Source organism: Pseudomonas sp. RC2C2 (assembly GCF_018390435.1).
Classification (GTDB): domain Bacteria; phylum Pseudomonadota; class Gammaproteobacteria; order Pseudomonadales; family Pseudomonadaceae; genus Aquipseudomonas; species Aquipseudomonas donghuensis.
In genome coordinates this window covers 2201820-2258903 of sequence record NZ_JAHBAX010000001.1, presented here as the reverse complement: position 1 = coordinate 2258903, position 57084 = coordinate 2201820, and the positions used below count along the sequence as shown (strand labels likewise).

At 61.8% G+C, this 57084-nt stretch carries 51 protein-coding genes and 2 pseudogenes (2 of these 53 running past the window's edge); 35 read left to right on the top strand and 18 right to left on the bottom strand.

Going from position 1 to position 57084, the window contains the following annotated elements; translation table 11 throughout:
* The 10 genes from atpA to hcnC all read left to right on the top strand — a co-directional run.
* Positions 1–849, top strand: partial view of a F0F1 ATP synthase subunit alpha gene (gene atpA / locus KHO53_RS10520; RefSeq protein ID WP_010222735.1) — the 3' portion only. It extends 696 nt beyond the left edge of the window; 849 of the gene's 1545 nt are visible here — the last part of the coding sequence; its start codon lies beyond the left edge, outside the window; it ends in the stop codon at positions 847–849.
* A 50-nt stretch (positions 850–899) separates the two neighbouring features.
* Entirely contained in the window at positions 900–1760 is an 861-nt protein-coding gene (gene atpG / locus KHO53_RS10515) for a F0F1 ATP synthase subunit gamma (protein WP_010222736.1), read from the top strand.
* 27 nt (positions 1761–1787) lie between these two features.
* The gene (gene atpD / locus KHO53_RS10510) at positions 1788–3164 is read left to right on the top strand and encodes a F0F1 ATP synthase subunit beta (RefSeq protein WP_010222737.1); all 1377 of its coding nucleotides are present in this window, start codon (positions 1788–1790) and stop codon (positions 3162–3164) included.
* A 44-nt stretch (positions 3165–3208) separates the two neighbouring features.
* The gene (locus KHO53_RS10505; RefSeq protein ID WP_010222738.1) at positions 3209–3628 is read left to right on the top strand and encodes a F0F1 ATP synthase subunit epsilon; all 420 of its coding nucleotides are present in this window, start codon (positions 3209–3211) and stop codon (positions 3626–3628) included.
* Positions 3629–3751: 123 nt separating this feature from the next.
* Positions 3752–5119, top strand: coding sequence for a bifunctional UDP-N-acetylglucosamine diphosphorylase/glucosamine-1-phosphate N-acetyltransferase GlmU (gene glmU, locus KHO53_RS10500; RefSeq protein ID WP_010222739.1), 1368 nt, complete (start codon positions 3752–3754; stop codon positions 5117–5119).
* 187 nt (positions 5120–5306) lie between these two features.
* Positions 5307–6086, top strand: coding sequence for a DeoR/GlpR family DNA-binding transcription regulator (locus tag KHO53_RS10495; protein ID WP_010222740.1), 780 nt, complete (start codon positions 5307–5309; stop codon positions 6084–6086).
* Positions 6086–7921, top strand: coding sequence for a glutamine--fructose-6-phosphate transaminase (isomerizing) (gene glmS, locus KHO53_RS10490; RefSeq protein WP_010222741.1), 1836 nt, complete (start codon positions 6086–6088; stop codon positions 7919–7921). The genes KHO53_RS10495 and glmS overlap by 1 nt, the downstream gene beginning before the upstream one ends.
* A gap of 161 nt (positions 7922–8082) precedes the next feature.
* Positions 8083–8397, top strand: coding sequence for a cyanide-forming glycine dehydrogenase subunit HcnA (gene hcnA / locus KHO53_RS10485; RefSeq protein ID WP_038997941.1), 315 nt, complete (start codon positions 8083–8085; stop codon positions 8395–8397).
* Entirely contained in the window at positions 8394–9788 is a 1395-nt protein-coding gene (gene hcnB / locus KHO53_RS10480; protein WP_213570278.1) for a cyanide-forming glycine dehydrogenase subunit HcnB, read from the top strand. Before hcnA ends, hcnB begins: the two co-directional genes overlap by 4 nt.
* 3 nt (positions 9789–9791) lie before the next feature.
* A complete protein-coding gene (hcnC, locus tag KHO53_RS10475) occupies positions 9792–11048 on the top strand; it encodes a cyanide-forming glycine dehydrogenase subunit HcnC (RefSeq protein ID WP_213570277.1) in 1257 nt (418 codons plus the stop codon).
* Between the two features lie 18 nt (positions 11049–11066).
* On the opposite strand, the gene KHO53_RS10470 is transcribed toward hcnC, so the two are convergent.
* Entirely contained in the window at positions 11067–11951 is an 885-nt protein-coding gene (locus KHO53_RS10470) for a LysR family transcriptional regulator (RefSeq protein WP_036995276.1), read from the bottom strand.
* A gap of 130 nt (positions 11952–12081) precedes the next feature.
* Between KHO53_RS10470 and KHO53_RS10465 the strand changes: the two genes are divergently transcribed.
* From KHO53_RS10465 to KHO53_RS25605, 12 genes and pseudogenes are all read left to right on the top strand, one after another.
* Positions 12082–13038 (top strand): AraC family transcriptional regulator, encoded by a 957-nt coding sequence (locus KHO53_RS10465; protein ID WP_010222760.1) that lies wholly within the window; start codon positions 12082–12084, stop codon positions 13036–13038.
* 161 nt (positions 13039–13199) lie between these two features.
* Entirely contained in the window at positions 13200–14531 is a 1332-nt protein-coding gene (locus KHO53_RS10460; RefSeq protein ID WP_213570276.1) for an aromatic acid/H+ symport family MFS transporter, read from the top strand.
* A gap of 147 nt (positions 14532–14678) precedes the next feature.
* Entirely contained in the window at positions 14679–15932 is a 1254-nt protein-coding gene (locus KHO53_RS10455) for an OprD family porin (RefSeq protein ID WP_213570275.1), read from the top strand.
* A gap of 193 nt (positions 15933–16125) precedes the next feature.
* Positions 16126–17082, top strand: a complete 957-nt coding sequence (locus KHO53_RS10450; RefSeq protein ID WP_010222763.1) for an AraC family transcriptional regulator — start codon at positions 16126–16128, stop codon at positions 17080–17082.
* 106 nt (positions 17083–17188) lie between these two features.
* On the top strand, positions 17189–18547 hold the full coding sequence (gene benA / locus KHO53_RS10445) for a benzoate 1,2-dioxygenase large subunit (RefSeq protein ID WP_213570274.1): 1359 nt from the start codon (positions 17189–17191) through the stop codon (positions 18545–18547).
* A complete protein-coding gene (benB, locus tag KHO53_RS10440; RefSeq protein ID WP_010222765.1) occupies positions 18544–19032 on the top strand; it encodes a benzoate 1,2-dioxygenase small subunit in 489 nt (162 codons plus the stop codon). The genes benA and benB overlap by 4 nt, the downstream gene beginning before the upstream one ends.
* Positions 19033–19057: 25 nt before the next feature.
* The gene (gene benC / locus KHO53_RS10435; protein WP_010222766.1) at positions 19058–20068 is read left to right on the top strand and encodes a benzoate 1,2-dioxygenase electron transfer component BenC; all 1011 of its coding nucleotides are present in this window, start codon (positions 19058–19060) and stop codon (positions 20066–20068) included.
* Between the two features lie 65 nt (positions 20069–20133).
* On the top strand, positions 20134–20892 hold the full coding sequence (locus KHO53_RS10430; RefSeq protein WP_010222767.1) for a 1,6-dihydroxycyclohexa-2,4-diene-1-carboxylate dehydrogenase: 759 nt from the start codon (positions 20134–20136) through the stop codon (positions 20890–20892).
* A gap of 19 nt (positions 20893–20911) precedes the next feature.
* Entirely contained in the window at positions 20912–22033 is a 1122-nt protein-coding gene (locus KHO53_RS10425) for a muconate cycloisomerase family protein (RefSeq protein WP_213570273.1), read from the top strand.
* Between the two features lie 15 nt (positions 22034–22048).
* Complete coding sequence (catC, locus tag KHO53_RS10420; protein WP_010222769.1) at positions 22049–22339, top strand: muconolactone Delta-isomerase; 291 nt, start codon at positions 22049–22051, stop codon at positions 22337–22339.
* Between the two features lie 39 nt (positions 22340–22378).
* Complete coding sequence (gene catA / locus KHO53_RS10415; RefSeq protein WP_010222770.1) at positions 22379–23311, top strand: catechol 1,2-dioxygenase; 933 nt, start codon at positions 22379–22381, stop codon at positions 23309–23311.
* Positions 23312–23374: 63 nt separating this feature from the next.
* A pseudogene (locus tag KHO53_RS25605) lies at positions 23375–23518 on the top strand (benzoate/H(+) symporter BenE family transporter); the annotation flags it as partial.
* A gap of 24 nt (positions 23519–23542) precedes the next feature.
* Here the strand turns inward: KHO53_RS25605 and lpdA are convergent.
* Positions 23543–24943, bottom strand: coding sequence for a dihydrolipoyl dehydrogenase (gene lpdA / locus KHO53_RS10405; RefSeq protein ID WP_159389341.1), 1401 nt, complete (start codon positions 24941–24943; stop codon positions 23543–23545).
* A gap of 209 nt (positions 24944–25152) precedes the next feature.
* Here lpdA and cfaB point away from each other — a divergent pair, with 209 nt between their 5' ends.
* Positions 25153–26337, top strand: coding sequence for a C17 cyclopropane fatty acid synthase CfaB (gene cfaB / locus KHO53_RS10400; protein ID WP_010222772.1), 1185 nt, complete (start codon positions 25153–25155; stop codon positions 26335–26337).
* Positions 26338–26343: 6 nt separating this feature from the next.
* On the opposite strand, the gene cls is transcribed toward cfaB, so the two are convergent.
* Complete coding sequence (gene cls, locus KHO53_RS10395) at positions 26344–27783, bottom strand: cardiolipin synthase (protein ID WP_010222773.1); 1440 nt, start codon at positions 27781–27783, stop codon at positions 26344–26346.
* Between the two features lie 127 nt (positions 27784–27910).
* Here cls and KHO53_RS10390 point away from each other — a divergent pair, with 127 nt between their 5' ends.
* Positions 27911–28438, top strand: coding sequence for a DUF3617 domain-containing protein (locus KHO53_RS10390; protein WP_010222774.1), 528 nt, complete (start codon positions 27911–27913; stop codon positions 28436–28438).
* A gap of 6 nt (positions 28439–28444) precedes the next feature.
* On the opposite strand, the gene folE2 is transcribed toward KHO53_RS10390, so the two are convergent.
* Positions 28445–29332 (bottom strand): GTP cyclohydrolase FolE2, encoded by an 888-nt coding sequence (folE2, locus tag KHO53_RS10385; RefSeq protein WP_010222775.1) that lies wholly within the window; start codon positions 29330–29332, stop codon positions 28445–28447.
* Between the two features lie 24 nt (positions 29333–29356).
* The gene (locus tag KHO53_RS10380; protein WP_213570272.1) at positions 29357–29743 is read right to left on the bottom strand and encodes a glutamine synthetase; all 387 of its coding nucleotides are present in this window, start codon (positions 29741–29743) and stop codon (positions 29357–29359) included.
* A gap of 118 nt (positions 29744–29861) precedes the next feature.
* On the opposite strand from KHO53_RS10380, the gene zigA reads away from it, so the two are divergent.
* Genes zigA through KHO53_RS10365 form a run of 3 tightly spaced genes read left to right on the top strand, consistent with a single transcriptional unit; the run spans position 29862 to position 32692 of the window.
* A complete protein-coding gene (gene zigA / locus KHO53_RS10375; RefSeq protein WP_010222777.1) occupies positions 29862–31070 on the top strand; it encodes a zinc metallochaperone GTPase ZigA in 1209 nt (402 codons plus the stop codon).
* Positions 31070–31678 carry a DUF1826 domain-containing protein gene (locus KHO53_RS10370; protein WP_036995264.1) on the top strand — a complete coding sequence of 203 codons (609 nt, stop codon included), beginning with the start codon at positions 31070–31072 and terminating at the stop codon, positions 31676–31678. Before zigA ends, KHO53_RS10370 begins: the two co-directional genes overlap by 1 nt.
* Before the next feature lie 42 nt (positions 31679–31720).
* A complete protein-coding gene (locus KHO53_RS10365) occupies positions 31721–32692 on the top strand; it encodes a CobW family GTP-binding protein (protein ID WP_010222779.1) in 972 nt (323 codons plus the stop codon).
* Here KHO53_RS10365 and KHO53_RS10360 read toward each other — a convergent pair.
* Positions 32689–33081 (bottom strand): DUF3301 domain-containing protein, encoded by a 393-nt coding sequence (locus KHO53_RS10360; RefSeq protein ID WP_010222780.1) that lies wholly within the window; start codon positions 33079–33081, stop codon positions 32689–32691. The genes KHO53_RS10365 and KHO53_RS10360 overlap by 4 nt on opposite strands.
* 119 nt (positions 33082–33200) lie before the next feature.
* On the opposite strand from KHO53_RS10360, the gene pdxY reads away from it, so the two are divergent.
* On the top strand, positions 33201–34073 hold the full coding sequence (pdxY, locus tag KHO53_RS10355) for a pyridoxal kinase PdxY (RefSeq protein WP_010222781.1): 873 nt from the start codon (positions 33201–33203) through the stop codon (positions 34071–34073).
* On the opposite strand, the gene KHO53_RS10350 is transcribed toward pdxY, so the two are convergent.
* Complete coding sequence (locus tag KHO53_RS10350) at positions 34070–34555, bottom strand: acyl-CoA thioesterase (RefSeq protein WP_010222782.1); 486 nt, start codon at positions 34553–34555, stop codon at positions 34070–34072. The two genes, pdxY and KHO53_RS10350, sit on opposite strands and share 4 nt — an antisense overlap.
* A gap of 323 nt (positions 34556–34878) precedes the next feature.
* On the opposite strand from KHO53_RS10350, the gene KHO53_RS10345 reads away from it, so the two are divergent.
* Positions 34879–36639: a cation:proton antiporter gene (locus KHO53_RS10345; protein WP_010222783.1), complete on the top strand. Its 1761-nt coding sequence runs from the start codon at positions 34879–34881 to the stop codon at positions 36637–36639.
* Between the two features lie 134 nt (positions 36640–36773).
* Here the strand turns inward: KHO53_RS10345 and KHO53_RS10340 are convergent, their stop codons facing one another.
* The 3 genes from KHO53_RS10340 to uvrD form a co-directional block, all read right to left on the bottom strand.
* A complete protein-coding gene (locus KHO53_RS10340) occupies positions 36774–37181 on the bottom strand; it encodes an SMI1/KNR4 family protein (RefSeq protein ID WP_010222784.1) in 408 nt (135 codons plus the stop codon).
* Between the two features lie 111 nt (positions 37182–37292).
* The gene (locus tag KHO53_RS10335; RefSeq protein WP_010222785.1) at positions 37293–38147 is read right to left on the bottom strand and encodes a TIM44-like domain-containing protein; all 855 of its coding nucleotides are present in this window, start codon (positions 38145–38147) and stop codon (positions 37293–37295) included.
* A gap of 196 nt (positions 38148–38343) precedes the next feature.
* Complete coding sequence (gene uvrD / locus KHO53_RS10330; RefSeq protein WP_213570271.1) at positions 38344–40527, bottom strand: DNA helicase II; 2184 nt, start codon at positions 40525–40527, stop codon at positions 38344–38346.
* A 223-nt stretch (positions 40528–40750) separates the two neighbouring features.
* On the opposite strand from uvrD, the gene KHO53_RS10325 reads away from it, so the two are divergent.
* Entirely contained in the window at positions 40751–43624 is a 2874-nt protein-coding gene (locus KHO53_RS10325; RefSeq protein ID WP_213570270.1) for an EAL domain-containing protein, read from the top strand.
* Here KHO53_RS10325 and zwf read toward each other — a convergent pair.
* Positions 43621–45063, bottom strand: a complete 1443-nt coding sequence (gene zwf / locus KHO53_RS10320; RefSeq protein WP_010222788.1) for a glucose-6-phosphate dehydrogenase — start codon at positions 45061–45063, stop codon at positions 43621–43623. The two genes, KHO53_RS10325 and zwf, sit on opposite strands and share 4 nt — an antisense overlap.
* Positions 45064–45167: 104 nt before the next feature.
* Between zwf and hexR the strand changes: the two genes are divergently transcribed.
* Both hexR and KHO53_RS10310 read left to right on the top strand, forming a co-directional pair.
* Complete coding sequence (gene hexR / locus KHO53_RS10315; RefSeq protein WP_010222789.1) at positions 45168–46034, top strand: transcriptional regulator HexR; 867 nt, start codon at positions 45168–45170, stop codon at positions 46032–46034.
* Between the two features lie 121 nt (positions 46035–46155).
* Positions 46156–46374 carry a PA3496 family putative envelope integrity protein gene (locus tag KHO53_RS10310; RefSeq protein WP_026001293.1) on the top strand — a complete coding sequence of 73 codons (219 nt, stop codon included), beginning with the start codon at positions 46156–46158 and terminating at the stop codon, positions 46372–46374.
* Here the strand turns inward: KHO53_RS10310 and KHO53_RS10305 are convergent.
* A complete protein-coding gene (locus tag KHO53_RS10305) occupies positions 46316–47263 on the bottom strand; it encodes a LysR family transcriptional regulator (protein ID WP_162471128.1) in 948 nt (315 codons plus the stop codon). The two genes, KHO53_RS10310 and KHO53_RS10305, sit on opposite strands and share 59 nt — an antisense overlap.
* A gap of 203 nt (positions 47264–47466) precedes the next feature.
* Between KHO53_RS10305 and KHO53_RS10300 the strand changes: the two genes are divergently transcribed.
* Both KHO53_RS10300 and oadA read left to right on the top strand, forming a co-directional pair.
* Complete coding sequence (locus KHO53_RS10300; protein ID WP_010222792.1) at positions 47467–48882, top strand: acetyl-CoA carboxylase biotin carboxylase subunit; 1416 nt, start codon at positions 47467–47469, stop codon at positions 48880–48882.
* Positions 48883–48980: 98 nt separating this feature from the next.
* Positions 48981–50789, top strand: coding sequence for a sodium-extruding oxaloacetate decarboxylase subunit alpha (oadA, locus tag KHO53_RS10295; RefSeq protein WP_010222793.1), 1809 nt, complete (start codon positions 48981–48983; stop codon positions 50787–50789).
* Between the two features lie 70 nt (positions 50790–50859).
* Here the strand turns inward: oadA and KHO53_RS10290 are convergent, their stop codons facing one another.
* The 3 genes from KHO53_RS10290 to KHO53_RS10280 are packed head-to-tail and all read right to left on the bottom strand — an operon-like array spanning position 50860 to position 52630.
* Complete coding sequence (locus KHO53_RS10290; RefSeq protein WP_010222794.1) at positions 50860–51525, bottom strand: GNAT family N-acetyltransferase; 666 nt, start codon at positions 51523–51525, stop codon at positions 50860–50862.
* A 16-nt stretch (positions 51526–51541) separates the two neighbouring features.
* The gene (locus KHO53_RS10285; protein WP_010222795.1) at positions 51542–51988 is read right to left on the bottom strand and encodes a GNAT family N-acetyltransferase; all 447 of its coding nucleotides are present in this window, start codon (positions 51986–51988) and stop codon (positions 51542–51544) included.
* A gap of 12 nt (positions 51989–52000) precedes the next feature.
* Entirely contained in the window at positions 52001–52630 is a 630-nt protein-coding gene (locus KHO53_RS10280) for an FMN-binding negative transcriptional regulator (RefSeq protein ID WP_010222796.1), read from the bottom strand.
* 90 nt (positions 52631–52720) lie between these two features.
* On the opposite strand from KHO53_RS10280, the gene pdxR reads away from it, so the two are divergent.
* The gene (gene pdxR / locus KHO53_RS10275; RefSeq protein WP_010222797.1) at positions 52721–54250 is read left to right on the top strand and encodes a MocR-like pyridoxine biosynthesis transcription factor PdxR; all 1530 of its coding nucleotides are present in this window, start codon (positions 52721–52723) and stop codon (positions 54248–54250) included.
* 3 nt (positions 54251–54253) lie between these two features.
* Here the strand turns inward: pdxR and KHO53_RS10270 are convergent, their stop codons facing one another.
* The 3 genes and pseudogenes from KHO53_RS10270 to KHO53_RS10260 form a co-directional block, all read right to left on the bottom strand.
* Positions 54254–55315, bottom strand: coding sequence for a polyamine ABC transporter substrate-binding protein (locus tag KHO53_RS10270; RefSeq protein ID WP_213570269.1), 1062 nt, complete (start codon positions 55313–55315; stop codon positions 54254–54256).
* The gene (locus tag KHO53_RS10265; RefSeq protein ID WP_213570268.1) at positions 55312–56358 is read right to left on the bottom strand and encodes a histone deacetylase family protein; all 1047 of its coding nucleotides are present in this window, start codon (positions 56356–56358) and stop codon (positions 55312–55314) included. The genes KHO53_RS10270 and KHO53_RS10265 overlap by 4 nt, the downstream gene beginning before the upstream one ends.
* 141 nt (positions 56359–56499) lie before the next feature.
* Positions 56500–57084 (bottom strand): annotated as a pseudogene (locus KHO53_RS10260) (AraC family transcriptional regulator); it runs 407 nt beyond the window's last position.

Below are 57084 nucleotides of genomic sequence, written 5' to 3'. Positions count from 1 at the left end.
GCCGCACTGCAATTCCTGGCGCCATACGCCGGTTGCACCATGGGCGAGTTCTTCCGTGACCGCGGTGAAGACGCGCTGATCGTATACGATGACCTGTCCAAGCAGGCCGTTGCCTACCGTCAGATCTCCCTGCTGCTGCGCCGTCCACCAGGACGTGAAGCGTACCCAGGTGACGTGTTCTATCTCCACTCCCGTCTGCTGGAGCGTGCATCGCGCGTTTCCGAAGAGTACGTCGAGAAGTTCACCAACGGTGCTGTAACTGGCAAGACCGGTTCCCTGACCGCACTGCCGATCATCGAAACCCAGGCTGGCGACGTTTCCGCGTTCGTTCCGACCAACGTGATTTCCATCACCGACGGTCAGATCTTCCTGGAATCGGCCATGTTCAACTCGGGCATCCGCCCTGCAGTGAACGCCGGTGTTTCGGTATCCCGTGTGGGTGGTGCCGCTCAGACCAAGATCATCAAGAAGCTCTCCGGTGGTATCCGTACCGCTCTGGCTCAGTACCGTGAACTGGCGGCATTCGCCCAGTTCGCTTCTGACCTGGACGAAGCCACCCGTAAGCAACTCGAGCACGGTCAACGTGTTACCGAGCTGATGAAGCAGAAGCAATACGCTCCAATGTCCATCGCGGACATGGCGCTGTCGCTGTATGCCGCTGAGCGTGGGTTCCTGACCGACGTTGAAATCGCCAAGATCGGTAGCTTCGAACAAGCGCTGATCGCTTACTTCAACCGTGATCACGCCGAACTGATGGCGAAGATCAACGTGAAGGGTGACTTCAACGACGAAATCGACGCTGGCATCAAAGCCGGTATCGAGAAGTTCAAGGCCACCCAAACCTGGTAAGCCGCAGCGGGGGCTTTGCGGCCCCCGCTTGCTAACCTGATAGGTGTTACATGGCAGGCGCAAAAGAGATTCGCAGTAAGATTGCGAGCATCAAAAGCACGCAAAAAATTACCAGCGCCATGGAAAAAGTGGCGGTCAGTAAAATGCGCAAGGCACAAATGCGCATGGCTGCTAGCCGTCCTTACGCGGAGCGTATCCGCCAGGTTATCGGTCATCTGGCCAACGCCAACCCGGAATACCGCCACCCCTTCATGATCGAACGCGAAGTAAAGCGCGTCGGTTATGTCGTCGTGAGCAGTGACCGTGGTCTGTGCGGTGGCTTGAACACCAACCTGTTCAAGGCCCTGGTCAAGGACATGGCGGTCAACCGCGAGCAAGGTATCGAGATCGATCTTTGCGTGGTTGGCAGCAAGGGTGCGGCGTTTTTCCGCAGCTTCGGCGGTAACGTCGTCGCCGCGATCAGCCACCTGGGCGAAGAGCCGTCGATCAACGATCTGATCGGCAGCGTCAAGGTCATGCTGGACGCTTACCTGGATGGTCGTATCGATCGTCTGTCCGTGGTATCGAACAAGTTCATCAATACCATGACGCAAACGCCAACGGTCGAGCAGTTGATTCCGTTGGTTGCAACCCCGGATCAAGAACTCAAGCACCACTGGGACTACCTCTACGAACCTGACGCCAAAGAGCTGCTGGACGGCCTGATGGTGCGTTACGTGGAGTCGCAGGTCTACCAGGCGGTGGTCGAGAACAACGCAGCTGAACAAGCTGCCCGGATGATCGCGATGAAGAACGCCACCGACAACGCCGGTGACCTGATCAGCGAATTGCAGCTGATCTACAACAAGGCGCGTCAGGCTGCGATCACCCAAGAGATCTCGGAAATCGTCGGCGGCGCTGCCGCGGTTTAACGGTTCAAATATTCAGAGGATCCAGCTATGAGTAGCGGACGTATCGTTCAAATCATCGGCGCCGTCATCGACGTGGAATTCCCACGTGACGCCGTGCCGAGTGTTTACAACGCGCTGAAAGTACAAGGCGCGGAAACCACCCTGGAAGTTCAGCAGCAGCTGGGCGACGGCGTGGTTCGTACCATTGCGATGGGCTCGACCGAAGGCTTGAAGCGCGGTCTGGACGTTGCAGACACCGGCGCAGCCATCTCCGTACCAGTCGGTAAAGCGACCCTGGGCCGGATCATGGACGTACTGGGTAACCCGATCGACGAAGCTGGCCCGATCGGTGAAGAAGAGCGCTGGGGTATCCACCGTGACGCTCCTTCGTTCGCTGACCAGGCAGGCGGCAACGACCTGCTGGAAACCGGCATCAAGGTTATCGACCTGGTTTGCCCGTTTGCCAAGGGTGGTAAAGTTGGTCTGTTCGGTGGTGCCGGTGTAGGCAAAACCGTAAACATGATGGAACTGATCCGTAACATCGCCATCGAGCACAGCGGTTATTCCGTGTTCGCCGGTGTGGGTGAGCGTACTCGTGAGGGTAACGACTTCTACCACGAGATGAAGGATTCCAACGTACTGGACAAGGTTGCTCTGGTATACGGCCAAATGAACGAGCCACCAGGAAACCGTCTGCGCGTAGCGCTGACCGGCCTGACCATGGCTGAGAAGTTCCGTGACGAAGGTAACGACGTTCTGCTGTTCGTCGACAACATCTATCGTTACACCCTGGCCGGTACCGAAGTATCCGCACTGCTGGGCCGTATGCCTTCGGCAGTAGGTTACCAGCCGACCCTGGCTGAAGAGATGGGCGTTCTGCAAGAGCGTATCACTTCGACCAAGGAAGGTTCGATCACCTCGATCCAGGCCGTATACGTACCTGCGGACGACCTGACCGACCCGTCGCCAGCAACCACCTTCGCCCACTTGGACGCCACCGTCGTACTGTCCCGTGACATCGCCTCCCTGGGTATCTACCCAGCGGTCGATCCACTGGACTCGACTTCGCGCCAGCTGGACCCGAACGTGATCGGCACCGAGCACTACGAGACCGCTCGTGGCGTTCAGTACGTACTGCAGCGTTACAAAGAGCTGAAGGACATCATTGCGATTCTGGGTATGGACGAACTGTCCGAAACCGACAAGCAACTGGTTGCCCGTGCTCGTAAGATCCAGCGCTTCCTGTCCCAGCCGTTCTTCGTGGCAGAAGTCTTCACTGGTTCTCCAGGCAAATACGTTTCCCTGAAAGACACCATTGCTGGCTTCAGCGGTATCCTCAAAGGTGACTACGACCACCTGCCAGAACAAGCGTTCTACATGGTCGGCAGCATCGACGAAGCGATCGAGAAAGCCAAGAAACTGTAATCCCGGCGCCCCGCAAGGGGCGCTAATCAGGTTGAGGCAAGCAGATGGCTATGACAGTCCATTGCGATATCGTCAGCGCGGAAGGGGAAATTTTCTCCGGTCTGGTCGAGATGGTGGTTGCGCACGGTAACCTGGGTGATCTTGGTATCGCTCCAGGCCACGCGCCGCTGATCACTAATCTGAAGCCAGGTCCGATCACGCTGACCAAGCAGGGTGGCGCCCATGAGGTGTTCTACATCTCTGGTGGTTTCCTCGAGGTCCAGCCGAACATGGTCAAGGTGCTTGCCGATACCGTGCAACGTGCCAGCGACCTGGACGAAGCTCAGGCTCAGGAAGCCCTCAAGGCTGCCGAAAACGCCCTGAACGAAAAAGGCGCGGAGTTCGATTACGGCGCCGCTGCCGCACGTCTGGCCGAGGCCGCAGCCCAGCTGCGTACCGTCCAGCAAATCCGCAGAATGAAGTAATACGGCGCTCGCCGGTCACTTCTGTTGCGATTGAGTTAAAGGGTAGCCTCGGCTACCCTTTTTCTTTTTCCGAATGTCTTCTACTGGTCACAGCGCTGACCTTCCAGGATTGGTAGCCAGTCAATGTCTCTCGATATCGTTATTCTTGCCGCCGGCCAAGGCACCCGCATGCGCTCGGCGCTGCCCAAGGTGCTGCATCCGGTCGCCGGCGACTCCATGCTCGGCCATGTTATCCACAGCGCCCGCCAGCTTCAGCCGCAGGGCATTCATGTGGTGATCGGGCACGGTGCGGAGCTGGTACGTGAACGACTGGCCGCCGATGACCTGAACTTCGTCCTGCAGGACAAGCAGCTGGGTACCGGTCATGCCGTGGCCCAAGCTCTGCCGGCGCTGAGTGCCGATACCGCATTGATCCTCTACGGCGATGTCCCGCTGATCGAAGTCGACACCCTCAAGCGTCTGCTGGCCAAGGTCACCCCGCAACAGCTCGGCCTGCTGACCGTGACCCTCGACGATCCAACCGGTTACGGCCGCATCGTTCGCGACGCCCAGGGCCAGGTGGCGGCGATCGTCGAGCACAAGGATGCCAGCGACGCGCAGAAAGCCATCCAGGAAGGCAACACTGGCATCCTCGCGGTCCCGGGCGCGCGCCTGGCTGACTGGCTGGGCCGTTTGTCCAACAACAATGCCCAGGGCGAGTACTACCTCACTGACGTGATCGCCATGGCCGTGGCCGATGGCCTGGTGGTCGCCACCGAGCAGCCGCTGGACCCGATGGAAGTGCAGGGCGCCAATGACCGTCGCCAGCTGGCCGAGCTTGAGCGTCACTACCAACTGCGCGAAGGCCGCCGGCTGATGGCCCAGGGTGTGACCCTGCGTGATCCAGCGCGCTTCGATGTGCGTGGCGAGGTGACCGTTGGTCGCGACGTACTCATTGATATCAACGTGATCCTCGAAGGCCGCGTGGTCATTGAAGACGAGGTGGTCATCGGCCCGAACTGCGTGATCAAGAACAGTACCTTGCGCAAAGGCGTGGTGGTCAAGGCTAACAGCCATCTGGAAGGCGCCATCATGGGCGAAGGCAGCGATGCCGGCCCGTTTGCCCGCCTGCGCCCTGGCAGTGTGCTCGAGGCTCGCGCCCATGTGGGTAACTTTGTCGAGCTGAAGAATGCCCACCTCGGTGAGGGTGCCAAAGCTGGCCACCTGACCTACCTGGGCGATGCCGAAGTCGGTGCGCGTACCAACATCGGTGCCGGCACCATCACCTGCAACTACGATGGCGCCAACAAGTTCAAGACGGTACTCGGCGAGGACGTGTTCATCGGCTCGAACAACTCCCTGGTCGCGCCTGTGGATATCCTCGACGGCGCCACCACCGCAGCCGGTTCGACCATCACCCAGAACGTCGAAGCGGCGCAGTTGGCCGTTGGTCGGGCGCGCCAACGCAACATCGATGGCTGGAAGCGGCCGGAGAAGATCAACAAGAGCTGAGTTATCCACAGCTGAGCAAAAGGCCGACTGGATTATGCATAAGTCGGCCTTTTTGCATTCTGTGGATAAATACTCTATGTGGTTCGAGTTATTCACAGCACGTTTTTTACGCCACTGTCCTTGACGTACAAGCCGCTATAGGTTTTGATTGGCACCACTAACTTTCGAAACGAAACTTAAAGGCGCCATGTCGAAACGTAACACCCCCCAACGACGCCATAACATCCTGGCTTTGCTCAATGAGCAGGGCGAGGTGAGCGTCGACGCCCTGGCCAAGCGTTTCGAAACCTCGGAAGTGACCATTCGCAAGGACCTGGCGGCGCTCGAAGCCAACGGCCTGTTGTTGCGCCGCTATGGTGGTGCCGTCACCCTGCCGCAGGAACTGTTCACCGATCAGGGCCAGCCAGTCTCCCTCTATAAGCAGGCCATCGCCAAGGCTGCTGTGGGACGTATCCGCGAACACGCACGAATCATCATCGACAGCGGCAGCACCACCGCCGCGATGATCCCGGAGCTGGGTCATCAACCCGGCCTGGTGGTCATGACCAACTCGTTGAATGTGGCACGTGCCCTCAGCGAGCTGGAACACGAGCCGGTACTGTTGATGACCGGAGGCACCTGGGACCCGCATTCGGAATCGTTCCAGGGCCAGGTAGCCGAGCAGGTACTACGCTCGTACGACTTCGACCAACTGTTCATTGGCGCCGACGGCATCGACCTGGCGCGCGGCACCACCACGTTCAACGAACTGCTGGGCCTGAGCCGGGTGATGGCTGACGTCGCCCGGGAAGTGATCGTCATGGTCGAGTCCGACAAGGTCGGGCGCAAGATCCCCAACCTTGAGCTGCCTTGGGGCAGCGTCAACACCCTTATTACTGATGATCGCCTGCCCACCGAGGCACGCGAACAGATTGAAGCCCGCGGCATCAACGTGATTTGCGCCGCTATCACCCAGGAGCATGACTAATGTGTGGAATCGTTGGTGCCGTCGCCGAACGTAACATCACAACCATTCTGATCGAAGGCCTCAAGCGCCTCGAGTACCGCGGCTATGACAGCGCCGGTCTGGCGGTCTTCACCCAGCAGGGCAACCTCGAGCGCCGCCGCCGTATCGGCAAGGTCAGCGAGCTGGAAACTGCCGTCGCCGCTGAACCACTGGCCGGCAACCTGGGCATCGCCCACACCCGTTGGGCCACCCACGGTGCGCCAACCGAGCACAATGCCCACCCGCATTTTTCCGGTCATGAACTGGCAGTGGTGCACAACGGCATCATCGAGAACCACGAAGAACTGCGAGAGAAGCTCAAGGGCCTGGGTTATAGCTTCAGCTCCGAGACCGACACCGAAGTGATCGTCCACTTGCTGGATCACACCCTGAAAACCTTGCCGGACCTGGCCGATGCTCTCAAGGCAGCGGTCAAGCAACTGCACGGCGCCTATGGCCTGGCCGTGATCAGCGCCAAACAGCCTGATCGTCTGCTGGCCGCTCGCAGCGGTAGCCCGCTGGTTATCGGCCTGGGCCATGGCGAGAACTTCCTGGCCTCGGACCAATTGGCCCTGCGTCAGGTCACTGACCGCTTCATGTACCTGGAAGAGGGCGACATCGCCGAAATCCGCCGCGACCAGGTCACTATCTGGGACGTAGCCGGTACTCAGGTCCAGCGCGAAACCGTGCAGTACCATGAAGGTGCCGAAGCCGCTGACAAGGGCGCCTATCGCCACTTCATGCTCAAGGAAATCCACGAGCAGCCTACCGTGGTGCAACGCACCCTGGAAGGCCGCCTGGGCAAGGACCACGTCATGGTTCAGGCCTTCGGCCCGCAAGCTGCCGAGTTGTTCGCCAAGGTGCGCAATGTGCAGATCGTTGCCTGCGGCACCAGCTATCACGCCGGTATGGTTGCCCGTTACTGGCTGGAGAGCCTGGCCGGTATTCCTTGCCAGGTCGAAGTCGCCAGCGAGTTCCGCTACCGCAAGGTGGTGGTGCAGCCCGATACCCTGTTCGTCTCGATCTCCCAGTCGGGTGAAACCGCCGACACCCTGGCAGCCCTGCGTAACGCCAAGGAACTGGGCTTCCTCGGCAGCCTGGCGATCTGCAACGTCGGCATCAGCTCGCTGGTACGCGAGTCGGACCTGACCCTGCTGACCCAGGCCGGCCCGGAAATCGGCGTGGCCTCGACCAAGGCCTTCACCACCCAGCTGGTATCGCTGATGCTGCTGACCCTGTCCCTGGGCCAGGTGCGCGGCACCTTGGCCGCCGGTGTCGAGGCCGAGCTGGTCGAAGAGCTGCGTCGCCTGCCGACTCGCCTGGGTGAAGCCCTGGCCATGGACGCGATCGTCGAGAAGACCGCTGAACTGTTCGCCGACAAGCACCACACCCTGTTCCTCGGTCGTGGCGCGCAGTTCCCGGTAGCGATGGAAGGGGCGCTGAAACTCAAGGAGATCTCCTACATCCACGCCGAAGCCTACCCGGCGGGCGAGCTCAAGCATGGCCCGCTGGCGTTGGTTGACAGCGACATGCCAGTGGTCACCGTGGCGCCGAACAACGAGCTGCTGGAAAAGCTCAAGTCCAACCTGCAGGAAGTTCGCGCCCGTGGCGGCGAACTGATCGTCTTCGCCGACGAAGCTGCCGGCATGAGCAACGGCGAAGGCACTCACGTGATCGCCGTGCCGCACATCATCGATGCCCTTGCGCCGATCCTCTACACCATCCCGCTGCAACTGCTGTCGTACTACGTCGCGGTGCTCAAGGGCACCGACGTCGACCAGCCGCGCAACCTGGCGAAATCGGTGACTGTCGAGTAACGATCGCGGTTGTTAAGCCCAGAACCCCCGATTTTCGGGGGTTTTGTGTTTTTGTCGGTTTGTCCGGCAAGCAGGCCCATTAGCTGGCCTGGATCAATAGTCCAGGCGCGTGCTTGGCATAGTGTGATCAGTCCATGTTTCTTTTTCACGGACGAAAAGCTATGCAGACTCTGGAGCGAAAGCTAGATATCCAGCCCCTGTCGCGGGCGGACATGACCATCGAACTCAACGGCCAGGCAGTCGCTGTCGCCGCCGGTGAAACCGTGCTCAGCGTGCTCAACGCCGTAGGCCTGCGCCAGGTGGCGCGCAACGACCATGACCAGCTGACCGGGGCCTTCTGCGGCATGGGCGTTTGCCATTGCTGCCTGGTGTCGATCAACGGCCGGCCCAAGCGCCGCGCCTGCCAGACTGTGGTGCAGCCGGGTATGCAGGTCGAAACCGGGACCAACCGCTTTGCCGGGCAGGAGGCACCATGAGCCTGCGTCCAGTGATTGTCGGGGGTGGTTCGGCGGGTATGGCGGCGGCGATCGAGCTGGCCAACCACGGTGTTTCCAGCCTGTTGTTCGATGAAGCCTCGCGTCCGGGTGGCGTGGTGTTTCGCGGGCCGCTGCGCAGCGGCGTCGACCTGGGTTACCTGGGCGCCCGCTACAGCAAGGCGCTGAAGAAACTGCACAAGGATTTTGCCGCGTGCACCGATCGCATCGACCTGCGCCTGAACAGCCGTGTGGTCGGTGGTGACGAGCAGCGTCTGATGGTGCTCGACGCCGAAGAAACCCTGCACGAAATCGATTATTCCCACCTGTTGCTGTCGGCCGGTTGCCACGAGCGCAACGTACCCTTCGCTGGCTGGACCTTGCCTGGCGTCATGCTGCTCGGCGGGCTGCAGCTGCAGATCAAGAGCGGCGTGGTCAAACCCCTGGGCAGTACGCTGATCGCCGGTACCGGGCCGTTGTTGCCGCTGGTGGCCTGCCAGCTGCACGCGGCCGGGGCGAAAGTCGCCGGCGTCTATGAAGCCTGCCCGTTCAGCAAGATCGCCCGCGAAAGCCTGGCACTGATGAACAAGCCGCAGCTGTTCCTCGATGGCCTGAGCATGCTCGGCTACATGAAGCTCAATGGCATCCCCATGTACTACGGCTGGGGCGTGGTTGAAGCCAAGGGCGAGGGCGAGCTGGCTGAAGTGACCGTGGCACCCTACGGCGACGACTGGCAACCGGACCTCTCCCGCGCCCAGCGCGAACCGGCGCAAACCCTGGCGGTGGGCTACGGGTTTATCCCGCGCACGCAGCTTAGCCAGCAACTGGGCCTGGACCACGGCTTCAACGAAGACGGCTACCTGCGCCCGGAAAGCAACGTCTGGCAGCAAAGCAGCCAGCCGCACATCCACCTGGCCGGCGACATGGGCGGTATCCGTGGCGGCGAAGCGGCGATGCTCACCGGGCGTATTGCCGCCGTTTCGATTCTGCTCCAGCAGGAAGTACTCAATGCTGAAGAGGCCATCGAGCTGCGCGAGAAATACCTTGGCCAGTTGGCGGCGATCAAGCGCTTTCGCGCTGGCGTAGAGCGCTACACCCACCGCGGTACCAAGCAGATCGACCTGCCGCAGCCGGACACGGTGATCTGCCGTTGCGAGCATGTGACCCGCAGCGACATCGACCGGGCCCTGGAGCAGGGCGTCGAAGACATGGCCGGGCTGAAGATGCGCACCCGGGTGAGCATGGGCGACTGCCAGGGACGCATGTGCGTCGGCTACTGCAGCGATCGCCTGCGCGAAGCCACCGGACGCGCCGACGTCGGCTGGCTGCGGCCGCGTTTCCCGATCGATCCGATTCCCTTCTCTGCATTCCAGCAACTCGGCACGGAAGCCTGAAGCATGAACAGAACCTATGATGTGGTCATCGCCGGTGGCGGTGTGATCGGTGCGTCCTGCGCCTACCAGCTGTCCAAACGCAAGAACCTGAAAGTCGCCCTGATCGATGCCAAGCGCCCGGGCAACGCCACCCGCGCCTCGGCGGGCGGCCTGTGGGCCATCGGTGAGTCGGTGGGCCTGGGCTGCGGGGTGATCTTCTTTCGCATGATGTCAGCCAAGCACAAGCGCGAGGCCCATGGTGCGGCGGTGGCAGTGGATTCGAGCACGCCGCATATCCTGCCGCAGTCGTTCTTCGACTTTGCCTTGCAGTCCAACGCACTTTATCCACAGCTGCACCGCGAGCTGATCGACCGTCACGGCATGGACTTCAAGTTCGAGCGCACCGGCCTCAAGTATGTGATCTACGACGATGAAGACCGTCTGTACGCTGAGCACATTGTCGCGCAGATTCCGCACCTGGCCGACCAGGTGCGTTGGCTCGACCGCGAGGCCCTGCGCCAGGCGGAACCTGCGGTCAGCCATCAGGCCCATGGCGCCCTGGAGTTTCTCTGCGATCATCAGGTCAGCCCGTTCCGCCTGGCCGATGCCTATATGGAAGCGGCGCGCCAGAACGGTGTCGACCTGTTCCACAACACCAACATCACCGGTGTGCTGCATCAGGGCTCGCGGGTCAGCGGTGTGCAAACCGCAGAAGAGGGCACCTTTCACTGCGACACCCTGATCAACGCCGCTGGTGCCTGGGCCGCAGACTTGAGCGAATGGGCCACCGGCCTGCGGATTCCGGTCAAGCCGGTCAAAGGTCAGATCATCCTCACCGAGCGCATGCCCAAGCTGCTGCAAGGCTGCCTGACCACCAGCGACTGCTACATGGCGCAGAAGGACAACGGCGAGATCCTGATCGGCAGCACCACCGAGGACAAAGGCTTCGACGTCAGCAACACTTTCCCGGAGATCAACGGCCTGGTTCAGGGCGCGGTTCGCTGTGTGCCGGAGCTGGCGCAGATCAACCTCAAGCGCACCTGGGCCGGCTTACGCCCAGGCTCGCCGGACGAGTTGCCGATTCTGGGGCCGGTCACGGAAGTCAGCGGTTACCTGAATGCCTGTGGACACTTTCGCACCGGCATCCTCACCTCGGCCATCACCGGGGTGCTGATCGACAAGGTCCTGCATCAGGAAACCCTGCCACTGGACATCACCCCGTTCCTGGCCGAGCGTTTTGACTTGCTGGCTGTGGAAAACCAGCAGGCTGCCCTTGCCTGATTGTGGATAAACCGGTCTTCAGCCCTGGGGGCCGGTTTTCATCAGTTCCAGCAAACTCAGGCACTGCCTGACCTGCGGCGAGTTATCCCCAGCCCGGTAGCTGAGAATGATCGGCGACACTGCGGTCTTTTCAGGCAGCGGTGCATAAACAATGTCGGCGCGATGCTGGCTTTGCACGGACGCCGGTACCAATGTTATCCCCAGGCCAGCAGCAACCAGGCCCAGCGCAGTCTGCAGTTCGTTGGTCCATTGGATAACCTTGATATTCACTCCCTGGGCAGTGAACAGCGCCATGATGTGGTCGGCGTAGCTTGGTCGCGGGTTGGCCGGGTAAAGCACGAAGGGCTCATCCGCCAGGCGTTTGAGGTCCAGGGCCTGATCGAGCAAAGGGTGCCCGCAGGGCAGGGCAACCACCAACGCTTCCTCGCGTAGCAGCACCTGTTCGATGGTCGGATCCTTGATGTGGATGCGCCCGAAGCCGACATCGATGCGCCCGGCCTTGAGCGCCTCGACTTGCTGCAGGGTGATCATTTCCTGCAGGCCCAACTCCAGTTTCTCATTGCGCCGCAGTTGGCGGATCAACTCGGGCAGCAAGTCATAGAGCGTCGACGGCGCAAAGCCGATGCGCAGCCACTGGCGTTCACTGTTGGCGATGCGCCGGGTGCCTTCGGCAATCTGTTCGAGCTGGTCGAGCAGGGCGGCGCTTTGTTCGTGGAAAAACCGCCCGGCCTCGGTCAGGCGCAGCGGCCTGCCGCGCTCCAGCAGCTCTACTCCGAGGGTGTCTTCCAGCTGGCGGATCTGCCGGCTCAGGGGCGGCTGGGCGATGTGCAGCTGCTCGGCGGCACGGGTGAAGTTGAGGGTTTGCGCGAGTACCCGGAAGTAGCGCAGATGACGCAGTTCCATGATACCTCCAGGGTATGGTTGCCTACCCAACGGATATTGGACTGCCTGCTGGCGCTGGCGCAAGCTGCTGCCTTGTGGATAACCAGACCCTGTGGATATCGTCGAACCAGAATAACAATGAGGCCAGCCCATGAGCAGCCAACTGTTGAGCGAGCGCAGCCGTGTGTTCCAGCATGCCGACCCTTATGCGGTGTCCGACTACGTCAACCAGCACGTTGGCGGTCACAGCCTGCGCTTGCCGCGCACGGGTGACCTGCAGGCGAGCATCAACCATCGCAAGTTTGCCAGCATCGACCTGTGCCGCCTGAGCTATGGGGGCAGGGCGCGGATTACTTCACCGGCGCTGGGCAGCCTGTATCACCTGCAGATCTTGCTCAAAGGGCACTGCCGTTCAAGTTGTCGCGGCGACGAGCATCACTACGTGCCGGGCGAGTTGCTGTTGATCAATCCGGATGATCCGGTTGACCTCACCTACTCGGCCGACTGCGAGAAGTTCATCCTCAAGCTGCCGGCCAGCCTGCTCGAACAGGCTTGCCTGGAACAGCGCTGGCAATTGCCCGAAGGCGGTATCCGCTTCACCAGCGCGCGGCATGCCACTGGCGCGCTGGAGGGGTTTATCGGCCTGCTCGGGCTGGTGTGTGACGAAGCCGAATCCACCCAGTCGCTGGCGCAAGTGCAGGAGCATTACGGGCGCATTGTCGCCAGCAAGCTGCTGAGCCTGTTGGGCAACAACATCGATCGTTGCGAACCCGGGTTGCAGACTCACTCGTTCGAACAGTTGGCGGCCTATATCGATGCCAACCTGCACCAGGACATCGGTGTCAGTCAGCTGATGACGGTGGCGCGGGTCAGTGAGCGCTCGTTGTACACGCTGTTTGAGCGTCATGCCGGTCTGTCACCCAAGGGTTATGTGCGCCAGCGCAAGCTCGAGCGTATTCACGCGGCCCTGCAGGACCCTTCCAGCCCGGTGCGCAATGTCACCGAAATCGCCTTGGACTATGGCTTCCTGCACCTGGGGCGCTTCGCCGAAAGCTATCGCCAGCGCTTCGGCGAGCTGCCTTCGGTCACCTTCAAACGCCACCGCTGAACGCTCGTCAGCCCCTGCGCAATCTGGATAGCGATTCGCAGGAAACGGCTATTGGCGCCTCGCTGCTGCTCCTAACCTGACCCTGCGAACACTGCCCGGCCCTGTGCCTTGCAGCTATCGCCATTCGGGTTTCGATAACAACAACAAAAGAGACACGCCTCATGCGAGCGATCGATATCAATAGCCTGATCGATCAGGCGAAGTTCAATTCCTTTCACTGGCGTGTGCTGTTCTGGTGTGCGCTGATCATCATCTTCGACGGTTACGACCTGGTCATCTACGGCGTGGTGCTGCCGGCCTTGATGCAGGAGTGGGGCATGACCCCGTTGCAGGCCGGTGCCCTGGGCAGCTATGCGCTGTTCGGCATGATGTTCGGCGCCCTGGTGTTCGGCCCGCTGTCGGACCGTATCGGGCGCAAGAAAGCCATCACTGTCTGTGTGATCCTGTTCAGCGGCTTTACCGTGCTCAACGGCTTTGCCCGCAACCCCACCGAGTTCGGTCTCTGTCGCTTTCTGGCTGGCCTTGGGATCGGCGGGGTGATGCCCAACGTGGTGGCGCTGATGAATGAATACGCGCCCAAGCGCATGCGCAGCACCCTGGTGGCGATCATGTTCAGTGGCTACTCGGTGGGCGGCATGCTCTCGGCCGGGTTGGGCATCGTCCTGTTGCCAGCCTTCGGTTGGCAGTCGGTGTTCTATGTGGCGATCATCCCCTTGCTGGTGCTGCCGCTGATCCTGCGCTACCTGCCCGAGTCCCTGGGTTTCCTGGTGCGCCAGGGCCGCACCGAGCAGGCCAGCCAGTTGCTGCAGCGGGTTGAGCCGAGCTATCAGGCGCAAGCGGGCGATCGCCTGGAAGTGTTGACCGGCACTAACGCCGGTGGCTCGGTACCGCAGCTGTTTCGCGAAGGTCGGGCGCTGAGTACGTTGATGCTCTGGGTCGCGTTTTTCTGCTGCCTGTTGATGGTCTACGCACTCAATTCCTGGTTGCCCAAGCTGATGAACAACGCCGGCTACGGCCTGGGCTCGAGCCTGGCGTTTTTGCTGGTGCTGAACTTCGGCGCGATCTTTGGTGCGGTGGGCGGCGGCTGGATTGGTGACCGTTTCAAGCTCGACCGGGTGCTGGTGGTGTTCTTCGCCGTGGCGGCGTTGTCGATCAGCCTGCTCGGCTTCAAGAGCCCTGCACCCGTCTTGTACCTGCTGATTGCCATAGCGGGTGCGACCACCATCGGCACGCAGATTCTCGCCTATGCCTGTGTGGCTCAGTACTACCCCATGGGGATTCGTTCGACGGGTCTGGGTTGGGCCTCGGGTATTGGTCGCAACGGGGCGATTGTCGGGCCGATCCTGGGTGGGATGCTGCTGGGGATCCAACTGCCGCTGGCGTTGAATTTCATGGCCTTTGCCCTGCCGGGTGCGGTCGCGGCGGTGGCGATGATGGTATTTGCCGGGCGTGGTGCTGGCAGGGGCAGGGCGCCGTTGCCGTCAGCGGCATAGCCAAATAACCGCGTTGGCCCTATCGCTGGCAAAGCCAGCTCCCACAGTGGTCGGAGTGCATAGCGTTCTTGTGGGAGCTGGCCTTGCCAGCGATGCAGGCGCCGCAAATTTACAAGCCAAAACAACAATAACAAGAGCACCGCTACCATGAACAACTTCCCACACTGCGGGTTGCTGTCCTGCTGCGCCCTGAGTTTCTGTGCCAATGCCGCCGAGCCGGGTTTTATCAAGGACGCCAGCGCTACCCTGCAAGCGCGCAACTACTACTTCAGCCGCGACTTTTCCGGCATTGTCGGTGCCAACCAGCAATCAAAGGCTGAGGAATGGGGCCAGGGGTTCATCTTCACCTTCAAGTCCGGTTATACCCCGGGCCCCCTGGGCTTGGGCGTCGATGCCATTGGCCTGCTCGGCCTCAAGCTCGACAGCAGCCCGGATCGCACCGGCACCGGTTTGCTGCCGGTGCAGGACGATGGCCGCGCTGCCGATGAGTACAGCCGGGTCGGCGCCACGCTGAAAATGCGCTATTCGAAGACCGAGCTGAAAGTCGGCGAGCTGCAGACCAACCTGCCGATCCTGCAATACAACGACTCGCGCCTCCTGCCGCCAACCTACCAGGGCGTCAGCCTGAGCTCTGCCGAGATAGCCGGCTTGACCCTGCAGGCCGGTCACCTGAGTTCAACCAGCCTGCGCAACGAAGCCGGTGATGAAAAGATGATCGCCATGCTCGGCCACCTGCCCCAGCGCCAGGCCGACAGCGATGCCTTCAACTATGCCGGTGGCGACTACAGCTTCAACGCCAATCGCACCACTGCCAGCCTCTGGTATGGGCGCCTGGAAGATATCTACCAGCAAGGTTTTTTCGGTTTGAAGCACAGCCAACCGATGGGCGACTGGACCCTCGGCGCCAACCTCGGTTACTTCACTGCCAGGGAGCAGGGGGATGCGCGCATTGGTGAGGTCGACAACCAGGCGTTTTACTCGCTGCTGTCGGCCAAGCGTGGCGGGCACACGTTCAGCGTCGGCTATCAGGCAATCTATGGTGACGATGCTTTCCCGCGGGTGTTCCCGAATATCTCGCCGCTGGGCAACGAAGTGCCAACCTATGAGTTCGCCTACACCGACGAGCGTTCCTGGCAGGTGCGTTATGACTATGACTTTGTCGCCATGGGCGTACCCGGATTGACCGCGACGGTTCGCTACCTGAAGGGCAACAACGTCGACACCGGGCTGGGCTTCGAGGGCAAGGAACACGAGCGCGATCTTGACCTGGGCTATGCGGTGCAGAGCGGGCCGTTCAAAGGGCTGGGGATACGACTGCGCAATGCCATGGCGCGGTCCAATTACCGTTCGGACATTGATGAGAACCGGGTGATCCTGAGTTACACCTGGACGTTGTTGTAAGCCATCAGGGCCTCATCGCTGGCAAGCCAGCTCCCACAGGGGCTGCGGTGATCTCTGTGGGAGCTGGCTTGCCAGCGATGCTTTTGGAAACACACCGTCCATCCCCAGGTTGCTCGCCGGCCAGTGCTATCGCTTAGACTGGCCGCATAACTACAACGAGTGACCTGGTATGGCTGGTATGGCCGATATGGGTATGGAGAGTCCCCTGCTCAGCGAACGCAGCCGGGTGTTCGAGCGTGCAGACCCTCATGCGGTGTCGACCTACGTCAACCAGCATGTCGGCCCCCATTGCATTCGCCTGCCGCGCTACGGGCATCCCGAGGCGTACCTCAACCATCGCAAGTTCGCCAGCCTCGACCTGTGCCGAATCAGCTATGGCGGCGATGTGCGGGTGATGTCGCCAGCGCTGGAGAACGTTTTCCACCTGCAAATCCTGCTGCGCGGCCACTGCCTCTGGCGCCGTGGCCGTGAAGAGCGCCTGCTGACCCCCGGCGGGTTGCTGCTGATCAACCCTGACGAGCCGGTCGACCTGGCCTATTCCGCCGACTGCGAGAAATTCATCCTCAAACTGCCCACCCGCCTGCTCGAGTCGGTGTGTGACGAACAGCGCTGGCAGCGCCCCAGCGAAGGCGTGCGCTTTCTCGATCATCACTACCAGCTGCTGGCGCTGGAAGGCTTTGCCGGGCTGCTGGCGATGGTCTGCCAGGAGGCCGAAAGCAGCGAGCCGATGCTGCGGGTGCAGGAGCACTACAGCCAGATCGTCGCCAGCAAGCTGCTGACCCTGATGCACACCAACGTCAGCCGTGAAGCGCTGAGCAGCCAGGCGGCATCTTTCGAGCGGATCGCCGAGTACATCAACGCCAACCTCAAGCAGGACATCTGCAGCGAACAGTTGGCGCAGCAGGCGAGCATGAGCCTGCGCTCGCTGTATGCCTTGTTCGAGCGCAACGCTCGCACCACGCCCAAACTGTACATCCGCCAGCAGAAACTCGAGCGCATCCGCGCCAGCCTCGGCGACCCCGACTGCAAGGTGCGCAATATCACCGAACTGGCCATGGACTATGGCTTCGTCCACCTCGGGCGTTTCTCTGAGCACTACAAGTCGCTGTTCGGCGAACTGCCCTCAGACACCCTCAAGCGTCGCCTCTGACACTTTGCAGAAAACGGATAAAGGTCTGCACAAAGCGGATATTTGCCGTGCCCCTCGCTCCCTAACCTGACATGGCCTGAACACAATAACAACGGAGGCCCCGGCCATGTCCCTGGGATTCGATTACCTTAATTCCCTGCTTGAAGAAGATCAGGAGAAGGGCGTCTTTCGCTGCAAGCGCGAGATGTTCACCGACCCCCGTCTGTTCGATCTGGAAATGAAACACATCTTCGAGGGCAACTGGCTGTACCTTGCCCACGAAAGCCAGATTCCCGAAAAGAACGACTTCCTCACCACCACCATGGGGCGCCAGCCGATCTTCATCGCGCGCAACAAGGATGGGGTACTCAATGCCTTCCTCAATGCCTGCAGCCACCGCGGTGCGATGCTGTGTCGGCACAAGAGCGGTAACCGCTCGTCCTACACCTGCCCCTTCCACGGCTGGACCTTCAACAATTCCGGCAAGCTGCTCAAGGTCAAGGATCCGGTCGACGCCGGCTACCCGGCGAGCTTCAACTGCGAAGGCTCCCACGACCTGACCAAGGTCGCCCGTTTCGAGTCCTACCGTGGCTTCCTGTTCGGCAGCCTCAACCCGGACGTGGTGCCGTTGGTGGAGCACCTGGGTGAGTCGGCGAAGATCATCGACATGATCGTCGATCAGTCGCCCGACGGCCTGGAAGTGCTGCGCGGCTCCTCGTCCTACATCTATGAAGGTAACTGGAAGCTGACCGCCGAGAACGGCGCCGATGGTTATCACGTCAGCGCCGTGCACTGGAACTACGCCGCCACCCAGAACCAGCGCAAGCAGCGCGAGGCCGGTGCTGAGGTGAAAACCATGAGCGCTGGCGGCTGGGCCAAGAGCGGCGGCGGTTTCTACGCCTTCGACAAGGGCCATCTGCTGCTCTGGACCCGCTGGACCAACCCCGAGGACCGGCCGCTGTTCGAGCGCCGTGACGAACTGGCTGCCGACTTCGGCCAGGCCCGCGCCAACTGGATGATCGAGAACTCGCGCAACCTGTGCCTGTACCCGAACGTGTACCTGATGGACCAGTTCAGCTCGCAGATCCGCATCGCCCGGCCGATCGCCGTCGACAAGACCGAGATCACCATCTATTGCATCGCCCCCAAGGGAGAGAGCGACGAGGCGCGGGCCCAGCGCATTCGCCAGTACGAAGACTTCTTCAACGTCAGCGGCATGGCCACCCCGGATGACCTGGAAGAATTCCGTTCCTGCCAGATGGGCTACCAGGGCGGGCGCGGCTGGAACGACATGTCCCGTGGCGCCACCCACTGGGTCGAAGGCGCCGATGCCGCCGCCCAGGAAATCGACCTGCATCCGCAACTGAGCGGCGTGCGTACCGAAGACGAAGGCCTGTTCGTGCTGCAACACAAGTACTGGCAGGAAACCCTGCTCAAGGCGCTTGCCGCCGACCAGCAACTGATCCCAGTGGAGGCCGTGCAATGAGCATTTCCTTCGAGCAAGTGCGCGACTTTCTCTTTGCCGAAGCACGCTACCTGGACGACAGCCAGTGGGACAACTGGCTGGAGTGCTACGCCGCCGACGTTACCTTCTGGATGCCGGCCTGGGACGATAACGACCAGCTCACCGAAGACCCGCAACGGGAAATCTCGCTGATCTGGTACGGCAACCGTGGCGGCCTGGAAGACCGGGTATTCCGGATCAAGACCGAACGCTCCAGCGCGACCATGCCCGACACCCGGACCTCGCACAACATCAGCAACATCGAGCTGCTGGAGCAGGGCGAAGGCCTGTGCAAGGTGCGCTTCAACTGGCACACCCTGAGTTTTCGCTACAAGACCGTCGACAGCCACTTCGGCACCAGCTTCTACACCCTCGATGTTCGCGGTGAACGGCCGCTGATCAAGGCCAAGAAGGTAGTGCTCAAGAACGACTACGTGCGTCAGGTCATCGACGTTTATCACATCTGAATCCTGCTTTGCTGCGAGGTGCGCCATGCACAAGATCGCCTTGAATTTCGAGGACGGGGTCACCCGTTTCATCGACGCTACCGCTGAAGAAACCGTGGCCGATGCCGCCTACCGCCAGGGCATCAACATTCCGCTGGACTGCCGCGATGGCGCCTGCGGTACCTGTAAGTGTTTTGCCGAAGCTGGCCGTTACGACCTTGGCCAGGAATACATCGAAGACGCCTTGAGCGAGGAAGAAGCCGCCCAGGGTTATGTGCTGACCTGCCAGATGCGCGCCGAGAGCGACTGCGTGGTGCGTGTGCCGGCTTCCTCGCAACTGTGCAAGACCGAGCAGGCCAGCTATCAGGCCAGCATCAGCGCCGTGCGCCAACTGTCGGACAGCACCATTGCCCTGTCGATCAAGGGCGAGGCCCTGAGCCGCCTGGCCTTTTTGCCGGGGCAGTACGTCAACCTCGGCGTGCCCGGCAGCGAGCAGACCCGCGCCTATTCCTTCAGTTCGTTGCAGAAGGACGGCGAGGTCAGTTTCCTGATCCGCAACGTGCCGGGCGGCTTGATGAGCAGCTTCCTGACCGGCCTGGCCAAGGCCGGCGACAGTATGACCCTGGCTGGCCCCCTGGGCAGCTTCTACCTGCGCGAGATCCGTCGACCATTGCTGCTGCTGGCCGGTGGCACCGGGCTGGCGCCGTTCACCGCGATGCTCGAGAAGATCGCCGAAGAGGGCAGCGAGCATCCGCTGCACCTGATCTACGGCGTCACCAACGACTTCGACCTGGTCGAGCTGGACCGCCTGCAGGCCTTTGCCGCGCGCATTGCCAACTTCAGCTTCAGCGCCTGCGTGGCCAACCCCGAGAGCCAGCATCCGCTCAAGGGCTACGTCACCCAGCACATCGAGCCGCGCCACCTCAACGAAGGCGATGTCGACGTGTACCTGTGCGGCCCGCCGCCGATGGTCGAGGCGGTCAGCCAGTACATCCGCGAACAGGGCATTACTCCGGCGAACTTCTACTACGAGAAATTCGCTGCCGCCGCTGCCTGAAGCCGTTTTATGGGGCCGGGCGCATCGTGCGGGTACGGTCGGTCCCTTTTTTATTCGAGGTTGTCATGAACAGATTCACCAACAAGGTTGCGCTGGTTACCGGCGCGGCGCAGGGGATCGGCCGCCGTCTGTGCGAGCGTCTGCTCGAAGAAGGCGCGACGCTGGTGGCCGTGGATCGCTCGGAACTGGTGCATGAACTGCAAGGCGAGGGCGTGCTGAGCCTGACCGCCGATCTTGAACAGCACAGCGAATGCAGCCGGGTAATGGCTGCGGCGGTGGAGCATTTCGGCCGCCTTGATGTGCTGGTCAACAACGTGGGCGGCACCCTCTGGGCCAAGCCGTTCGAGCACTACGAAGCGGCGCAGATCGAAGCGGAAGTGCGCCGCTCGCTGTTCCCCACCCTGTGGTGCTGCCATGCCGCGCTGCCATACATGCTCGAACAGGGCAGCGGGTCGATCGTCAACGTCTCCTCGATTGCGACTCGCAGCATCAATCGCGTGCCCTATGGTGCGGCCAAGGGTGGCGTCAATGCCCTGACCGCCTGCCTGGCCTTCGAAACCGCCGGGCGCGGTGTGCGGGTCAATGCCACGGCGCCGGGTGGCACCGAAGCGCCGCCACGGCGGGTGCCGCGCAACAGCGCGGAGCAGAGTGGCGAAGAGAAAATCTGGTACCAGCAGATCGTCGACCAGACCCTCGACAGCAGCCTGATGAAACGCTACGGCAACCTCGATGAACAGGTTGGCGCGATCCTCTTTCTCGCTAGCGACGAAGCCTCTTACATCACCGGCACGGTGCTGCCGGTCGGCGGCGGCGACCTCGGTTGAGCGCCCCTGGAGAACCTTGATGAGTCATCCCCTGATTGAACGCATCTCGACCCTGATCGTCGACCTGCCAACCATTCGCCCGCACAAGCTGGCGATGCACACCATGCAGCAGCAAACCCTGGTGATCATCCGCCTGCAGTGCAGCGACGGCATCGAAGGCCTCGGCGAAGCCACCACCATCGGCGGCCTGGCCTATGGCAACGAAAGCCCGGAAAGCATCAAGCAGAACATCGACAGCTACTTTGCGCCGCTGTTGGTCGGGCTGGATGCCAGCAACATCAACGCCGCCATGCAGCGCCTGGACAAGGTGATCAAGGGCAACACCTTCGCCCGCTCGGGGATCGAAAGCGCCTTGCTCGATGGCCAGGGCAAACGCCAAGGCCTGGCGGTCAGCGAGTTGCTCGGCGGGCGCGTGCGCGACAGCCTGGAAGTGGCCTGGACCCTGGCCAGCGGCGACACCGGGCGCGACATTGCCGAGGCCGAGCAGATGCTCGACCTGCGCCGCCACCGGATCTTCAAGCTGAAGATCGGTGCCAGTGAAGTGGCCCATGACCTGCGCCATGTCATCGCGATCAAGCGGGCCCTGGGTGAGCGCGCCAGTGTGCGCGTCGACGTCAACCAGTATTGGGACGAGTCCCAGGCGATCCGCGCCTGCCAGGTGCTGGGCGACAACGGCGTCGACCTGATCGAGCAACCGATCTCGCGCATCAACCGTGCCGGCCAGGTGCGCCTGAACCAACGCAGCCCGGCGCCGATCATGGCCGATGAGTCGATTGAAAGCGTCGAGGATGCCTTCAGTCTCGCGGCCGACGGCGCGGCCAGCATCTTCGCCCTGAAGATCGCCAAGAACGGTGGCCCGCGGGCCGTGCTGCGAACCGCGCAAATCGCCGAAGCCGCCGGTATCGCCCTGTACGGCGGGACCATGCTCGAAGGCTCGATCGGCACCCTGGCTGCCGCGCACGCCTTCGTCACCCTCAACCAGCTGACCTGGCACACCGAGCTGTTCGGCCCGCTGCTGCTGACGGAAGAGATCGTGGTCGAAGCGCCGCTGTACCGCGACTTCGCCCTGCACGTGCCACGCACCCCCGGCCTTGGCCTGACCCTGGACGAAGAGCGCCTGGCGTTCTTCAGCCGCAAGTAAGCAAGGAGAGACGCCATGTTGTTCCACGTGAAAATGACCGTGAAATTGCCCCTGGACATGGACCCGGCCAACGCCGCGCAGCTCAAGGCCGACGAGAAGGAACTGGCCCAGCGCCTGCAGCGCGAAGGCAGCTGGCGCCACCTGTGGCGCATCGCCGGGCACTACGCCAACTACAGCGTGTTCGACCTGCCCAGCGTCGAAGCGCTGCACGACACCCTGATGCAACTGCCGTTATTCCCCTACATGGACATCGAGGTCGACGGCCTGTGCCGCCACCCGTCATCGATCCACAGCGACGACCGCTGAACACCGAGCGCCGATAACAACAATTCGAGGTAACCCGTCATGACCGTGAAGATTGCTCACACTGCCGATATCCAGACATTCTTCGAAGAAGTCAGTGGCCTGCACAACGACCAGGGCAACCCACGCCTGAAGCTGCTGACCCAGCGCATCGTCAACGATGTAGCGCGCCTCATCGAAGACCTGCAAGTGACCCCTGACGAGTTCTGGAAGGCGGTCGACTACCTCAACCGCCTCGGTTCGCGCCAGGAAGCCGGCCTGCTGGTGGCCGGGCTGGGCGTCGAGCACTATCTGGACCTGCAACTGGATGCTCAGGATGCCGAAGCCGGCATCAGTGGCGGCACCCCGCGGACCATCGAAGGCCCGTTGTATGTGGCGGGCGCACCACTGGCCGAAGGCGAAGTGCGTATGGACGATGGCCGTGACCCGGGCACGGTGATGTTCCTCCAGGGCCGCGTGCTGGATGAACAAGGTCAGCCGGTGGCGGGCGCCGTGGTCGACCTGTGGCATGCCAACACTCAGGGCACCTACTCGTATTTCGACAGCACGCAGTCCGAGTTCAACCTGCGCCGGCGCATCGTTACCGACGCCGAAGGCCGCTACCGCGCCCGCAGTATCGTGCCGTCGGGCTACGGTTGCCCTGCGGACGGGCCGACCCAGGAGTTGCTCACTCAGCTCGGTCGTCACGGCAATCGCCCAGCGCATATCCACTTCTTCATCTCGGCGCCTGGCTACCGGCACCTGACCACCCAGATCAACCTGGCGGGCGATGAGTACCTGTGGGATGACTTCGCTTATGCCACCCGTGACGGGTTGATTGGCGAGTTGCGCTTTGTCGAGGATGCGGCGGCGGCCGATGCCCGTGGGGTAGAAGGGCGCTTTGCCGAGATGGACTTTGACTTCCAGCTGTTGAGTGCGCCCAAGCCTGCCAGTGAACAGCGCAGCAAGCGGCCGCGGGCGTTGCAGGACGTTTGAGGCCGGGTTGAATCCATCGCTGGCAAGCCAGCTCCCACAAGGTTCAGTGCAAACCCTGTGGGAGCTGGCCCCCTGGTGATCATCTTCCAGGCCGCCCACAGCGCCCAGCTGTCGGCGGCCGAACTGTCTTCGTGGGTCTGGGCGATTTCCATCGGCAGTGGTCTGCTTGGGGTGATCCTCAGCCTGTGGCGACGGGCGCCACAGGTTGGCAGGGCAGGGGCGGCCGACTGATCAGATCTGCATGGCTTTGCCATCGACGTTCATCGCCGCCTGGCGCAGGGCCTCGGAGCGGGTCGGGTGCGGGTGGCAGGTGAGGGCGATGTCTTCGGCCGAGGCGCTGAACTCCATGGCCACGCAGTATTCGCCGATCATCTCGCTGACGCTCGGGCCGACCAGGTGCACACCCAGCACTTCATCGGTACGGGCGTCGGCCAGGACCTTGGCAAAGCCTTCGGTCTCGTGGTTGATCTTGGCCCGGCTGTTGGCGCTGAAAGGGAACTTGCCGACCTTGTATTCACGGCCCTCGGCCTTGAGCTGCTCTTCGGTCTTGCCGACGCTGGCCAGCTCCGGGCGGGTGTAGATGACCGCCGGGATCAGGTTGTAATTGACCTCGTGAGCCTTGCCGGCAATCTGCTCAATGCAGGAGATCGCTTCGTCCTCGGCCTTGTGCGCGAGCATCGCCCCGGAAGTGACATCGCCGATCACCCAGACCCCTGGCACGCCGGTGCGATGGTGCTGGTTGGCGAGCATGCCGCGCTTGTCGGTCTCAAGGCCGACGCTTTCCAGGCCCAAGCCCTGGGTGTAGGGGCGACGGCCAATGGCGACCAGCACGTAATCGGCTTCGAGGGTTTCGGCGCTGCCGCCAGCGGCAGGCTCCAGGCTCAGGTTCACCCCTTGCGCTGAAACCGTGGCCTGGGTGACTTTGCTGCCGAGCTTGAACTTCATGCCTTGCTTGGCCAGGGAGCGTTGCAGGGTTTTTGCCGCTTCTTCATCGGTGCCGGGGCAGATGCGATCAAGGTACTCGACCACGGTTACCTGGCTGCCCAACCGGCGCCACACCGAACCCAGCTCCAGGCCGATGACCCCGGCGCCGATGACCACCAGGTGCTTGGGCACTTCACCCAGGGCCAGGGCGCCAGTGGAGTCGATAATGCGCTGGTTGTCGATGGTCACGCCTGGCAGCGGCGTCGGCTCCGAGCCGGTAGCGATGACAATGTCCTTGGCCTGCAGCTCAGTGATGACACCCTGCTCATCGCTGACCGTGACCCGGCCGACGCCATCGAGCTTGCCCCAGCCCTTGATCCAGTCGACCTTGTTCTTGCGAAACAGGAACTCGATGCCTTTGGTCAGGCCGCTGACGCTTTCGTCCTTCTGTTTCATCATCTGCGCGAGGTTGAGGGTTGGTTTGACCTCGATGCCAAGGCTGGCGAACTCGCCGCCTACTGCCGCTTCATACAACTCAGAGGCATGCAGTAGCGCTTTGGACGGCATGCAGCCGACGTTCAGGCACGTGCCCCCCAGGGTTGAACGACCTTCGACGCACGCCACGCTCAAGCCAAGCTGGCCAGCACGAATAGCCGCGTTGTAGCCGCCAGGCCCGCCGCCAATGATCACTACATCATAGGTTTTCATTGTTGTACTCCAGGATGAAGAATCGACAATGGCGCCAAGACTAATCTGCACAACGGCTGATTGTATACAATTGATCGTGGGTACCCGCCGCGCCCGCAAGGTCTGGAACGGGCCCGGCAGGCTCAGACTATGGTCTGTATTAGCTGAAACTTGCTGTGAATGAACTACCCTTTTGGACAGACGTCCGATGAAAAAAGGAGGCTAATTTCATGCTTGCGCAACTTCCACCTGTTCTGCAAAGCCTGCGACTACCACTGCGACTGAAGCTCTGGGATGGTCATGCGTTCGATCTGGGGCCCAAGCCGCAAGTCACCATCCTGGTCAAGGATCCGCAGCTGATTACCCAACTGGCCCATCCGAGCCTGGATGAACTGGGCGCTGCATTTGTCGAAGGCAAGCTGGACCTGGAGGGCTCCATCGGTGAGGTGATTCGTGTCTGCGATGAACTGAGCGTAGCCTTGCTCAAGGATGAAGAAGACCCACAGCCGGTGCGCGCCGAGCATGACAAGGCTACCGATGCGGCGGCGATTTCCTATCACTATGACCTGTCCAACGCCTTCTACCAGTTGTGGCTGGATAGCGACATGGCGTACTCCTGCGCCTATTTCAAATCACCCACCAACACCCTGGAGCAAGCCCAGCAGAACAAGTTCGAGCACCTGTGCCGCAAGCTGCGCCTGCACAAGGGCGATTACCTGCTCGATGTCGGCTGTGGTTGGGGCGGGTTGGCACGTTATGCGGCCAGGGAGTTCGGTGCCAAGGTGTTCGGCATCACCCTGAGCAAGGAACAGCTCAAGCTGGGCCGTGAACGGGTCAAGGCCGATGGCCTGGAGGGGCAGGTGGAGCTGCAGATTCTCGATTACCGCGACCTGCCCCAGGACGGGCGCTTTGACAAGGTGGTCAGCGTTGGCATGTTCGAACACGTCGGCCATGCCAACCTGGCGTTGTACTGCCAGCGCCTGTTTGGCGCGGTGCGCGAAGGGGGCCTGGTGATGAACCACGGCATTACCGCCAAGCACACTGACGGGCGACCGGTCGGGCGGGGCGCGGGCAACTTCATTGAGCGCTACGTGTTCCCCCATGGCGAGCTACCGCACTTGTCGATGATCAGCGCACGGATCAGCGAGGCAGGCCTGGAAATCGTCGACGTCGAAAGCCTGCGCCTGCATTACGCGCGGACTTTGGAGCACTGGAGCAACCGCCTCGAAGCACAACTGGACAAGGCTAGCGCGCTGGTACCGGAGCGGGCCTTGCGCATCTGGCGCCTGTACCTGGCCGGCTGCTCCTATGCCTTTGCCAAGGGCTGGATCAACCTGCACCAGATACTGGCAGTGAAGCCTTTCGCCGATGGCAGCCACGATTTGCCGCTGACCCGCGAAGATTTCTACCGCTAAGACAGCTTACAGAATCGGCGAAATCAGCCGTGCGATACGCATCCCCAGTTGTTGCAGGCGGTGCGTGTCGCGAGTGTCTTCGGCGGTGATCTCCCGGGCGCGATCAAAGTCATCGGTGAGCATGGTTTCGACCTGATCGGCAAATTCGCGGTCGACGGTCAGCAGCATGATCTCAAAGTTGAGCCGAAACGAACGGTTGTCGAGGTTGGCGCTGCCGATGGCACTGATCTCGTTATCGATCAGCACCACCTTCTGATGCAGGAAACCTGGTTCAAAACGAAACATCCGCACCCCGGCGCGCACCGCCTCGAAGGCGAACAGGCTGGAGGCGGCGTAGACGATGCGGTGGTCCGGGCGTGAGGGAATCAGGATGCGCACGTCGACGCCGCGCAGCACCGCCAGGCGCAGGGCGGCGAACACCGCTTCGTCGGGGATGAAGTAGGGGCTGGTGATCCACAGCCGCTCACGCGCCGAATGGATAGCCTCGACGAAGAACAGCGAACAGGTTTCCTGTGGGTCGGCCGGGCCGCTGGCGAGCACTTGGCAGAGCACGCCGTCTTCCGGGTAGGTCTCCGGCAGGATCAGCGGCGGTAATGTCCGTGACGCCCAGAACCAGTCTTCAGCGAACGACTCCTGCAGGCAGGCCAACACCGGCCCACTGACCTGCACGTGGGTATCGCGCCAGGGCGACAGCTTGGGGTTAGCGCCCAGGTACTCATCGCCAACGTTATGTCCGCCAACAAACCCCAGCAGGCCATCGACCACGACGATCTTGCGGTGGTTACGGAAGTTGACCTGGAAGCGGTTGAACCAGCCGCGACGGGTCGCGAAGGCGCGGATGTTCACGCCACCCTCGCGCAGTGTGTGGTTGTAGGCCGAGGGTAGGGCATGGCTGCCGACGCTGTCATAGAGCACGTAGACCTTCACGCCTTCGGCGGCTTTTTTCAATAGCAGGGCCTGCAACTGCCGCCCCAGATCATCGTCGTGAATGATGAAAAACTGCACCAGCACTGTGTCGCGAGCACCGGCGATGGCGCGAAAGATCGCATCGAAAGTGGCCTTGCCGTCGACCAGCAAGCGCACCTGATTATTGGCCAGGCAGGGCATGCGCCCGAGCCTGGGCATCGCCCGCAGCGCGCCATAGGACTCCGAGTTGCGTGCGGCCAGCGCTTCCTCGACCCACGGTCGCCAGTTCAGGTCCGCCATGGCCACGTGCATTTCCCGGTTGGCCTGGCGCCGGGCCTCGATGTAGGCATCGAAGGTACGGCTGCCGAACACCAGGTAGGGGATGAGGGTGAAGTAGGGAATGAACAGCAGCGACATTGCCCAGGCAATCGCCCCCTGAGCGGTGCGCACTGTGAACACCGCATGCAACGCGGCGATACCGCCGAGCAGGTGAATCACACCAATGAGATAACCGAAGAAGTAGGGGCTGTGGTAATCCATACGCATCCTGCTGTCCGAAGGCTCTGCCCCTAACAGAGCATGTTCCAGGCCGCCGTTGCAACCGAAAGCACAAAATGACGTCTAAGCTGTGTTCCAGCTTGGGGCTGGAGTTTTGAGGAGTCATTACATGAAGAGTCGTCTGCCAATGCTGGCACTGGTGCTGGGCCTGGCGAGCCCGTTGGTGCATGCGCAGATGTTGCAACCTGGCCTGTGGGAGCTGACCACCAGCAACATGCAGGTCGATGGCAAGCCACTGCCGGACATGGGCTTCATGCTCGGCCAGCTGAAGAATCTGCCGCCAGAGCAACGGGCGATGATCGAGGGCGGCCTGGCCAAGCAAGGGATCAGTGTGGCGGGTCAGGGGGTGCGCTCCTGCCTGACCCCCGAGCAAGTGAAAAGCAACGACATCCCGCTGCAAGATCCCAAGTCTGGTTGCACTCAAAAAATCACCGAGCGCAACGGCAATGTCTGGAAATTCACCTTCAGTTGCCCGAAAGCTCAGGGCAATGGCGAAGCCACGTTTCTCAACAATCGCGAGTTCCTGACCAAGGTCAACGGTACCTTCAACGCTTCCGGTGTGCAGCAGCAAGGCAGCATGAATACCCGTGCGGTGTGGCTGGGCAATGATTGCGGTACGGTCAAGCCGCGAACCTGAAGCGCCTCACCAGTGCCATTGGCTGTGGGCGACTGCGTCGTGGGCATGCAGGCTTTCGGCATGTTCCACGCGCAGGTTGAAGCCGCCGAGCCAGGGTAGCGTCTTCAAAGCCACATGAAGCCGTCGGGCGGCATCTTCGCAGAACATCAGATTCTGACCGTTGGCCAACGCAAAAGCCTGTTCATCAGCACGCTTTACCGCAGTTTGTACCGCGGTACCCAAGGCTTTTTCAGCGTGGTCGATCAGCGCTTCTATCGGCAGCTCATTAATGCCTTGGCGCAATCGAGCCTGCAGCTTCGCTACGCTGCGTTGGCTGTGAGGTGTGGCGACGATGCCCTGGGCACTTCCGAGCCAACTCAAGACAGCCTCATGGCTCAAGGTGCGATTGCCAAAGTCGGTGAGAAATTGCTGCTGAATCAACTGCCGGGCCAAGGCAGCGGAACAGGGGCAGGTGGAGGAATACTCCACATCGACAAATAGTTCCACGTGGAACACTCCGTCTTTTAGCTGCGCATTCAGGGTAACCGGATAGGCTTTCCAGCCCGCCAACGGGCTGATCAAGGCAGGGCGTTTGAGCATCAGTTCGAAACGAAGGGTCAAGAAGGCGCTGGCGGAAAGGCCGATGTGGCTGTCGAGAAAGCACTCCAGCACCGCGTTCAGCAACACAGGACTCAAGGCCTGGTGTTCCAGTGCCTCCAGCGCCAGGTACAAGCGTGACATGTGAATGCCCCGGGACGCGCCATCATCAAGGCTGACACCTGCGTCGGCACTTGCTCGCAGAATCTGCCCGTTGATCTGCAGCGGCAGGGCAATGCCACACATGCCTACCCAATCCAAGGGCAACTGACTGTTGGTGGCTTGGGCAGCGATGTCAGGAAGGGTGAAAGCGCTCATCAGTGGTTCACTTTTCAAGGAAGACTATTGGCAGCCGTTCAGGCGATTGCAGCGCAGATTGAAACGCTGCCCGGTGGAACTCGACACGCTGTTCAAGGTGGTCCAGCCCACACGCCGGCTGTAACCGACCCAGGTTTCACCGTTGCTCGCCACGCCTGTGTAAAAGGTCAATTGGCCATAGCGGCTGTTGGTTTGCGCCCATAGCCTACGACCTTGCATTTCAAAGCCCCGCAGGTAGGTCGTGTTGCCTTGGGTTTGCACGCTGTAGTAATTGCCTTGGGCATCGCTGCAGGCAAGCAGGGTTGCGCTGCGGGTACAGAGCGCCAGGCCGTTGCTCAAGGGCGTGGTGTTGGCGCTGGCGAACTCGCACAGCAGCAACACGGCGAAGGCAAACAAGTAACGCGATTTCATCTTTCAGGTCGGCCTTTGGTCATGTTCTGGGCGAAGTAGGTTGGCGAGATTGTATTGTTATAATATAACATTGCGCAACGCATCGTTCGAATGCTCTCTCCTGATGAGGATCGCCCCCATGCCCGACCGTCTTCCCGTAACCGTGCTCTCCGGCTTTTTGGGTGCCGGCAAAAGCACGCTGCTCAATCACGTGTTGAAAAACCGCGACAACCTACGGGTCGCGGTGATCGTCAACGACATGAGTGAAATCAACATCGATGCCAGTGAGGTCCAGCGCAACGTCAGCCTTAACCGTGCCGAAGAGAAGCTGGTGGAGATGAGCAACGGTTGCATCTGCTGCACCCTGCGTGAAGACCTGCTCGAAGAGGTCGCCCGCCTGGCCCGGGAGGGGCGTTTCGATTACCTGTTGATCGAGTCCACCGGCATCTCCGAGCCGCTGCCAGTCGCCGAGACCTTTACCTTTCGCGACGAGCAAGGCCGCAGCCTGGCCGACCAGGCGCGCCTTGATACCATGGTCACCGTGGTCGATGGCTTGAACTTCCTGCGTGACTATCAGGCCGCCGAAAGCCTGGCCAGCCGCGGCGAAACCCTCGGTGATGAAGACGAGCGTTCGATCAGTGACCTGCTGATCGAGCAGGTGGAGTTCGCCGATGTAATCCTGCTGAGCAAGATCGACCTGATCAGCAGTGCCGAGCGCGAAGAGCTCAGCGCCATCCTGCGCAGCCTCAACGCCCAGGCGCAGATTGTGCCGATGGTCATGGGCCAGGTGGCGTTGCCACAGATCCTCAATACTGGCCTGTTCGACTTCGAGCGCGCAGCCCAGGCGCCCGGCTGGCTGCAGGAACTGCGCGGGGAGCATGTGCCGGAAACCGAGGAATACGGAATTGCCGCCACCACCTGGCAAGCCCGCCGGCCGCTGCATCCGCAGCGCTTTTTCGACTTTATCCACACGCCGTGGAACAACGGTCGGCTGCTGCGCTCCAAAGGCTTTTTTTGGCTGGCCAGCAAGCACCAGGACGCCGGTAGCTGGTCGCAGGCCGGCGGCATGATGCGCCATGGCTTTGCCGGACGCTGGTGGCGCTTCGTTCCACGCGAGCACTGGCCGCAAGATGAGCAGAGCACTGCGGCGATCCTCAAGAACTGGAGCGCCGAATGCGGTGATTGCCGTCAGGAGCTGGTGTTTATTGGCCAGAACATCGACTTCGCGCGGCTGGATGCCGAGCTCTCGGCCTGCCTGCTCGACGATGCAGAAATGGCGGCGGGTGTGCACAGCTGGCAGCAATTGCCCGACCCGTTTGGCCCCTGGTTCGACGAGGAAGCGGCGTAATGCGCCAGGCGTTCGGCGAAACGCCCCAGGTGCTCACCGAGGCGTTGCAGGACGGGGTAAACCTTGCGGTTTGGCAGCGGCGCCTGCCGGTGCAGATCGAGGACTTTGCCCGGTTGCTGTTGTCGTTGAACCAGCCACTGGGTGAAAGCCGGGTAATCGAGCTGGATGACCAGCATCAGTTGCCGGACCTCAACGGCTTGCTGGGTGGCTATGCCGACCTGGAGGGCCAGAGGGCGTTTCTCACTGACGTTGCCTGGCTGGTGAGTGCCTACGCTTGCCTGCTCGACGCCCGGCGTGTCGGTCTGCGGTTACAGGCGCTGAGCAGCGCCATGTGCCCGCGGTTTCATGTCGACCATGTACCCCTGCGTTTGCTGAGCACCTATGCCGGCCCAGGCAGTGAATGGCTGGAAGAAGGTGCAATCGACCGATCGCAGCTTGCCCGGGAGCAGCCCGCTGCCAGTGCGGTCCGCCAGTTGGGCAGCGGTGAGGTGGCCTTGCTCAAGGGCGAGAAGTGGCTCGGCAACCAGGGTGGCGGGCTGGTCCATCGCTCGCCGGCGCTGTTGAATGGCGAACGTCGCCTGATTCTCAGCCTTGACTGGATGGCCTGAAATAGCGGCATAGTGGCGAAAATTTCAGGCACTCTCCGTCCCATGTTGCAGAACATTCCTACCCACGTGATTGCCGGCCCGCTCGGTGCCGGCAAGACCAGCCTGATTCGTCAACTGCTGGCGCAGCGGCCCGCCGATGAGCGCTGGGCGGTACTGATCAACGAGTTTGGCCAGATCGGCCTGGATATGGCGCTGCTGGCCAGCGACGATGACGGTATTGCCTTGGGTGAAGTGGCCGGTGGTTGCCTGTGCTGCGTCAACGGCATGCCGTTTCAGGTTGGCCTGGGTCGCTTGCTGCGCAAGGCCAGGCCACAGCGGGTATTCATCGAACCGTCCGGGTTGGGTCATCCGCTGCAGTTGCTTGAGCAACTGCGTTTGCCGCCTTGGCAAGGCGTGTTGGCGGTACAACCGGCGGTGCTGGTGCTGGATGCCGAGCAATTGGCTGCAGGTATTGCTCTGCCTGAAGCCCAGCAATCGACCCTGGCCAGCGCTGGATTGCTGGTGCTGAACAAGTCCGCCGGGTTGGATGCACAACAGCGCTTGTGGATAACTTCTCAGCTACCTGCTGCTCGCCTGTACTGGACCGATCATGGGCAATTGCCCTGGTCCGAAGTGCCTGTGGAAAGCTCTGCAGCGCCACTTCCCGCCGCTGTGGATAAGCTCGCGGCAGTCAATATTCCCGGGGTCGTCAGCAGCCTGTGGACAAATCCACAGGAGCCTATTTGCAGTATTCGGCAGGCCGCAGAAGGTTGGAGCATAGGTTGGCGCTGGCACCCGGGTCAGGTGTTCGATCGCCCCCGTCTGGAGCGCTTTCTGCAGGGGCTGGACTGGCGTCGGGCCAAGGCAGTTATCCACAGTCTGGATGGCTGGCAGTCGATCAACGCCTTGGCAGGGCAGCCTACATTGCAGTGGAGCAACAGTGAATGGCGCCGCGACTCGCGGCTGGAGCTGATCTTCGCCGAGCCGCAGGCCCCTGAACCATTGCAGCAAGCCATGCTGGCCTGCCGCGTCTAGTTGCGCCAGCGGTTGTGGTCCTGGCGCCACTGGTTCATCTCGACGACGTTGTCGTGATGTTGTGGTGTCTTGATCTCGAACGGGTAGGGGGCCAGTTCGATTTGCATGGTGTGCGCGCCAAACTGGGTGACGGTACCGGGATGGCGCTGTTCGCCGGTCACGGTGAATTCGAAGTTGTACACCCGGGCCAGGCGCTTGCGGCCGTTGGCGTCGCGCACAAAACCGATGCGCTTGAGCGCGACATTGCCATCAAGCAGCTCCAGATCGAGTTTGGCGCAGTGCTGCTTGACCCGCTCCAGAGCCTTTTCACGCAAGCCGTGGTTATGCCACAACCAGGCGCCCGCCGTGGCCAGCAGCATCAGCACGAAGAGATTTCCCAGGGTCAACATTTACATATGCTCCAACGAGGTATGCCCAGCTTAACTGCCTCCCCGGTCTGTCGTACAGGTGGCATTTAGCGCCATACTGCGTGCCTTGTTTTTCATTCCTACGCTTTCGGAAGACCTGCATGAAACGTACACCGCATCTGCTCGCCATCCAGTCCCACGTGGTTTTCGGCCATGCCGGCAACAGCGCTGCGGTGTTTCCCATGCAGCGGGTCGGGGTGAAGGTCTGGCCGCTCAATACCGTGCAGTTCTCCAACCATACTCAGTATGGTCAGTGGACCGGAGAAGTGCTTGCTCCAGCGCAAATTCCTGCGCTGGTTGAGGGGATTGCGACGATCGGTGAGTTGGGCAACTGCGACGCGGTGCTGTCCGGCTACCTGGGCAGTGCCGAGCAGGGGCGGGCGATCCTCAGCGGTGTGGCCCGGATCAAGGCCGCCAACCCGCGCGCCTTGTACCTGTGCGACCCGGTGATGGGCCATCCGGAGAAGGGCTGTATCGTCCCGGCCGAGGTCAGCGAGTTCCTGGTGGAAGAAGCACTGACCACCGCCGACGTGCTGTGCCCGAATCAGCTGGAGCTGGATAGCTTCTGCGGGCGCCGGGCCGAGTCGCTGCAAGACTGTGTCAGCATGGCCCGCAGCCTGTTGGTGCGAGGCCCGAAAGCTATCCTGGTAAAGCACCTGGCCTATCCCGGGCGCAGTGTCGAAGACTTTGAAATGCTGCTGGTTACCGCCGACGGTAGCTGGCTTATCCGCCGCCCGTTGCTGGCATTTGCGCGCCAGCCAGTGGGCGTGGGTGACCTGACGTCGGGCTTGTTCCTGGCGCGTTTGCTGCTGGGCGATGACTGGGTCACGGCGTTTGAATTCACCGCCGCCGCAGTGCACGAAGTGCTGCTGGAAACCCAGGCCTGCGCCAGCTACGAGCTGGAACTGGTGCGTGCCCAGGACCGCATCGTGCACCCACGGCTGCGCTTTGCAGCGCAGCCCCTGGCCATTTAAAGGGCGTCGCCCTTGAGTTCCTGGTAGCGCTTTTCCAGCTCCTGACGGATCAGCCGGCGCTGTTTGCCCTGCAGGAAACGGCGCTTTTCTTCGCTGGTTTCAGGCTGGCGGGGCGGCACCGCCACCGGCTTGCGGTCATCGTCGACGGCGACCATGGTGAAGAAACAGCTGTTGCTGTGGCGCACCGAGCGTTCGCGAATGTTTTCGGTGACGACTTTGATGCCGACTTCCATCGAGGTGTTGCCGGTGTAGTTGACCGAGGCGAGGAAAGTCACCAGCTCGCCGACATGCACCGGTTCGCGAAAGACCACCTGGTCGACCGACAGGGTCACCACATAACGGCCGGCGTAACGGCTGGCGCAGGCATAGGCTACTTCATCGAGGTATTTGAGCAGGGTGCCGCCGTGGACGTTGCCAGAAAAGTTGGCCATGTCCGGGGTCATCAGGACGGTCATCGACAGCTGGGCGTTTCCAGGTTCCATAGTGTGCTCACGGTAAGGTTGCGCTGAGGCGGGGTGGCGATTGCTATTCACGCTTCTTTCCCCCAATACGATTCCCATCTAGTAAGACGGGACGCTGACAGCGGCCTTGCCGTCACGCTGTTTGTGCCATTTACGGCGATGCTTTGGTCGATCTGTTTCTTCATATTGCACCGGCTTCTAGCGACAAGCGGCGGTGTTAACCTGAGGAAGCCCATGCAAGGTGGGCTTCCTACATTAAAACGCTATGTATCCGTAACTCAATCAGACAATGCTTCGGGTGGGTTGCGGCTTGTCTCTGGATACCAGGTAAGGAGTCCCACGCCGTGCATGCCATCAGCTTTATTCAGGATTTGGCAGTGATCATGCTGGTTGCCGGGGTGGTCACTATCCTGTTTCACCGTTTCAAGCAGCCCGTGGTGCTTGGCTACATCGTTGCCGGCTTTATCATCGGCCCGCACACCCCGCCGTTCGGCCTGATTCATGACGAAGACACGATCAAGACCCTGGCAGAGCTCGGGGTGATCTTCCTGATGTTTTGCCTGGGGCTGGAGTTCAGCCTGCGCAAACTGTTCAAGGTCGGGGCCACAGCGTTCATCGCAGCGTTCCTGGAAATCGTGCTGATGATCTGGATCGGCTTCGAGATCGGCCGCTGGTTCGGCTGGAGCACCATGGACTCCCTGTTCCTCGGTGCGATCCTGGCGATCTCCTCGACCACCATCATCGTCAAGGCGCTCAACGACCTGAAGATGAAGAACGAGCGCTTTGCCCAGCTGATCTTCGGTGTGCTGATCGTCGAAGACATCCTTGGCATCGGCATCATCGCGTTGCTCTCGGGCATCGCCGTCAGTGGCACTGTGAGCTCCGGCGAGGTGTTTTCCACCGTTGGCAAGCTGTCGCTGTTCATGATCGTTGCGCTGGTCATCGGCATCCTCCTGGTGCCGCGCCTGTTGGCGTACGTGGCCCGTTTCGAAAGCAATGAGATGTTGCTGATCACCGTCCTGGGCCTGTGTTTCGGGTTCTGCCTGCTGGTGGTCAAGCTTGAGTACAGCATGGTCCTGGGTGCCTTCCTGATCGGTGCGATCATGGCGGAATCACGGCAATTGCTGAAGATCGAGCGCCTGATCGAGCCGGTTCGCGACCTGTTCAGTGCCATCTTCTTCGTTGCCATCGGCATGATGATCGACCCGTCGATCCTGCTCGAGTACGCCTGGCCGATCGTGGTCATCACCATTGCCGTGGTGCTGGGCAAGATGCTTTCCTGCGGCATGGGCGCCTTTATCGCCGGTAACGACGGACGCACCTCGCTGCGGGTAGGGATGGGGCTGTCACAGATTGGCGAGTTCTCTTTCATCATCGCCGCGCTGGGCATCACCCTGCAGGTCACCAGCGACTTCCTCTACCCGGTGGCGGTAGCGGTATCGGCCATCACCACGCTGCTCACGCCCTACCTGATTCGCGCTGCCGACCCGTTGTCGCTGAAGCTGGCCAAGGTCGTGCCGGGGCGTCTGGCGCGGGTGTTGTCGCTGTATGGCGAGTGGCTGCGCAGCATTCAACCCCATGGCGAAGGGGCGATGCTGGCCTCGATGATCCGGCGTATTCTGCTGCAAGTGGGGGTGAACCTGGCGCTGGTGGTGGCGATCTTCTTCAGCGGTGGTTATTTCGCCGCCCGCATTGGTGACTACCTGAGCGAGTGGGTCAGCGATATTGGCCAGCAGAAGGCCTTGATCTGGGGCGCGGCGCTGATGCTGTCGCTGCCGTTCCTGATCGCGGCGTACCGCAAGCTCAAGGCACTGTCGATGTTGCTGGCGGAGATGGGGGTCAAGCCGGAGATGGCCGGGCGGCATACCCAGCGGGTGCGACGGGTGATCGCCGAGGTGATTCCGCTGCTGTCGCTGCTGGTGATTTTCCTGCTGCTAGCGGCGTTGTCGGCCAGTATCCTGCCGACCAGCGAGCTGCTGTTGCTGATCGTGGTGGTCGCGGCGGTGGTGGTGGCAGTGCTGTGGCGCTGGTTCATCCGTGTGCACACACGCATGCAGATCGCTTTGCTGGAAACCCTGGAAAACAACCAGGAGAACCACCACTAAGAGGCGCTTCCTGCGCGGGGCGGTTCGAATGTCCGAGGGGATGGAGCGGTAGCGAAGCGCCACGCGCAGGAAGGCGTGGCGATTCTACGAACATTAATAGCCAAGAGCCATTACTTTGTGTGGTTATTTCTCATTCAGCTTTCCAGCCAGACGTCTCGGGCCCAGTGCCAGACCGACTCCCAGCTGTCTTCGGTAACGATCTCTTCTTCACCGGACCACAGCACCACGGTGCCATCTTCTTCGACGCAGTAGTAGTCGTCGCCGTCCTGGCAGATCGGGATCAGGTCGCGCGGCACGCCGGCATCCCAGGCATTGGCCGCCACGTCCGGCAAGTAGGTATGCGACTGCGGGTCGGTGACAGTGACCGGCTCGAGGCTACCGTAGACCACGTCGCTGACTGTCAGCAGGAACTCCTTGAACACGAACGGAATGTTGATAAACAACTCTTCTTCGATTTCGACCAGCTGGTCTTCGTCCGGCAACTCCAGCGGCACCGGTACCGGTTCATTGGCTTCTCGGAGCTGTTCGATGACTTCTTCCACGGTTCTATCCTCTAACCTTTACGACACGCTGCGCGTTATACCCTAGTAGCCCGCTGCGCTAAAAGCAAAACCCCGGGACAAGCCCGGGGTTTTTTGTGCAATGCCTCAATATCAGCCGTTCTGGCGGATCCCGGCAACCAGCCAAGGCTGGTTTTCGCCTTGGGCGCGTTCCATGTTCCAGCTTTCGCTGAACGGTTCGCCCTGGTCAAAGCGCGAGGTTTTCGACACGCCGCTGAAGGTCAGGGTGGCGATGGTCTTGTCGGCGCGGTCGTCGACACCTTCGAGCTGCACGTTCAGGTCGTCAATGTAGGTGGACTGGAAGCCATCACCCAGATCAGCGCGCTCCTGCTTGAGGAACTGCAGCATCTGAGGGGTGACGAATTCGGCGATCTTGTCCATTTCATTGGCATCCCAGTGCTGCTGCAGCGACTGGAAGTGGTTGCGGGCAGCGGCCAGGAAGCTCTGTTCGTTGAACCAGGCCGGTGCATTGATCACCGGGCGGGCAGCGGCGGCAGGCGCAGCGGAACCACCGAAGATCGACGGCTGGGCTGGCTGCTGGTGCACTTCGCGCTGGAATGGCGCGTGGCCGGCGGCGGCCATTTGCGGCTGCTGCTTGCGGCGACGGGCGGCGATGAAGCGGAACACCAGGAAGGCGATCAGCGCCATGATCAGGATGTCGAAGATCTGCATGCCCTGGAAGCCGTCGCCCATGAACATGGAGGCCAGCAGGCCACCGGCGGCGAGGCCGGCCAGAGGGCCAAGCCAGCGCGAAGCACCACTGGCGGCGGCAGGTGCGCGACCTGGCGCGGTTGGCGAGGCAGCCGGAGTCGTCGGGGCCGCCTGACGGGTCTGGTGGGTCGGCGCGGCGCCCGAGCTCTTGCCGCCGCCGAAGCGTTTGGCGTTGGCGTCGAGACTCATCGTCAGGCCGATGCACAGCGCCAAAGCGATGCTAAGAAAACGTTGCATAGAAGGGTATTCCCGTTTTGTGGATTGCACGCGCGTCATGGTGCACAGGTTGTAGGACACATGACCAGCGCCATAATGTTTCCAGCTTTTGCCTGAATTGTCTGTATACGCTGTAGGAGCGGGCTTGCCCCGCGATTTGCGGCTTGCAAGTCACATTGCATCGCGGGGCAAGCCCGCTCCTGCAGGATTTTCTGCGTTACAGGGCCTCGAGCTTGGCGTAGCCAAGCATCAGCCACTTGCTGCCTTCGGCGAAGTTGACCTGGACCCGGGCCTGGGCGCCGGAACCCTCGAAGTTGAGGATCACCCCTTCGCCGAACACCGCATGTTGCACACGCTGACCCAGGTTGAAGGCGGTCTGCGGAATGTTGGCGTTGGCAAACAGGCTGCTCGAGTTCTGCTGCTGGCCGGAGCTGAACGGGCGGCTGACGCTGTTGGACAGGCGCACTTCCTGAACCAGGCCTGCCGGAATTTCGCGTACGAAGCGCGAGACCTTGTTGTAGGTCTCGCTGCCATACAGCCGGCGAGTCTCGGCATAGGTCATCACCAGTTGCTGCATGGCGCGGGTGATGCCGACGTAGGCCAGGCGGCGCTCCTCTTCAAGGCGGCCGGGTTCTTCCAGGCTCATCTTGTGCGGGAACAGGCCTTCTTCCATGCCGACCAGGAATACGTGAGGGAATTCCAGGCCCTTGGCACTGTGCAGGGTCATCAGCTGGATGCTGTCTTCGTGCTCGTCGGCCTGGGCGTCGCCGGCTTCCAGCGAGGCGTGGCCGAGGAAGGCCGCCAATGGCGACAGTTCGGCGTCTTCTTCGCTGTTTTCGAAGTTGCGCGCGGCGCTGACCAGTTCCTCAAGGTTCTCTACCCGGGCCTGGCCTTTTTCGCCTTTTTCTTCCTGGTGATAGACGATCAGCCCGGACTGCTCGATGACCGTCTGGGTCATCAGGTGCAGGGGCATTTCCATGACCTTGGCGGCGAGGTTCTCGATCATTTCCATGAACGCGCCCAGGGCGCTGGCAGCGCGGCCCTTGAGCGCCTTGTTGGCGATCAGCAGGCTCATCGACTCCCACATCGAGACCTGGGCGTGGCGGGCGTGTTCGCGAATCGCTTCGACGGTCTTCTCACCGATGCCGCGCGGCGGCACGTTGATCACCCGCTCAAGGGCTGCGTCGTTGCCGCGGCCTTCGAGCAGGCGCAGGTAGGCCATGGCGTTCTTGATCTCGGCACGCTCGAAGAAGCGCTGGCCGCCATAGATGCGGTAAGGAATGCGTTCGCGCAGCAGTGCTTCTTCAAGCACCCGCGACTGGGCGTTGGAGCGATACAGGATGGCAATATCGCTGAGGGCCAGGCCGGTCTTGAGCGCGCTTTCGATGCTCTCGACCACGTAGCGGGCTTCGTCGTGCTCGTTGAAGGCGGCGTACAGGCTCAGCGGTTCGCCATCGCCACCGTCGGTCCACAGCTCTTTGCCCAGGCGCCCGCTGTTGTTGGCGATCAGGGCGTTGGCCGCCTTGAGGATACCGGCGGTGGAGCGGTAGTTCTGCTCCAGGCGGATCAGCTCGGCGTCAGGGAAGTCGGCCGTGTACTGATGGATGTTCTCGATCTTGGCGCCACGCCAGCCATAAATCGACTGGTCGTCGTCGCCGACCACCATCAGGCTGTCACCGCCCTTGGCCAGCAGCCGCAGCCAGGCGTACTGCACGGCGTTGGTATCCTGGAATTCGTCGACCAGCACATGACGGAAGCGCCGCTGGTAGTGCTCGAGCAGGCCAGGGTGGTCACGCCACAGGTCCAGGGCGCGCAGCAGCAGCTCGGAGAAGTCGATGACGCCGGCGCGCTGGCAGGCGGTCTCGTAGGCTTCATAGATGCTGCGCATGGTGCCCAGGAACAGGTCGCCACTGGCCTGGATGTGTTGCGGGCGCAGGCCTTCGTCTTTCTGCCCGTTGATGAACCATTGTGCCTGGCGCGCTGGCCAGCGTTGTTCATCCAGGCCCAGCTCGCGGATCACCCGCTTGACCAGGCGCTGCTGGTCGTCGCTGTCGAGGATCTGGAAGTTCTGGTTCAGCCCTGCCTCTTGCCAGTGCGCGCGCAACAGGCGGTGCGCCAGGCCGTGGAAGGTGCCTACCCACATGCCGGCCGGGTTGATGCCCATCAGCTGTTCGATACGCTGGCGCATCTCGGCAGCGGCCTTGTTGGTGAAGGTCACCGACAGGATCGAGTGCGGCGAGGCCTGCACGACCTGGATCAACCAGGCGATGCGGTGCACCAGCACACGGGTCTTGCCGGAGCCGGCACCGGCCAGGACCAACTGACGACCGACCGGCGCAGCTACAGCCTGGCGTTGGGCGTCGTTGAGAGAGTTCAACAGGAGAGAGAGATCATCGCGCATCCGGCCATTTTAGGGGCGCAGACGACCCTTGGGCAAATATACAGTAGAAAAACTTGCCGCTGACGACTGGCTGGTCATCGGCTGCAGCCCAAGGCCTGCGTGCTTGAGCGCCTGCCGTCGGGAAACGCAATGAAATAATTATGATCCAGAGCAGTTTGGCCCGAGAGCTTGCTTGTGTATGCTCCGTGCACGTTTAAGGCTAACCATTACAAGAACACTGCCTATGACTCTTGGTTCCGACTCCATGAGCGCCCCTTCCGAAGCGCGCCGGAGTATTCGCAAGCACTTCGCAACCCAACTGGCCGTCGAGCGCACCCGCCTGCTGTACCAGGGCTCATTGCTGCCGACCCTGTTCATGCTGCTCAATGGTCTGGTCTGTGCCTGGTTGCTGTGGAGCCCGGCGCGCTACCTATTAGTCAGTATATGGATTGTCTGGCTGACGGCGTTGGTGGCCTTGCGGGTGATCCAGGTCGCCGCCTTCGATGCCGCCATGCCCGCTCGACAGGCCCAGCCAAGCTGGTGGCGAATGTTCCTGTTCGGTTCGGCCTTCAGTGGCCTGACCCTGGCCAGCGCGGCGATCGCCCTGGTGCCGGTGGATAACTTCGTCCAGCAGGCCTGGGTATTCGGCCTGCTGGGGGCGGCAACGCTATCGGCCAGCGTCGCCTATGCCGTCAGCCTGCCGGCCTTCCTTAGTTTTACCTTGCCGTGCCTGCTGCCGCCGATTGCCTTCCTGTTCTGCAATGGCGATGAGCAGCAGCGTGGCTGGGGCTGGCTTGGCCTGATTTTATTGCTCGCCTTGTCAGTGGTGGCCTGGCAGGTCAACCGGCTGATCGAGCGTGGGCTGTTGCGGCGCTTTCAGAATCAGGAGCTGATCGAGCACCTGCAAACGGCACAAAGCCGCAGCGAACGACTTAACCAGGCATTGGCCGAGGAGGTCGAGCAGCGTCGGCTGATCGAGGAGCAACTGCGCGAGGCGCAAGTAGGCCTGGAGTCGCGCGTCGCCCAGCGCAGCCAGGAGCTGGATGCTGCCAACCAGGCCCTGAGCAAGAGCGAACAGCGTCTGGCCCTGGCCCTGGAGGCCAGCGAACTGGGGCTGTGGGACTGGAACCTGGAAACCGACGAGATCCACCATACCCAGTTGCGCGAGTTGTTTGGCCTGGAGCCTGACCAGGTTCAGGAAATGCTCGCGCACCTCAAGCCACGCCTGCATCCCGATGACGTGCCGCTGCTCAAGCGCACCCTGGTCGAACACCTCAAGGGCCGCAGCGAGGATTACCGCATCGACTACCGGGTGCGTCACCGCCAGGGCCACTGGTGCTGGATCGAGGACCGAGGCCGGGCAGTGGAGCGCAGTGCCAGCGGGCGGGTGCTGCGCATGCTTGGCACCCGCCGGGATATCAGTGCGCAAAAAGCCCAGGAAGAACAGCAGCGCATGGCCGCCACCGTATTTGAGGCGGCCAGCGAAGGCATCGTGATTCTCGACCCTGATTATGTGTTGCTGGCGGTCAATCAGGCCTTCTGCCGGGTTACCGGCTACAACCGCGAAGAATTGCTTCAGGGCCGGTTACTGGAACTGCCCTGCAGTCGCGACGCCCGTCGCCACTCTCAGGCCATTGAGCTGGCACTGGAGCAGCAGGGCAACTGGCAGGGGGAACTGGTCGAGGCGCGCAAGAACGGCGAGCTTTATCCACAGTGGCTGCAGCTCAATGGCGTGCGCGATGCACGGGGCAATCTGACCAGCATCGTCGGCTTCTTTACCGACCTGTCGGCGCGCCGCGAGTCCGAGGAGCGCCTGCGGTACCTGGCGCACTACGACGAGCTGACGGGCCTGGCCAACCGCGCCCTGTTCCGCTTGCGCCTGCATGAGGCCGGCGAGCGCCTGCGCCAGAGCGGGCGCGGCCTGGCCTTGCTGCACATCGACCTGGACCGCTTCAAGCTGCTCAATGACAGCCTTGGCCACGAAGTTGCCGACCAGTTGCTCAAGCAGATGGCCCAGCGCATCAGCAATGCCATGCCCGAGGCCGATACGGTGGCGCGCCTGTCCGGCGACGAGTTTGCCGTGCTGTTCGATGCCTACAGCAACCTGTCGAGCCTGGTGCGTGTGGCCAGCCGCTTGCTGGACAAGCTGCGCGTACCGCTGCGGGTCGATGGCCACGAGCTGGTGATCAGCGCCTCGGTAGGCATCAGCCTGCTGGCCGATACCTCGCGGGATGTCACGGTACTGGTCAGCCAGGCCAACACCGCCATGCAGCACGCCAAGCACCTGGGCGGCGACAATTTCCAGTTCTACACCGAGAGCCTGCAGGCCAGTACCCTGCAGCGCCTGCAGCTGGAAAACCACCTGCGCAAGGCCATCGAGGAGCGTCAGCTACAGGTCTACTACCAGCCCAAGCTGTGCCTGGCCACTGGCCGTCTGCATGCTGCCGAGGCACTGGTGCGCTGGCAGCATCCGCAGTGGGGCATGGTACCGCCGTCGGACTTTATCGGCCTGGCCGAAGAAACCGGCCTGATTGCGCCGATGGGCGAATTCGTTCTGCGCCAGGCCTGTTGGCAGGCCTGCGAGTGGCAGCGCATGGGGCTTGCGCCGATCCGTGTATCGGTGAACCTGTCGGTCTATCAGTTGCGCCACGGCAAGCTGGTCAGCCTGGTGCGCCAGGTGCTCGATGAAAGTGGCCTGGCGCCGCATCTGCTGGAGCTGGAACTGACCGAGAGCCAGTTGCTCGATAGCGTTGAACACATCATCGCCACCTTCCGCCAGTTGCACGAACTGGGAGTGAAGCTGGCCATCGATGACTTTGGCACGGGCTACTCATCGCTCAGCTACCTCAAGCGCTTCCCGGTGGATTACGTAAAGATCGATCAGGCCTTTATCCGCGGCCTGAGCGAAGGCAGTGAAGATGCCGCGATCACCCGGGCAATCATCGCCATGGCCCAGAGCCTCGACCTTCAGGTGGTCGCGGAGGGCGTCGAGACCCATGAACAGCTGGAGTTTTTGCGCAAGCAAGGCTGCAATGAAGTGCAGGGTTACCTGATCAGCCGGCCGGTACCGGCGCAGGAGCTGGCCGAGCTACTGGCCAGTCACTACAGCTTCTTCTAGAGGTGCCAGGCGCGGCCCTGGTGCGCCAGCAGGCTATGGGCCTGATCCGGGCCGTTGGAGCCGGCGTGGTAGGGGCGTGGCGCCTGGAAGTGCTCCTGCCAGCCGGTGAGGATCGGGTCGACCCAGGCCCAGGCAGCCTCGACTTCGTCACGGCGCATGAACAGCGTCGAATCGCCTTCGAGCACATCCAGCAACAGGCGCTCATAGGCGTCCCAGCGACGGGTCTGGCCGAAGACCTGGGCCAGGTTGAGGTTCAGTTCCACCGGCTCCAGGCGCATGCCCTTGCCGGGGGTCTTGGTCATCATCTGCAGGCTGATACGCTCATCGGGTTGTAGCTGGATCAGCAACTGGTTGGCCTGGTCGCCCTCAAACAGGCGGTGCGGCACGGGTTTGAACTGGATGACGATCTGCGACGAGCGCTTGGCCAGGCGCTTGCCGGTGCGCAAATAGAACGGTACGCCGGCCCAGCGCCAGTTATTGATATGCGCTTCTACGGCGACGAACGTCTCGGTATCGCTGTCGTTGTCGACGTCTTTCTCGAAATAGTAGGCCGGTACTTCCTGGCCGCCGATCTTGCCGGCGCTGTATTGGCCGCGCACGGTCTTGTCTTGTACATCCTGGCCGGTGATCGGTTGCAGGGCCTTGAGAATCTTTACTTTTTCGTCACGCACCGCCTCGGCCTCGAACTGCGCTGGCGGTTCCATAGCCACCAGGCAGAGCAGTTGCAACAGGTGGTTTTGCAGCATGTCGCGGGTGGCGCCGGCACGGTCGTAGTAGGCGCCGCGATTTTCTACGCCGAGGGTTTCGCAGACGCTGATCTGCACATGATCGACCTGGTTGTTGCGCCATACCGGTTCGAGCAGGGCATTGGCAAAGCGCAGGGCCATGAGGTTCTGCACCGTCTCCTTGCCCAGGTAGTGGTCGATGCGAAACACCTGCGATTCAGCGAAAACGGCGCCAAAGGCCTGGTTGATTGCCGTGGCCGATTCCAGCGAGTGGCCAATGGGCTTTTCCAGCACGATACGTGCGTCGTGATCGGCCAGGCCTGCGACTTTCAGGTGGTTGGCTATCGGCACGAACAGATTGGGTGCGGTGGCCAGGTAGTAGATCCGGGTCAGGCCGCCCGCTTCACCGAGAAAGCGCGCCAGGCGGACGAAATCGGCGCTTTGCGAGGCATCCATGGGGAAGTAGTCCAGCCGTGCAGAGAAGCGCGCCCAGACATCTTCATCGAAGTCGGCGCGGGCAATCTGCGCCCGGCAGCGGCGTTCGGCGAGCTTGAGGAATTCATTGCGCGGCAGATTGCTGCGGGCCAGGGCAATGATGCGTACGGCCGGGTGCAGGCGAGCCTCGCGATACAGGTGGTAGAGCGCCGGAAGCAGTTTGTGCAGGGCCAGGTCACCGGTGCCGCCGAACACCATGATGTCGCAAGGGATAGTCAATACCACCACTCTCCTAGTTCGTTTAGCTGGGCGGGTCGCCGGTCATGTAGTATAACTACAAGAAAGCTACAACCCGGTCAGTCGATCATAACCGAGTCCTGCCCTTGAATCTGTTGCAACACATCGCCCAGTCGCGCCATCTGCTACGCAAATCGGAACTCAAGGTTGCCGATCACGTGCTGCTTGATCCAGCGGCCGTCATGCATAGCTCCATGGCCGACCTTGCCCACAGCGTTGGTATCAGCGAGCCGACTATCGTGCGCTTTTGCCGTGCGATCGGTTGTTCCGGCTTTCAAGACCTCAAGCTCAAGCTGGCCCAGAGCCTGGCGGCGGGGGCGAGTTTCGGCCAGTTCGCGATTCATGAGGACGACTCGGTTGCCGACTACAGCCTGAAGATCTTCGACACCACCTTGCATACGCTGATGGAGGTGCGCGAGCACCTCGACCCGCAGGCCTTGCAACGTGCGGTTACGGCCATGGCCCAGGCCCAGCGCGTCGAGTTCTATGGTTTTGGTGCCTCGGGTGCGGTGGCGGCCGATGCCCAGCACAAGTTCTTCCGCCTGTTGCTGACGGCGGCGGCTTACTCCGACCCGCACATGCAGGCGATGTCGGCGGTTACCCTCAAGCCTGGCGATGTGGCGATCTGCATCTCCCAGTCGGGGCGCTCCAAGGACCTGCTGATCACCGCCAACCTGGTGCGCGAAAGCGGCGCCACGCTGATCACCCTGTGCCCGAGCCAGACGCCGCTTGCCGAGCTGTCGACCGTCAACCTGGCCATCGACGTGCACGAAGACACCGAGATCTACACCCCCCTGACCTCGCGTATCGCCCACCTGGTGGTGATCGACGTGCTGGCCATGGGCGTTGCCATGGCCCGCGGGCCGAGCCTGGTCAACCACCTCAAGAGCGTCAAGCGCAGCTTACGCAGCCTGCGTTTGTCGCCCAAGTCGATCAAGGCGATGGACGACTGAGGCCTGTAGGAGCGGGGCAAGCCCGCTCCTACAGGTTCATTGATTTGTCATTGGCTCGCCGCCAAATCGTAATGCCACGTCGTCAGGCTGAAGCTCCCGCACTCGAAAAGGGAGATATGCAATGGCTCGTGAATTCGATGGCTCGTACCAACCCAACGCCAAATCCCGCAAGCAGCAGGAAAAAGATCAGCGTCGCATGGAGTTTCGCCGCGCGATCGAAAGCTACTCCGAGCAGCGCCGCCTGCTGCAGGAAATCACCGACTACGCCGACCTGCAGACCCTCAGCGTGTGGCAGGTATCGGCGGCAGAATCCCCGAGAAACGCTCAACAAGCCCGCTGATCTGCGCACGTTCGCTACGAATGAACGCTAAAAAGGCCAGGGCCACCGGCGACTGCCGCTTGGCCTTGGACTGCACCACGCACCAACTGCGGTACAGTGGCAGCTCTTCGACCGGCAGCTCGCGCAGCACGCCAGTGGCCAGTTCCAGGTTCAGCGCGTGGCGGGTCAGCAGGGCAATGCCCAGGCCTGCGATCACGCATTCGCGCTGGGCATCGGCCGAGGCCACCTCCAGCGTCTGGGTGAAGTGCACACGCTTTTCCTTGAAGTACTCTTCGCAAGCCTTGCGCGTCCCCGAGCCCTGTTCGCGCACCAGCAGGGTGTGCGGCTCAAGGTCCTGCAGGCGCAGGCTGTCGAGCTTGCACAGTGGGTGATCGGGCGGCGCCACGGCTACAATTGGATTGTTCAGGAATGGCAGGAACTCCAGGCCCATGTCCTGAGGCACCATGGACATGATGATCAGGTCATCGCGGTTGTCCGAGAGGCGACGGATGGCCTGGGCCCGGTTCACTACCGTGAGGGTAAGATTGACCTCAGGGTGCAAGCGCTTGAAGGCGGCGAACAGGTGCGGGACGAAGTATTTGGCACTGGACTCGACCGCCAGCTTCAGTTGCCCTTGCAGCGAGCCCTGCATGTCCGAGAGCTGCATGTCGAGGCTCTCCAGGCGCCCGAAGATGTCGCGGCTGGCGCGCTGCAAAGCCTCGGCGGCGTCGGTCAGGTAGAGCTTTTTGCCGACGTACTCGAACAGCGGCTGGCCGACCAGTTCTTCGAGTTGGCGGATCTGTAGACTAACGGCGGGTTGCGTCAGGTTCATCTCCTCGGCGGCCCGGCTATAGGAACGCAAATCACAGACCTCATTGAAGATCTGAAGTTGACGCAATGTCATACGCATCAATGACTTACGCATTTCTCTCAAGCCCCGGCAAAACCTTGTAACAGCACTATAAGCTTTTGCTTATGCACACCCTAATAAATATTGATTTTTGTTTATCCAGAGACAGCGCTAGGGTAAAGATGCGACTGGCCAGCGACGATTGGTCACGCGCCGACCGGCGACGCCGGCTCGATTGTTCTAGCGGCCTTGGGAATACTCCAGTGATAAAAAAGATCCTGATCGCCAACCGCGGTGAAATTGCTGTTCGAATCGTGCGTGCCTGCGCCGAGATGGGCATCCGTTCCGTGGCGATCTACTCAGACGCCGACCGCCATGCCTTGCACGTCAAACGTGCCGATGAGGCCCACAGCATTGGTGCCGAGCCCCTGGCCGGCTACCTGAACCCGCGCAAGCTGGTGAACCTGGCCGTGGAAACCGGTTGTGATGCGCTGCATCCCGGTTATGGTTTTCTGTCTGAGAACGCTGAACTTGCGGACATCTGCGCCGAACGTGGGATCAAATTCATCGGCCCTTCGGCTGAAGTCATTCGCCGCATGGGTGACAAGACCGAAGCCCGCCGCAGCATGATCAAGGCCGGTGTACCGGTCACCCCGGGCACCGAGGGCAACGTCGCCGACATCCATGAAGCGCTGCTCGAAGGCGACCGCATCGGTTATCCGGTGATGCTCAAGGCCACTTCCGGTGGTGGCGGCCGCGGTATTCGTCGCTGCAACAGCCGTGAAGAGCTGGAGCAAGCGTTCCCGCGGGTGATCTCCGAGGCAACCAAGGCTTTCGGTTCGGCGGAAGTGTTCCTGGAAAAATGCATCGTCAATCCCAAGCACATCGAGGCGCAGATCCTTGGTGACAGCTTCGGCAACGTCGTGCACCTGTTCGAGCGCGACTGCTCGATCCAGCGGCGCAACCAGAAGCTCATCGAAATCGCCCCAAGCCCGCAACTGACCCCCGAGCAGCGCGCCTACATCGGTGACCTGTCGGTGCGCGCGGCCAAGGCCGTGGGTTACGAGAACGCCGGTACCGTGGAGTTCCTGCTCGCCGATGGCGAGGTGTACTTCATGGAGATGAATACCCGGGTGCAGGTGGAGCACACTATCACCGAAGAAATCACCGGCATCGACATCGTCCGCGAGCAGATCCGCATCGCTTCCGGCCTGCCGCTGTCGGTCAAGCAGGAAGACATCCAGCACCGCGGCTTTGCTTTGCAGTTCCGGATCAATGCCGAAGACCCGAAAAACAACTTCCTGCCCAGCTTCGGCAAGATCACCCGTTACTACGCACCCGGCGGCCCGGGCGTGCGTACCGACACGGCGATCTACACCGGCTACACCATTCCACCGTTCTATGACTCCATGTGCCTGAAACTGGTGGTCTGGGCGCTGACCTGGGAAGAAGCCATGGACCGCGGCCTGCGGGCCCTGGACGACATGCGCGTGCAAGGGGTGAAGACCACCGCCGCCTATTACCAGGAAATCCTGCGCAACCCGGAATTTCGCAGCGGTCAGTTCAATACCAGCTTCGTTGAAAGCCATCCGGAACTGACCAACTACTCGATCAAGCGCAAACCCGAAGAGCTGGCCCTGGCCATCGCTGCCGCCATCGCCGCCCACGCAGGCCTATGAATGCAGCCGCAAGCTGCAAGCGGCAAGCTGCAAGTAGAAGCGGATCGGCTTTTTCTTGCGGCTTGTAGCTTAAAGCTTGCCGCTATGAGGAGATAAGAATGTCCAAGAAGATCTTTGTTACCGACACAATCCTGCGCGACGCCCACCAGTCCCTGCTGGCCACCCGCATGCGTACCGAAGACATGCTGCCGATCTGCGACAAGCTCGACAAAGTCGGCTACTGGTCGCTGGAAGTCTGGGGTGGGGCGACTTTCGATGCCTGCGTGCGCTTCCTCAAGGAAGACCCGTGGGAGCGCCTGCGCAAGCTGCGCGCAGCATTGCCCAACACCCGCCTGCAGATGCTTCTGCGTGGGCAGAACCTGCTGGGCTACCGCCACTACAGCGACGACGTGGTCAAAGCCTTCGTCGCCAAGGCGGCGGTTAACGGCATCGACGTGTTCCGCATCTTCGACGCCATGAACGACGTGCGTAACCTGCGTGTCGCCATCGAAGCGGTCAAGGCCGCCGGCAAACATGCCCAGGGCACCATCGCCTACACCACCAGCCCCGTGCACACCATCGAAGCCTTCGTCGCCCAGGCCAAGCAGATGGAAGCCATGGGTTGCGACTCGGTGGCAATCAAGGACATGGCCGGCCTGCTGACCCCGTACGCCACCGGCGAGCTGGTCAAGGCACTGAAGGCCGAGCAGTCGCTGCCGGTGTTCGTCCACTCCCACGACACCGCCGGCCTGGCTGCCATGTGCCAGCTCAAAGCTATCGAGAACGGCGCCGATCATATCGACACCGCCATCTCCAGCTTTGCCTGGGGCACCAGCCACCCGGGCACCGAGTCGATGGTCGCGGCCCTCAAGGGCAGCGAATTCGACACTGGCCTGAGCCTGGAGCTGTTGCAGGAAATCGGCCTGTACTTCTATGCCGTGCGCAAGAAATACCACCAGTTCGAAAGCGAGTTCACCGCTGTCGATACCCGCGTGCAAGTCAATCAGGTACCGGGCGGGATGATTTCCAACCTGGCCAACCAGCTCAAGGAGCAGGGCGCGCTCAACCGCATGAACGAAGTGCTGGCGGAGATCCCGCGGGTGCGTGAAGACCTCGGCTTCCCGCCGTTGGTGACCCCGACCTCGCAGATCGTCGGCACCCAGGCGTTCTTCAACGTACTTGCTGGCGAGCGCTACAAGACCATCACCAACGAGGTGAAGCTGTACCTGCAAGGCGGTTACGGCAAGGCCCCGGGTGTGGTCGACGAACAACTGCGGCGCCAGGCCATCGGTAGCGAAGAAGTCATCGATGTGCGTCCGGCTGACCTGCTCAAGCCAGAAATGACCAAGCTGCGCAATGACATTGGCGCCCTGGCCAAGTCGGAAGAAGACGTACTGACCTACGCCATGTTCCCGGACATCGGGCGCAAGTTCCTCGAAGAGCGTGAGGCCGGCACCCTGACCCCTGAAGTGTTGCTGCCGATTCCGGAAGCCGGTGCCGTGGCTTCGGCCGGCGGCGAAGGCGTACCGACCGAGTTCGTCATTGACGTGCACGGTGAAACCTACCGGGTGGATATCACCGGTGTTGGCGTCAAGGCCGAAGGCAAGCGCCACTTCTACCTGTCCATCGACGGCATGCCGGAAGAAGTGGTGTTCGAGCCGCTCAACGAGTTCGTCGGCGGTGGCAGCAGCAAGCGCAAACAGGCCAGTGCGCCGGGCCATGTCAGTACCACCATGCCGGGCAACATCGTTGATGTGCTGGTCAAGGAAGGCGACATGGTCAAGGCCGGCCAGCCAGTGCTGATTACCGAGGCAATGAAGATGGAGACCGAAGTGCAGGCGGCAATTGCCGGCAAGGTCACCGCCATTCACGTGGCCAAGGGCGACCGGGTCAACCCGGGCGAGATCCTGATCGAGATCGAGGGCTGATGTTCAGGCCCTCATCTACAAGCGGTTAACCTCTGGGGGGCGTATGCTCCCCTTTTTTTTTTGCACGCACCTACCGACACGCTTGCAGTGTTCGCACCTGCCCTTCAGGGCGTTGGTTATCTTCCGCCAACCAGCGCTCAAACCCCGCCGCAATCGCCGGCCATTCATCATCGGTAATCGAGAACCACGCTGTGTCGCGGTTACGGTCCTTGATCACCATATGCTTGCGAAACACCCCTTCGAAGGTGAAGCCAAAGCGCAGTGCAGCGCGCTTGGAGCGGGCGTTGTCGTTGTTGCACTTCCATTCCAGGCGGCGGTTGCCCAGCGCGAACGCCAGCTTGCCGAGCAGGTAGATGGCTTCGGTACCCTTGGGCGTGCGTTGCATGGCAGCGCCGAAGGCGATGTGGCCAATTTCGATGCGGCCCTGTTCGGGCACGATCGACATCAAGCTGAGGATGCCCTGGGTCTGGCCGCTGGCCAGGTCAATGACGCTGTAGAACAGCGGGTCGCTGCTGGCGGCGTTGATGTCGAGCCAGTGATCGAAATCCTCGCGTTCGCTGAACGGACCGTAAGCCAGGTAATCCCACAGTTTGTTATCGGCCTGGGGGCCCTGGAACACTTCCCAGAGGTCTTCGGTGTCGCGCTTGGGGTCGAGTTTTTCCAGGCGTACGAAGCGCCCGGTCAATGTCGAAGGTTGCGGGCGCTTGGCCGGATGCCAGTGCAATGGGCTGTTCATGGGTGGCTCCTCTGGCTTACAGCGGTTTGCGGAACTGAATGAAGCCGGGCCGCTCGGCGACTTGCTCGTACAGGCTGATAGCCGTGGCATTGGTTTCGTGGGTCAGCCAGTGCACCTTGGCGCAACCTGCCGACTTTGCCGTAGCGTAGACATATTCGATCAATTGGCGGCCGATACCCAGGCCACGCTGCTCACTTTGCACGTACAGGTCTTGCAGGTAGCAGGAATTCTCGATGCTCCAGTTGGAGCGGTGATAGATCCAGTGGACCATGCCCAGCGCCTTGCCGTCGACCCAGGCCAGCGCGGCATTGGTTGGCTCGCTGGGGTCGAGCATGCGCTCCCAGGCCACGGCGCTGACTTCGTCGGCGATGCGTGTTTGGTAAAAGCGCTGATAAGCCTGCCACAGTGGCAGCCAGGCACTGTGATCGGCGGCAGTGACGGGGCGGATGGTTACGCTAGCCATAGGCATGCTCCTTCAAGGTTGGCCCATCAGGGCGGCCAGTTGGTTGTCCAGGGGATCGGTACTGTTGGCCAGGCCTTTGCGCACGCCTTCGATATCGATGGCCGAACGGTTCTGGCTAAGTTTGCGTGTGCCTTGCAGGCGCTCGATGGGCAGGGCGAAGCCGACGATCGCCTTGAGCATGCCGGCCATGTAGTCGGCCGGTGCTTCTTCCACCGACCAGGGCTTGGCCTGGCTTTGTTCATGCTGATCACTCAGGCGCCTGACGATAGCCAGCAGGCGCTCGGCGTCGTGATACACCTCGGCCTTGCCCCAGGCGTGCACCGTCACGTAGTTCCAGGTCGGTACCGTGCGCGGGTCGTCGATCTTGCTGGGGTAGTAACCCGCGCTGACATACGCATCCGGCCCGGCAAACACCACCAGCACCTCGGCGCCGTTGGCCAGCTCCTGCCATTGCTTGTTGGCCCGGGCGAAGTGGCCGTACAGGGTGCCGTTGCTGCCCTGGCTGCGATCCAGTAACAGGGGGAGGTGGCTGGCCTGCAGACCCTGCTCGCCGTGGGTGACCAGCACGGCGAGGCGCGTTTGTTCGATCTGCTGATGCAGGCGGTCGAGATCGGTTTCCTTGTGGCTCGAAGGTGTGAACATATGAATTGTCCTTGGCGAATGGCTCAATCCTAGGCAGGCTATTGGACTAAGGTAAGAGCCATTTCAAGCTAATTTCATAGGTCCAATGTCATGAGCGAGCGTCCTTTCACTTTGCCGTTCGACCCGACGGGCATCGTCCTGGATCGCCGTCAGGGCCTTAGCCGCCAGCTCTACCATGCCCTGCGCCTGCGGGTGCTGGACGGTCGCTTGAGCAGCGGCACGCGCTTGCCGGCGACCCGCGACATGGCGCAGGTGCTAGCGCTGTCGCGCAACAGCGTAGTGCGCGCCTATGACCAGCTGTATGCCGAGGGCTATATCGAAAGCCGGGTGGGCGATGGCACCTATGTCAGCCACCTGCCAAAACTATCCACAAAAGTATCCACAGGGTTATCCCTGGGTTTTTCCACAGGGTTATCCACAAAAACAGCGGAAAATACTGAGGATTCATCCAGTAAAGTTATCCACAGTGGTCCAATGCACCGTCTGGAAAACAACCATCTACCGGCGCCTAAAAGCGGTCCGCCGCGGGCTTTTCGTGTCGGTTTGCCGGCGTTCGACCTGTTCCCGTTCGACGTCTGGGCCAAGCTTCAGGCGGGTTTCTGGCGTAATCCCGATCCTGCTGCGCTGGGTTATGGCGACCCGGCTGGCGAGCCGCAACTTCGCGAGCTGATCGCGACCTATTTACGTCGATCTCGTGGGCTTTCGTGTGCGGCTGAACAAATTGTGATCACCAGTGGCGCGCAGCAGGCCATTAGTCTTTGTGCACAGCTGTTGCTGGAGCCTGGCGAAGTAGTGGCTGTGGAAAACCCCGGCTACCGCGCCGCTGGCAACGCCTTCGCATTGACCGGGGCAACGGTACAAGGAGTGGCGGTGGACCACGAAGGGCTCGACTGCGCGGCGCTCAATGCCGTGGAGCATTGCCGCCTCAGCTACGTGACGCCGTCTCACCAGTACCCGACCGGCGTCACCATGAGCTTGGCCCGGCGCCTGGAATTGCTGGCCTGGGCCGAGCGCAAGGACGGCTGGATCATTGAAGACGACTACGATGGCGAGTACCGCTACAGCGGCGACCCGCTGGCGCCTTTGGCGGCACTGGATCGTAGCGGGCGGGTGTTGTATGTCGGCACCTTCGGCAAAATCGCCTTTCCGGCGCTACGCCTGGGCTACCTGGTGCTGCCAAAGCAGCTGGTACAAGCCTTTTCCCGCTGTCGGGCGCTGGCCGTGCGGCACTCGGAGGTGGGTACTCAGGCGGTGATGGCGCAGTTCATGGCCCAGGGGCATTTTCAGCGGCATATTCGGCGCATGCGCAGGGCCGCACTGAGTCGACGCAATGCGTTAAAGGCTGGGTGGCCCATGGACGTTCCCGGCGTTGGCGCCATGCCGGACGTCGCAGCAGGATTGCACGTGAAAGTCGATATCGACAGCTATGCCCGCGAGCAGGAGTTGATCGCCCGTGCTGAAGCGGTAGGCGTTGAGCTCAATGCCCTGAGCGATTACTGGCTGCCAGATTCGACGGTCCCTATGGATGAGCGCGCGGGGCTGGTACTGGGCTTCGCCGCCGTGGGCGAAGCCGCTATTGCCGATGCCCTGGCCCGCTTGCGGCGGGCCTGGCGTCAGTGACGATCAGGTCCCGGCCTTGATCTTGGTCCAGGCGCGGGTGCGCGCCCGCTCGGCATCGCGTGGCAGTGGCTGCAGGGTGTAGAGCTTGGCCATGGCTTGCTCGGTGGGGTAAAGGTTGGGGTTGTTGCGGATGGCCGGTGCAACCAGTTCGGTGGCGTCCTTGTTGGGGTTGGGGTAACCGACAAAGTCGCTGATGGACGCGATCACCTTGGGCTGCAGCAGGTAGTTGATGAAGGTGTAGGCATCTTCCGGGTTGGCCGCGCCTTTGGGGATTGCCAGCATGTCGAACCAGATCGGCGCACCTTCCTTGGGCAGGCGCATGTCGACGACCACGCCGTTCTTCGCCTCGGTGGCGCGGTTGGCCGCCTGGGAGAAGCTGCCCGAGTAGCCGACCGCCACACAGATGTCGCCATTGGCGATATCCGCCATGTACTTGGAGGAGTGGAAGTAGGTGACGTGCGGGCGGATCTTCAGTAGCAGCTCTTCGGCCTTTTTGTAGTCCGCCGGTTTCGTGCTGTTCGGTGGCAGGCCCAGGTACTGCAGGGCCAGCGGCAGGATTTCCGACGGCGAGTCAAGCAAGGCCACGCCGCATTGCTTGAGCTTGGCGATGTTCTCTTCCTTGAAGATCAGGTCCCAGCTGTCGACCGGGGCATTGTCGCCCAGCGCCGCCTTGACCTTGGCCGGGTTGAAGCCGATCAGTACGGTGCCGTACATGTACGGCACGGCGAACTGGTTGCCGGGGTCGTTGGCCTCGATCAGCTTCATCAGTTTCGGGTCCAGGTGCTGCCAGTTCGGCAGCTTGCTGCGGTCCAGCGGCTGGAACACCCCGGCCTCGATCTGCTTGGCCAGGAACACGTTGGACGGCACCACCACGTCGTAGCCGGAGTTGCCGGTCAGCAGCTTGGCCTCCAGGGCTTCGTTGGTGTCGAAGATGTCGTAGATGAGCTTGACCTGGCTGTCTTTCTGGAAGTCCACCAGGGTTTGCGGGGTGATGTAGTCGAACCAGTTGTAGACCCGCAGGGTGCTGCAGAGCAGAGGGGCGAGCAGGCGCTTGAGTCGGGTCATGCTTGAGCTTCCTGTTGGGCGCGTTCGAAACCTTCGAGTACGTTCACTGCGTTGATGCCGATTTCCTCGACCGCATAACCACCTTCCATGACGAACAGCGTCGGCGTGCCGAGGCGGGCGATGCGTTCGCCCATCTTCAGGTAGTCGGGGCTGTCGAGCTTGAACTGGGAGATCGGGTCGTCCTTGAACGTGTCCACGCCCAGCGAAATCACCAGCACGTCCGGGCCATAGGCGGCGATGCGCTCACAGGCGTCATCCAGGGCCTTGCTCCAGGTCAGCCAGTCGCTACCGGCGGGCAGCGGGTAATTGACGTTGTAGCCCAGGCCTTCACCTTCGCCTTGCTCATCGGCATAGCCAAGGAAGAACGGAAACTCGGCCTGCGGATCTCCATGGATCGAGGCGAAGAACACACCACTGCGCTGGTAGAAGATTTCCTGGGTGCCGTTGCCGTGATGGTAGTCGACATCGAGGATTGCCACCTTGCCCCGGCCTTGGTCGAGGAACGCCTGGGCGGCGATGGCGGCGTTGTTGAGGTAGCAGTAGCCGCCCATGACATCGCTGGCGGCGTGGTGTCCCGGTGGCCGGCAGAGGGCGAAGGCGCTGTGGGCGCCGGTCTGGATCGCAGCCTGGGCGGTGAGGGCAACCTGCGCGGCGCTGTAGGCCGCTTGCCAGGTGCCAGCGGTGATTGGCGCGCCGGCGTCGAAGCTGTAGTAACCGAGTTCGCCGTGCAGGCCGCTAGGTTTGACGCTGCGCAGGGTGCGCGCCGGCCAGGTGAAGGGCAGCAGGTCGCCTTCGTGGCCCAGCTGGGTCCAGCGCTGCCAGGCGCCTTCGAAGAAGTTCAGGTAATCGGCACTGTGCACGCGCAGCAAGGGCGCGCGGCCAAAGTCGGCAGGCCCCTTGATTGCACCCAGCTCGCGGGTTTTTACCCGCTCCAGAACATGGTCGGCGCGCGAAGGCATCTCGAAGCAGGGCATCAGTCGCCCGTCGATCAGCTCGCAGCGGCCATGGTGCAGGCGGTGGTCATCGGAATAGATCGTCAGCATCTTGTTGTTCTCCGGGTCACTGGCGTCGCTCCATTGTTGGTGGCCCGGGCCCGGTGCAGAACGACGGAAACGGCCAAAAGGGGACCGATATGGCCAGCCTGACTGTCCGGATTTCGCCCCCTGGCAGTGCAACCGTCGTATTCAGGCGCGGAAGTGGCTTGGCGCAACGCCGCTCCAGCGCATGAAGGCGTGGCGAAAGCTGGCGGTTTCGCTGAAGCCCAGCAGTTCGGCGATGCGGTAGATGGGCAGCTGATCTTCGGCCAATAGCTGCTTGGCACGCTCGAAACGCAGTTCATCAAGCAGTTGTTGATAACTGCTGCCCAGCTCTTGCAGGTGCCGACGCAAGGTGCGCGACGAGCAGTTCATCTGCCGCGCCAGGCCTTCCAGCCCGGGAGCCGCATCGAGTTGTTCAAGTAGCAGTTGGCGAATCCGCCCGAGCCAGGCCTGGCGACCGGTGAACTCCAGGTTTAGCCGTCGGCAGCGCTCGCTCATGGCCCGGTGGGTGATCTGGTCGGCCAGCGGCAGGGGTTGCTCCAGCCATGCGCGCGCGAAGGCGAAGGCATTGTCGGCTGCCTCGAAGCGCAACGGGCAGGCGAAGCTGTCGCCATACAGCGCATGGTAATCGGGCGTGGGGTGGGCGAAGCGTGCCGCCAGCAGCGGTAGCGGTTGGCCAAGCAGGTCGTCGCAGATGACTTTCAGCGAGGTCAGGCAGAACTCGGCATTGAA

Coding starts and splice junctions, on each gene's coding strand:
- KHO53_RS10430 (WP_010222767.1), top strand. CDS start 20,134: ATGAACAGATTCACCAACAAGGTTGCGCTGGTTACCGGCGCGGCGCAG.
- KHO53_RS10270 (WP_213570269.1), bottom strand. CDS start 55,315: ATGACCCGACTCAAGCGCCTGCTCGCCCCTCTGCTCTGCAGCACCCTG.
- zigA (WP_010222777.1), top strand. CDS start 29,862: ATGCCCGACCGTCTTCCCGTAACCGTGCTCTCCGGCTTTTTGGGTGCC.
- KHO53_RS10325 (WP_213570270.1), top strand. CDS start 40,751: ATGACTCTTGGTTCCGACTCCATGAGCGCCCCTTCCGAAGCGCGCCGG.
- hcnA (WP_038997941.1), top strand. CDS start 8,083: ATGCAGACTCTGGAGCGAAAGCTAGATATCCAGCCCCTGTCGCGGGCG.
- KHO53_RS10265 (WP_213570268.1), bottom strand. CDS start 56,358: ATGCTGACGATCTATTCCGATGACCACCGCCTGCACCATGGCCGCTGC.
- KHO53_RS10460 (WP_213570276.1), top strand. CDS start 13,200: ATGCGAGCGATCGATATCAATAGCCTGATCGATCAGGCGAAGTTCAAT.
- lpdA (WP_159389341.1), bottom strand. CDS start 24,943: ATGAAAACCTATGATGTAGTGATCATTGGCGGCGGGCCTGGCGGCTAC.
- catC (WP_010222769.1), top strand. CDS start 22,049: ATGTTGTTCCACGTGAAAATGACCGTGAAATTGCCCCTGGACATGGAC.
- KHO53_RS10425 (WP_213570273.1), top strand. CDS start 20,912: ATGAGTCATCCCCTGATTGAACGCATCTCGACCCTGATCGTCGACCTG.
- catA (WP_010222770.1), top strand. CDS start 22,379: ATGACCGTGAAGATTGCTCACACTGCCGATATCCAGACATTCTTCGAA.
- KHO53_RS10370 (WP_036995264.1), top strand. CDS start 31,070: ATGCGCCAGGCGTTCGGCGAAACGCCCCAGGTGCTCACCGAGGCGTTG.
- KHO53_RS10495 (WP_010222740.1), top strand. CDS start 5,307: ATGTCGAAACGTAACACCCCCCAACGACGCCATAACATCCTGGCTTTG.
- folE2 (WP_010222775.1), bottom strand. CDS start 29,332: ATGAGCGCTTTCACCCTTCCTGACATCGCTGCCCAAGCCACCAACAGT.
- KHO53_RS10450 (WP_010222763.1), top strand. CDS start 16,126: ATGGAGAGTCCCCTGCTCAGCGAACGCAGCCGGGTGTTCGAGCGTGCA.
- benB (WP_010222765.1), top strand. CDS start 18,544: ATGAGCATTTCCTTCGAGCAAGTGCGCGACTTTCTCTTTGCCGAAGCA.
- cfaB (WP_010222772.1), top strand. CDS start 25,153: ATGCTTGCGCAACTTCCACCTGTTCTGCAAAGCCTGCGACTACCACTG.
- KHO53_RS10305 (WP_162471128.1), bottom strand. CDS start 47,263: ATGCGTATGACATTGCGTCAACTTCAGATCTTCAATGAGGTCTGTGAT.
- KHO53_RS10470 (WP_036995276.1), bottom strand. CDS start 11,951: ATGGAACTGCGTCATCTGCGCTACTTCCGGGTACTCGCGCAAACCCTC.
- KHO53_RS10310 (WP_026001293.1), top strand. CDS start 46,156: ATGGCTCGTGAATTCGATGGCTCGTACCAACCCAACGCCAAATCCCGC.
- hcnB (WP_213570278.1), top strand. CDS start 8,394: ATGAGCCTGCGTCCAGTGATTGTCGGGGGTGGTTCGGCGGGTATGGCG.
- KHO53_RS10335 (WP_010222785.1), bottom strand. CDS start 38,147: ATGCAACGTTTTCTTAGCATCGCTTTGGCGCTGTGCATCGGCCTGACG.
- cls (WP_010222773.1), bottom strand. CDS start 27,783: ATGGATTACCACAGCCCCTACTTCTTCGGTTATCTCATTGGTGTGATT.
- hcnC (WP_213570277.1), top strand. CDS start 9,792: ATGAACAGAACCTATGATGTGGTCATCGCCGGTGGCGGTGTGATCGGT.
- benC (WP_010222766.1), top strand. CDS start 19,058: ATGCACAAGATCGCCTTGAATTTCGAGGACGGGGTCACCCGTTTCATC.
- oadA (WP_010222793.1), top strand. CDS start 48,981: ATGTCCAAGAAGATCTTTGTTACCGACACAATCCTGCGCGACGCCCAC.
- glmS (WP_010222741.1), top strand. CDS start 6,086: ATGTGTGGAATCGTTGGTGCCGTCGCCGAACGTAACATCACAACCATT.
- KHO53_RS10365 (WP_010222779.1), top strand. CDS start 31,721: ATGTTGCAGAACATTCCTACCCACGTGATTGCCGGCCCGCTCGGTGCC.
- uvrD (WP_213570271.1), bottom strand. CDS start 40,527: ATGCGCGATGATCTCTCTCTCCTGTTGAACTCTCTCAACGACGCCCAA.
- KHO53_RS10280 (WP_010222796.1), bottom strand. CDS start 52,630: ATGTTCACACCTTCGAGCCACAAGGAAACCGATCTCGACCGCCTGCAT.
- benA (WP_213570274.1), top strand. CDS start 17,189: ATGTCCCTGGGATTCGATTACCTTAATTCCCTGCTTGAAGAAGATCAG.
- KHO53_RS10285 (WP_010222795.1), bottom strand. CDS start 51,988: ATGGCTAGCGTAACCATCCGCCCCGTCACTGCCGCCGATCACAGTGCC.
- pdxR (WP_010222797.1), top strand. CDS start 52,721: ATGAGCGAGCGTCCTTTCACTTTGCCGTTCGACCCGACGGGCATCGTC.
- glmU (WP_010222739.1), top strand. CDS start 3,752: ATGTCTCTCGATATCGTTATTCTTGCCGCCGGCCAAGGCACCCGCATG.
- KHO53_RS10465 (WP_010222760.1), top strand. CDS start 12,082: ATGAGCAGCCAACTGTTGAGCGAGCGCAGCCGTGTGTTCCAGCATGCC.
- KHO53_RS10390 (WP_010222774.1), top strand. CDS start 27,911: ATGAAGAGTCGTCTGCCAATGCTGGCACTGGTGCTGGGCCTGGCGAGC.
- pdxY (WP_010222781.1), top strand. CDS start 33,201: ATGAAACGTACACCGCATCTGCTCGCCATCCAGTCCCACGTGGTTTTC.
- atpD (WP_010222737.1), top strand. CDS start 1,788: ATGAGTAGCGGACGTATCGTTCAAATCATCGGCGCCGTCATCGACGTG.
- KHO53_RS10350 (WP_010222782.1), bottom strand. CDS start 34,555: ATGGAACCTGGAAACGCCCAGCTGTCGATGACCGTCCTGATGACCCCG.
- KHO53_RS10505 (WP_010222738.1), top strand. CDS start 3,209: ATGGCTATGACAGTCCATTGCGATATCGTCAGCGCGGAAGGGGAAATT.
- KHO53_RS10290 (WP_010222794.1), bottom strand. CDS start 51,525: ATGAACAGCCCATTGCACTGGCATCCGGCCAAGCGCCCGCAACCTTCG.
- atpG (WP_010222736.1), top strand. CDS start 900: ATGGCAGGCGCAAAAGAGATTCGCAGTAAGATTGCGAGCATCAAAAGC.
- KHO53_RS10380 (WP_213570272.1), bottom strand. CDS start 29,743: ATGAAATCGCGTTACTTGTTTGCCTTCGCCGTGTTGCTGCTGTGCGAG.
- KHO53_RS10455 (WP_213570275.1), top strand. CDS start 14,679: ATGAACAACTTCCCACACTGCGGGTTGCTGTCCTGCTGCGCCCTGAGT.
- KHO53_RS10360 (WP_010222780.1), bottom strand. CDS start 33,081: ATGTTGACCCTGGGAAATCTCTTCGTGCTGATGCTGCTGGCCACGGCG.